We start from the raw sequence: 55,971 nt of genomic DNA on the forward strand, positions 1-55,971 counted from the left end.
GCGTGGCCGACGGCATTCCCTGCGCCGACATCGAAGCCTCGCGCGTGCTGGCCACGCCGACGCCCGGCATCGCCCCGCTGCTGTCCGAGATCTGGGAGCGCTATCGCATCCCGCTGGCCATCACCGAAGCCCACATCGACGCCAACCGCGAAGACCAGATGCGCTGGCTGCTCGAGATCTGGGAAGCGGCCCAGCAGTCGCGCGACAACGGCGTCGACGTGCGCGCCGTCACGGTGTGGGCCCTGCTCGGCTCCTTCGACTGGAACAGCCTGGTGACGGTCGACCGCGGCTACTACGAACCGGGGCCGCTCGACGTGCGCTCGCCGCTGCCGCGGCCGACCGCGCTGGCGAACATGATGCGCGAGCTATCCAGCGGCGCGCCGCTGTCGCACCCGGTGCTGCGCGCCCAGGGCTGGTGGCGCCGGCCGGGCCGCTTCCTGTGCCAGCAGCCGGTGGCCACGCCGGCCGCCCTCACCTCGATCGCGGCCGATGGCCACCGCCTGGTGGGCAGCGACGCCGCGCCGATCCTGATCCTGGGCGCGACCGGCACCCTGGGCCGCGCCTTTGCCCGCATCTGCGACAAGCGCAACCTGGCCTATCGCCTGCTGTCGCGCCAGGACATGGACATCGCCGATGCCGACTCGGTCGAGCGCGCGCTGGCGCGGCACAAGCCGTGGGCGGTGGTCAATACCTGCGGCTATGTGCGGGTCGACGACGCCGAGAACGACATGGAACGCTGCCAGCGCGAGAACACGCATGGCGCCGCCATCCTGGCCGCGGCCTGCGCGCGCCACGACATTCACCTGACCACCTTCTCGAGCGATCTGGTGTTCGACGGCCGCAACGAGCGTCCCTACGTCGAATCGGATACGCCGAATCCCCTCAACGTCTACGGCCGCAGCAAGCTCGACGCCGAGCGCGCGGTGCTGGCCAATCACCCGGGCGCGCTGGTGGTGCGCACCAGCGCCTTCTTCGGGCCGTGGGACCAGCACAATTTCGTGACCCAGGCGCTCGATGCCCTGGAGCGCGGTGACGCCTTCGTGGCGGCCAGCGACATGACCATCTCGCCGACCTATGTGCCCGACCTGGTGCACGCCTGCCTGGATCTCGCAGTCGACCGCGAAGCCGGCGTCTGGCACCTCGCCAACAAGGGAGAATTGACCTGGGCCGGGCTGGCGCGCCGCGCGGCCGAGCTGGCCGGCGTCGATGCATCGACGCTGGAAGCGAAGCCGGCGGCGGAGTTCGGCTTCACGGCGGCGCGGCCGGCCTATTCGTCGCTGCACAGCGAACGCGGCGCGCTGCTGCCGGCGCTGGACGATGCGCTGCGGCGTTATGTCGAGTTGCGCACTGCCGAGAAAGCCGAACGCTGCGCATTGGAGCAGGAAGCCCTGGGCCGCCAGGAGGTGGTCGACGGCGACAGCCAGGCCGGAGCCGATCCGGTCGCGGCAGTACAGTCCGGAACCTGATGCCGGGACAAGATGTGGCGCTGCGGGCGCCACATCTTGGTTCATCAGTTTCTCAATCCAGTTTCGTCGGGTTGAGGCTCCGTAAATTGCTTTTCCTCCAGCTTGCTAAATTGGCTGCTCCTCTCGTCGGAGCTGGCCATGGCTGATCGACACGCAAAGTCACCGCCAATTCGAACGCTCTCCGCGGTGTTCGTCATCGCCCTTGCGGCCTGCCTCCCTGCACACGCGGCCCAGCCAGGACAGGAAGTCATCGGCCAATGGAAATTTACATCTGTGCTTGATGGTGTAAAGATCACCTCGATTGATGAGCATCAGGCCAAGCAACTACTCGGGCAGGTAATGACAATCCGAAACGAGGGAACCAGGTTTGGGACAGAAAGCTGCGGCGCCCCAAGTTTTGAAAGTAAACGTGTCGAACCAAATATATACTTACGCCAGGAAGCGCAAATCAGTGCTGCCAAACTGCGCCTACCCAATCCGGTTACCGTCGTCGATATCGGTTGCACGCAAGTGTTCATCAAAGGAGCGGATGAGGCAGTAATCTTCTGGGATGGCTTCTTTTTCTCCGCGAAGAAGATTAAATCATTGAAGGACGCTCATCGCTAAGTACACGACCGAAAACAAAGGCGAGTATTCGCGCATGCCGATGCAAGGACGAGCAACTCGAGCCAGGTTTGCCACGCACGACAGGCGCACTATTCCCGTCTACCGGAATTGACACTTGGCACATCAATGTTGGCACCGTGATTGCTGCCGAAAGTGCCAATCAGTACCGACGTCTGCCAATCGAAATAAGGATTGAAGGTCAGGCGCGCGTGGACCTTGCCCGGCTCGCGGTAGCCCCAGTCGGAATACCACACGGCCTCGCCCTGGAGGCAAGCCCGGGTCACGCGCTCGGCCTGGCCGTTGTGGCAGATCCGCAGGCGCCCGCCCTCCCCATACAGCGCGTTCGACGGCGAGAACAGCAAGCCCATATGCGAGAACTGGCTGATGCGGTAAGCCGGCAAGCTGTCCCCGCGCACCAGCACGCGCCGGGTATCGGCCAGCTCCCGGGGCGCCGCTCCGTACCAGATCAGACGGCTGTCCGGATGGGTGAAGCGGCGCTGGAAGACGTCCAGCAGATAAGCGGTGTCCAGCACGGAATCGTGCTGCGCGACGGCCATGAAGACCGGCTTGTCGTAGGTGCGCGAAAGCAGGCGGCGCGCGTTCGTGCTGGTGTGATAGAACTGCGCGAAGCCATTGGTGGGAACGTTCAGGTAGCGCACCGGCGTCTGGTCCCGTACGGGGTCGCCGGGGCCGACGATCCAGGGCCGGATGCGCGCCGCCACCGGCGCGACCCAGTCGAACGGCATGCTCTTGAAGCCCGGAGAGAACAGGACCAGGCCGGCGATCGAAGGATGGGCATAGGCATAGTCGAGCACCAGGTTGGCGCCGGTCGAGAATCCGCCGAGGTAGACCGGGCCGTCGACGTCGTCTTCCAGCACCCGCGCCTGCTCTTGAACCAGCTCGCGCCACTGCTGCGCGCTCACCGCCAATAGGTCGGCCGGACGCGTGCCGTGGCCGGGCAGCAGCACTGTGCGCACCAGATAGCCCTCGGCCGCCATCGCCGCTCCCAGGTCGTGGAAGGACCAGGGCGAGTCCCCGAGTCCGTGCACCAGCAGGATGCCTTTTTCCGCCTTCGCGCCCGCGCCCGACCGAGCCGGCCGCCATTCGCGCGGGCCGTTCCACACGAGTTCGCTTTCCGTATCCGCGTGCTGGAAGCTGCGTGCCTGCCGCATCCGCGCCAGCGTCTGGCTGTGGTAATCCTCGAAGCTGCGTGGCGGCGCCTGCGCTTCGGCCTGCGGTTCGGTTGGCATTGGCGCCGTACAGGCGCCCAGCAGCAGGACGCAGGCGGCCACGCATGCCAGCGCCAGAAAGGACCGAAAAGGCAATGCCGGGCGATGATGGAGCGGATCGGTCATGGCAGGTCCCCGGCTATCACAAGCAGATCGGTGTGGAGTTGAGGAACATGCTCATGCTGGGAGAAATACTCGCCATCCGGATGCCCGAGATATTCTCCTCCAACAGCTTATGCAACAGCATCACGGCAAGGACAAGCGACAGGAACAGATAGGCGCGTAGCGTCGGCATGGCGGCTCCCGGTGGTTGATCGAGCTGTCATGCTAGAGCGGCCTCGTTTACCGCAACCTTACTGACAGGAACGGCAACCGTCCCGGCTATAATCGGCGCTTCACGATCGCACACAAGAAGAACGAGACATGACGCAAGCAAGCTCCCCTTCCCCTGCGCTGCCGAAAGCCCTCGGCCACATCCGCGTGCTCGACCTGTCGCGCGTGCTGGCCGGCCCCTGGTGCTCGCAGAACCTGGCCGACCTCGGCGCCGACGTGATCAAGATCGAGCGCCCCGGCGCCGGCGACGACACCCGCGCCTGGGGTCCGCCATATGCCAGGGATGCGCAGGGCAACGATACGCAGGAAGCGGCCTATTACCTGTCGGCCAACCGCGGCAAGCGCTCGCTCACGGTCGACATCGCGAGCAGCGAAGGCCAGGCCCTGCTGCGCGAGCTGGTGCTGCATTGCGACGTGGTGCTCGAGAACTTCAAGGTCGGCCACCTGAAGCGCTATGGCCTCGACTATGACTCACTCAAGGCAATCAAGCCCGACCTGGTGTACTGCTCGATCACCGGCTTCGGCCAGGACGGTCCCTACGCCCACCGCGCGGGTTACGACTTCCTGATCCAGGGCATGGGCGGCCTGATGTCGGTCACCGGCGAGCGCGACGACCTGCCCGGCGGCGGTCCGCAAAAGGCCGGCGTCGCGCTGACCGACCTCATGACCGGCATGTACGCGACGGTGGCCGTGCTGGCCGCCCTCACCCACCGCGACCGCACGGGCGAGGGCCAGCACATCGACATGGCGCTGTTAGACACGCAGGTGGCGATGCTGGCCAATGTCGGCAGCAATTACCTCAACAGCGGCAAGCCGCCCAAGCGCTGGGGCAATGCCCACGCCAACATCGTGCCCTACCAGACCTTTGCCTGCGCGGATGGCCACATCATCGTCGCCACCGGCAACGACGGCCAGTACCAGAAGTTCGTCGAGGCCGGCGGCCGGCCCGAGCTGGCCGGCGATCCGCGCTTCGCCACCAATCCGCTGCGCGTACAGAACCGCGATGTGCTGGTGCCGCTGCTGGCCGAGATGGTCAGGACGAAACCGCGCGACGCATGGATCGCCCTGCTGGAAGAAAAAGGCGTGCCCTGCGGGCCGATCAACGACGTCGGCGAAGTGTTCGCCAACGAGCAGGTGCAGGCGCGTGCGATGGCGATCGACCTGCCGCATCCGAGCGCGGGTCAGGTCAAGCTGGTGCGCAATCCGATCCGGATGTCGGCCACTCCTGCGACCAGCGGGATGGCCCCGCCCCTGCTGGGCCAGCACACGACGGAAGTATTGCGCGAGATGCTGGGCAGGAGCGAGGAAGAGATCGCGGCCTTGCGCGAGCGGGGTGTGGTTTAAAGGCTCAGTGCAGCTGGTGCTTCAGGTTCGACAGCTCGTCGTGCACGCGCACGACGACGGATTGCACTTGCGGTGAAGGCCTGGTCGAGGTGCAGACGCGCTTGGCCTCGTCGCCCATGGCTTCCAGGTCGTCGATGCACTGGATCATGCTCGACTGGTCGTTCGACTGCATGACGCTTTGCGCGCGCCCGGCTTCCTCGGCGATCTTGTGGATGCAGTCGCGGATTTCGCTGGGGACGCTCTGGTCGCTCTGGCAGACTTGCTCGGCCTGGTTCACGACCTGCTGGACGTTCATGAAACGTTGCTGGATTTCGGCGGTTTGCAGCATGATGTTCTCCTGAAAAAGATGTGGGAAAAACCACTGGAGCCTTCCAGCTTAGGATGGATTCGTGGTTTATCAAGCATCGATTTCGCCCGTTCCGCGGGACAATCGCGGTGCACTCCAGATGGCAGTGTTACGCCGCCGGCTCCGACAGCGCCGCGCGCAAGACGTCGACCAGCTCGCGCACGCGCGGCACGTCCTGTTTCGCCTTCGGCCACACCACGTGCATTGTCAGGCCGGGCGTCGCATAGTCCGGCAGCACCTCGACCAGGCTGCCGTCCGCCAGGTGGCGCTCGATCAGCCAGGTCGACAGCTGGGCGATGCCGAGCCCCGCCACGGTCAGCTCGGCCTGGGCTTCGGCGTCGCCGGCGACGATCCGCGCATCGAAAGCGCGCTGCTCGACCAGGGCGTTGCCGCGCCGGATCAGCAAGGGACTGACGCGGCTGTCGGCCTTGCCGTACATGATCACCGCGTGTTCCACCAGGTCTTCGACCGAGGCCGGTGCGCCGTGCGCCGCGAGGTAGGAAGGCGCCGCGCAGAACACCTTGCGGTCCTGGCCCAGCAGGCAGTGGCCGAGCGCGGGCGACCAGGCTTCCGGACTGCCGATGCGCACCGTCACGTCAATGCCTTCGTCCTCGAGGTCGACATAGCGGTCGGTGAAGGACAGCACCGGCTTGATACGCGGATAACGCTGCAGGAAAGCCGTCAGCACCGGCAATACGATCAGGCGTCCATAGGTGGCCGGCAGGTCGACCCGCAGCCGCCCGGCCAGCAGGTCGCCCTCGGCGTGCAATGCATGCTCGGCTTCCTCGAGTTCGCCGAGCACCCGGGTGCAGGCGGCCAGGAAACGGGCGCCGGCGTCGGTCAGCGCCAGCCGGCGCGTGCTGCGCTCGAACAGGCGCGCGTTCAGGCGCGCCTCGAGGCGGGCGATGGCCTTGCCGACGGCCGATCCGGTCAGGTGCAGGCGCTGGGCCGCGCGGACGAAGCTGCCGGCCTGGGCCACGGCCACGAAGACATCGACCCCCTTCAGGCGTTCACTGGTTTGCATAGGCTATTGCGGAAAAATATTCCGCCAAGTATAGAAAAAATGCCCGAGATAGGAAATGGTATTTCAAATAGGATGGCGACCCTGCTTAATCCTTATAAGAAATCCATGTCCCGTTCAAGCTCTGCGCTCGCACAGGCGGCCCCGGCGTCATCGTCGTCCGGCGCGCTGCCCATCCTGATCCTGGCGGTCGCCGCCTTCATCATCGTCACCACCGAATTCCTGATCGTCGGCCTGCTGCCGGCCTTGTCGCGCGACCTCGGCATCTCGATCTCGCTCGCCGGGCAGCTGGTGACCCTGTTCGCCTTCACCGTGATGTTGTTCGGTCCGCCGCTGACGGCCTGGCTGTCGCACCTGGACCGCAAGGCGCTGTTCATCGGCGTGCTGGTCGTGTTCGCGCTGTCCAATGCCCTGGCCGCGCTGGCGCCGAACGTCTGGGTGCTGGCGCTGGCGCGCTTCATTCCTGCGCTGGCGCTGCCGGTGTTCTGGGGCACCGCGAGCGAGACCGCGGCCGAACTGGCCGGTCCCGACAAGGCCGGGCAAGGCGTGGCGCGGGTCTACCTCGGCATCTCGGCCGCCCTGCTGTTCGGCATCCCGCTCGGCACCATCGCCGCCAACAGCATCGGCTGGCGCAATGCATTCTGGATCCTCGCCGCCCTGTCGCTGGCGATGGCGCTCGCGCTGCTGTTCCTGATGCCGGCCGTGGCGCGCGCCAAGCGTGTGGACTTCCGTTCCCAGGCGCGCCTGTTCCGTGAGCCCTACTTCCTGGCCAACGTCGGCCTGTCGATCCTGGTGTTCACCGCCATGTTCACCGCCTACACCTACCTGGCCGACATCCTCGAGCGGGTGGCCGGCGTGGCGCCGCTGGACGTCGGCTGGTGGCTGATGGGCTTCGGCGCGATCGGCCTGATCGGCAACTGGGTCGGCGGCAAGGTGGTCGACCGCGCGCCACTGAAAGCCACGGCGCTGTTCTCGGGCCTCTTGGCGATGGCGATGGCGCTGGCGGCGCCCAGCGCCGGCTCGACGATCCTGTTCTGCGCGGTGCTGGCGCTGTGGGGCATCGCGTACACGGCGCTGTTCCCTATCTGCCAGGTGCGGGTGATGAAATCGGTCACCCACTCGCAGGCGCTGGCCGGCACCACCAATGTATCGGCCGCGAATGCCGGCATCGGCATCGGCGCCATGCTGGGCGGCGCGGCAATCCCGCTGGTCGGCCTGGACAAGATCGGCTACTTCGCGGCGAGCTTCGCAGTGCTGGCCGTGCTGCTGGCGCCCCTGGTGGCGCAACTGCGCCGGAACAACTAATACCTTTTCCATCACGCAGCACACCTTGTGAAAATATTTTTTCACAAGGTGCATCCATTCCTGCATCTGGCGAGTAGTACAAGCGCCAACATTGCAGCCGACATACGGCCGCGATGCGCCCCCAATGAATTCAAACAAGCAATTCTTACTGAGGACACATCATGACCCAACCACAATTCGCCAAACTGATCCTGGCTTCTTCGATCGCCCTTGCCCTCGCCGCCTGCGGCAGCAGCAGCGACGACCACCATCCGGAGACGCCACCGACCACCCCACCGCCGCCGGCTGCGACGGTCGGCGACGTGGTCGCCCTGACCGCCAGCAACCGCCTGGTCTCGTTCGACCGCGCCACGCCGACCACGATCCGCACCAATGTCCTGGTGACGGGCCTGCAGAGCGGCGAGAACCTGGTCGGCATCGACGTGCGCCCGGCCGACGGCATGCTGTACGGCGTCGGCTCGACCGGCCGCCTGTACACGCTGGACGCCGCCACCGGCGCCGCCACCAATAAATCGCGCTTGAGCGCCGATGCCGCCGACACCACGGAACCGTTCACCGCGCTGGCCGGCACGAGTTTTGGCGTCGACTTCAACCCGATGGCCGACCGCCTGCGCATCGTCGGCAATACCGGCCAGAGCCTGCGCATCAATGTCGACAGCGGCGCCACCACCACCGACGGCAGCATCAATGGCGGCGCCGCCAACACCGCGATCTCGGCCTCGGCGTATACCAATTCGTTCGCCGGTACCGGTTCGACCACGCTGTACGGCATCGATGGCGCCAACTCGACCTTGTACGCCCAGAACCCGCCGAACGACGGCACCCTCGCCAAGCCGGTGCCGCTGGGCGTGACCATCGGCGCGGCGAACGGTTTCGACATCGATGCGCGCACGAATATGGGATACATGGTCGCCACCGTCGGCGGTGCGCGCAACCTGTATGGCGTGAACCTGGCCGCCACCAGCGCTCCCACCACGCTCATCGGCGCGCTCGGCGTGACAGAAGACATCCGCGGCATCGCGCTGCGCGCCGTTGCCGCGCCGGTGATCCTGGGCCTGGCGGACGACAACCGCCTGCTGGGCTTCAAGGTCGGCTCGCCCAACACCATCGACACCAACGTCGCCATCACCGGTCTGGCCGGCGGAGAAACCCTGGTCGGCATCGACGTGCGGCCGAAGGACGGCATGCTGTACGGCCTGACGAGCAATGCGCGCCTGGTCACCATCGACCCGGCCACCGGCGCCGCCACCGTCAAGGCGACGCTCGCCGCCGACGGCGCCGACACGACCGCGCCCTACACCGCCATGCAGGGAACCGCGTTCGCGGTCGACTTCAACCCGGTCGCCGACCGCCTGCGCGTGATCAGCGACAGCGGCCAGAGCCTGCGCATCAACGTCGACACCGGCGCCACCACCACCGACGGCAATATCAACCGCGCCGGCGTGGCCCCACGCGTGGTGGCCGCCGCCTACACCAACAGCATCCCGACCCCGGCCTCGACCCAGCTGTTCGACGTCGACGGCGCCAGTTCGGTGCTGGCGCTGCAGAATCCGCCGAACGACGGCACGCTGGTCGACGTCGGTCCGCTGGGCGTGACGGTGGCGGGCGCAGGCGCCATGGACATCGGTGGCGGCGAGAACGGCCTGGTGCTGGCGGCGCTGCGCACCACGGCCGGCGGCCCGAGCTCGCTGTACCGGGTGAACCTGGGCACCGGTGCGGCAACCCCGGTCAATGGCGCGGCGACGCCGGCGACTTCGGTGATCGGCACCGGTAGTGGCAACGGCGGGCCAGGCGTGCGCGATATCGCGATCTGGCTGCGTTGATAGATCCGGGCGGCGGCATGCGGGCCGCCGCCTAGATCCTGACCGCGCGCCCGATGTAGAGAATGGGTCCGGTCGGACGGCCGATCGGTGAACCGGCGGCCGGTTCCAATGTAATCTCGAACAGCTGGTTCGGCACCACCTTCGGCAGGTTGGCGAGCTTGACCTCGACCGCCTCGCCCGGCTTGACCAGGCCCAGCGAGACCGGGCCTTCCCAGTCGTCGGCCTTGGTCCACAGCTGCAGCGCGCGATCGGCCGGGACCTCGGTCGTGACCAGCGGTTGCAGGCGCAGCGTGTCGTCGGCCACCAGCTCCAGCACCCAGCCCGGCCCCGCGTTCTGCGGCGCGGCCAGCACCACCATATAGCGCGGCTGCTCGACCTCGAACTGGCGCAGGCCGACCACCGCCGCCATGATCGCGGCGGCCGCGAAGCCGCCGGCTGCCAGGGCGCGCCACAGGCCCAGGCGTTCCCACCAGCCCGGACGCACCGCCGCAGGCGCGGCCACCGGGGCCAATGCCGCCACGCTGCGCTCGATGCGCGGCCACAAGGCGCTGGACGGCGCCACCGGCTCGACCAGCGTGCTCAGGGGCAGCAGCCGTTCTTCCCAATAGGCGACGGCGGCGCGCAGCGTGGCGTCGTGCGGCAGCATGGCATCCACCTCGCGGCGCCGTTCGCGCGACAGCGTCCCCAGCACGTATTCGCCGGCCAACTCGTAGGGATCATGGACCGGATTCATACCATGCACTCCCGCAGCGCGCTCAGGCCGCGCTTGATCCAGGCCTTCACCGTTCCCAGCGGCGACTTGAGGCGATCGGCGATCTCGCTGTGCGACAGCCCATCGACATAGGCGTGCAGGATGCTGTTGCGCTTGGCGACGTCGAGCCGGTTCAGGCAGTCGTGCAGGCGTCCCATGTCCTGGCGCAGTTCGAAGGCGTCCTGCATGCCGGGATCGAAGGCATCGCTGCCCAGGGCGTCGAAGGCCTCCTCGTCGACATTGATTTCGCGAGCGCCGTCGCGCACCGCGTCGAGCGCCGCGTGACGCACCACGGTGTACATCCAGCCGCGGCCCGAACCGCGCGAGGGGTCGAAACCGGCGGCGCGGGTCCAGATGCTCACGAAGGCATCGTGCAGCACGTCCTCGGCCGCCTGGCGCTCGCGCACGATGCGCAGGGCCACGGACAGCAGGCGCGGGCTTTCCTGGTCATACAGGCGACGCAGCGCGTGGCGGTCGCCGCGCGCGCAAGCCGCGAGCGCGGCCTCGTAGTCGAATGTCTCGGTGGCGCCGCTCATCCTTCTCCTTCGGTCGGTGGAAGCATGGCCGCCGCCTGCGCTTCGTCGCCGGCGCGCTGCCGGTCCAGCGCCTGCCCGACGCTGACAGCCAGCTCGGCCAGCTGGAAGGGTTTGCGCAGCACGACGCCGCCGCCGATCACCTGCTCGATCGCCTTCATGTCGGCATAGCCGGTGGCGATGATCATCGGCAGGCCGGGAAACATCGCGCGCGTGCGCTGCATCAGTTCGGCGCCGGTCATGCCCGGCATCAGGTAGTCGGTGATGAGCAGGTCGGGCCGCTCTTCATGCAGCGCGCGCAGGCCGGCCTCGCCGTCGGGCGCCTGGCGCACCGTGTGGCCGAGGGCCTCGAGCGAGGAGACCATCGATTCGCGCACGAAGTCGTCGTCCTCCACGATCAGGATGCGCGCCGCCTGGCGGACGGCCGGCATGCGCGCCGGCAAGGCCGGCTCGGCGTCCTGCATCCCCGTCGCCGTGCGCAGCCAGATCTCGACCGTGGTGCCCACGCCCGGCTCGCTCAGGATGCGCGCGGCGCCGCCCGACTGCTGCGCCATGCCGTACACCTGGCTCAGGCCCAGGCCGGTGCCTCCCACGCCCTTGGTCGTGAAGAAGGGCTCGAACACCTTGGCCACCAGCTCCGGCGCCATGCCTTCGCCGCTGTCGGTGACGGCGATGCGCACGTAGTCGCCCGGCGGCAGGAAATCGGGCGGTGGTTCGTCGCAGGCGGCGACGAACACCAGTTCGCCGCCGTCCTGCATCGCGTCGCGCCCATTGATGGCCAGGTTCAGGAGCGCCATTTCCATCTGGTTGGCGTCGGCCAGCACCGGCGGGCAGTCCATGTCGGCCTCGAAGCGCAGCCGGATGCGCGAACCGAGCGAGGTGGCGACCAGTTCGCGCACCCCGTCGAAAAGAAGGCCGATATCGGTCTCGCGCAAATCCAGGCTCTGGTTGCGGGCGAAGGCCAGCAACTGGCGGGTCAGCTTGCCGCCGCGCTGGCAGGCCTTGCGCGCGATCTCGGCGCGGCCCTTGGCCACCTCGTCCTTCGACATCAGGAGGATCAGGTCCATGCTGCCCTGGACCACGTTGAGCAGGTTGTTGAAGTCGTGGGCGATGCCGCCGGTCAGGCGCCCCACCGCTTCCATCTTCTGGTACTGCGCCATGGCCTGCTGCACCCGTTCGCGCTCGATAATCTCGCTCATCAGGCGGTCGTTGGCCTGGGCCAGGGCGCGGGTGCGCTCGTCGATGCGCGACTCGAGCGTTTCGTTCAGCGCCACCAGCTGCTGGCGGCTGTGATGCAGGCTGGCGGCGGTGCGCTCGCGGTCGGCCAGCACGTCGCGCGCCTGGTACTGGCGGCGCCGCGCGCGCAGCGCCGACACGCTGGCGCTGCGCAGGGTCTGGACGTTGAGCGGACGCTCGAGCAGGATCACGTTGCCCAGGTCGCCCAGGCGATCGCGCGCCGTGGCTTGCTGCAGGCCGGTGGCTTTGCCCAGCAGCACAATAAAGGGAAAATCGGACCATGGCTCCTGGCGCTCCAGCCAGCCGCGCAGGGCCGAGGCGTCGACCCCGTGCAGGGCCTCCTCGGCCACGATGGCCGCGCCCGCACCCTGCCCGATGGCCGCGCCCAGGCCCGTGAAGTCGGCGACCAGCTCGCAGTCGAGGCCGTCGCGCCGCAACACCGACGCCATGACTTCGGCGTCGCGCCCGCGCGGCGCGAAGACCAGGATGCGTTCTTCGTGCGGATTATTCCGAAGCATGCGGCGCCTGCGCCATCATGGGCGTCACTCCGCGGTAGGTCGGGATGCCGCTCAACACGCCCTCGAAACCCTGGAGCGGCGCGCCGATGCGCACCCCGCCCTCGCCCAGCTGCAGCTCGTGGATGGTCGATGCGTGCTGGGTCGTGCGGCTCTTGATCACGCTGATCGCGCGCCGCACCTTGCCCGACGCCTCGAAGAAGCGCAGCAGCACCGTGCTGTCGCTCAGGTAGCTCAGGTCGACGTCGGTGCGGCCTTCCGCCATCAGGCCATGCTGGCCGAGGATCATCACCGTGGTCACGCCCTGCTGGTTCAGGTAGGACAGCAGTTCGTGCATCTGCAGGATCAGGAAGTGCTCGCCCGGCATCGCCTGCAGATAGGCGTTCAGGCTGTCGATGACGATGAAGCGGCTGCGGCGCTGGTCGACCGCGTCGCGCAGCTTCTGGGCGAATTCGCCGGGCGACAGCTCGGCCGGATCGAAGTGGTCGATGGTCAGCTGGCCATTGTCGAGATAGGGACGCAGGTCGAGACCGAGCTGGATGCTGCGGGCGAAGAAGGTGCCGAGCCCCTCGTCGAACAGGTAGTACGAGGCCTGCTCGCCGCGCTGCAGCGCCGACAGCAGGCAGCGCGTCGACAGCGTCGTCTTGCCGATGCCGGACGGGCCCACCAGCAGGGTGTTCGTGCCGCGCACCAGCCCGCCGCCGAGCAGCGCGTCGAGGCCGTCGGAACCGCTCGAGCCGACCTGCGGCGCGAAGTCGCGCACGTGTTCGGCGGCCACCAGGCGCGGATACATGACGATGCCGCCGGTGTCGAGCGTGTAGTCGTGGAAGCCGCCCCGGAAACGGATGCCGCGCATCTTGAGGATGTTGACCCGGCGCCGCTCCTTGCCGTATTCCCTGGTGATCTGCTCCAGGCTGATGACGCCGTGGGCCAGGCTGTGCAGGTGCTGGTCGGATTCCGCGGTCTTGTCGTCGAGCAGCAGCACGGTGCAGTCGCGCGCCGAGAAGAACTGCTTGAGCGCCAGGATCTGGCGCCGGTAGCGCAGCGGGTTCTGGGCCAGCAGGCGCACCTCGGACAGGCTGTCGAACACGATGCGCATCGGCCGCAGCGCGTCGACCCGGTCCATTACCTTGCGCGTCGTTTCACCCAGCTCGACTTCGGAAGGATGGAACACCGATTGCTGCGAGTGGGGGTCGAGGTCGTCGTCGCCGGCCAGCTCGACGATCGCCAGGGCGCCCAGGTCCCATCCATGGCTGTGACCCACCGCGACCAGCTCGTCGGTGGTCTCGGACAGCGTGATGTACATACCGCTCTCCCCCCGGGCGACGCCGTCGAGCAGGAATTGCAGGCCGAGGGTGGTCTTGCCGGCGCCGGGAGAACCCTCGACCAGGTACAGGCGTTTTGGCGTCAGGCCGCCACCCAGGATGTCGTCGAGACCGGGAATGCCGGTCGAAGTGCGGTCGTTCATGCAATGCAGCCCTGGCTGTAGGCCGGTTCACGCGCGTCCGCGCCTGCGCACGAGGGACGGAACGGGGGATGGCCCGGGATCGGGAGGCGTCGCGCGCGGTACAAGCGCAGCGTAACGAATATTGCTGGGATTATATCCTCATCAAGGCCGACCCGGGACAGCAAGGCGCCAACCGTGCTACACTATCGGTTCTGCGGCATCGACCGCCCCTCGCGCGCGTTGCGCGTCATGCAGTGCTGGGGCTGGCGACACGAGATTGCCTCTGGAAATTCCTGATTCCGTCCCCATATCGTGTTCCTGCGGACGAATACTGCGCCAGCAGCGCAGCCCTGAAGCGCGACGCGGAACGCGGGCCGTCGCACCCAACGAAGTAACCGTCATACCTGACATCGAATCGAGGCCTGCAGCATGTGCGGGCTTTTTCATTCCCCGGCACGGCGCCTGCGCCGCGCCGCCACGGTCACCTACACTGCCCGCTTGCGCGGGCCGCTTCACCGCCCGCCCGTGCGCCTTCGCGCCAGGCTGGCCTGATATCGTATTTGCAACTAACAGGAGCCCATCTTGGCAAAAGAAGAACTCATCGAAATGAATGGCGTCGTCGCTGAAGTGCTGCCCGATTCGCGTTATCGCGTCGATTGCGAAAACGGCCACAAGCTGATCGCCTACACCTCCGGCAAAATGCGCAAGAACCACATCCGCATCATCGCCGGCGACCAGGTCAGCCTGGAGCTGTCGCCTTACGACCTGAGCAAGGGCCGGATCACCTTCCGCCACCTCGGCAAGACCGGCAGCGGTCCGCGTCCGCCGGTGAACCGCGCGGCGCGTCGCTGATCGGGGCGCCGCTCATCGGCAAGCAACGCCACGCCCAGCGTGGCGTTTTTCATTGGCGCACACTTTTCGGACCAGGCTGGCAGATCGTCTTCGTCACGGGGTATCATCCCCGGACGCGCGGATGCATACCGAACCATCCGCACTCGACAGTAAATGATGCAAAGGTGTTGTGAGATGCAAATGCGGCAACGACGCAGCGATGAAACCACCGCGAACGCCGTGGCGCGCGGCCTGAACATCCTGGCCGTGCGCGATGCCACCCAGGCGCGGCGCTATATGGAATACAAGAATGTCCCTGCAACCGTGATCGAGCGCGTCCTGCAAAGTCCGCACGCGTGCCGCCGGCTGACGCCCGAACAGGCGGTGTCCGAGGCGATCCTGCCGCTGCCGCGCAACGGCCGCTTTCCGAACTGAGCCGCTCAGCTCAGCAGCGGCACCGGCGCCAGCCTGCGCAGGCGCAGCGCGATCAGCAGGCCGACGCCGAGGATCGCGCCCAGCAGCGCCACCACTCCGGGCCAGGCCCAGTGCTCGTAGACATAGCCGGTAAACCACCCCACCACGCTCGAGCCGAGATAATAGAAGAACAGGTAGATGCCCGAGGCCAGCGCCTGCGGCGGCTGCGCACGCCGTCCGACCCAGCTGCTGGCCACCGAATGGGCGGCGAAGAAGCCGAAGGTGGCCACGCCCACGCCCAGCACCACGGCGACCACCGAATCGACCAGGGTCACCAGCAAGCCCGCGATCATCACCCCCATCAGCAGCCAGAGCACGTTGCGCCGGCCCAGGCGGTCGCCCAGCTTGCCGGCCCACATCGAGCTGAAAATGCCCAGCAGGTAGAGCAGCGACAACAGCCCGACCGCGCTCTGGCGCAGCCCGAACGGCGGCGCCAGGAGGCGGTAGCCGATGTAGTTGTACAGGCTGACGAACGCCCCCATCAGCAGGAACGGCAGCGCGAACAGCCACGGCAGGCCCGGGTCGCGCAAATGGATGCGCAGGCCGTCGACGAAGCCGGGGCCGCGCGCCGGCAGCGCGCCGCCATGGCGCGACGGCGGCAGGCTGCGCGAGAATTCCCAGGCCGCGTACAGCCCGGCCGCGCCGAGCAGCCCGACCGCCACGCGCCACGACGCGACGTCGCTGATGAAGGCCGAGATCACCCGCCCGCTCATGCCGCCGAAGGCGCTGCCGCTGATGTACATGCCCATCGACAGGCCGAGCGAGGTCGGCTCGATCTCGTCGCTCAGGTAGGCCATGGCCACGGCCGGCAAGCCGCCCAGCATCAGGCCCATCAGGCCGCGCACGGCGACCAGTTGCGTGTAATTGGCGGCGAAGGCGCAGGCCAGGGTCAGCACCGCCCCGCTGATCATCGAGGCCACCATCACTGTCTTGCGGCCGAAGCGCTCGGCCACGCTGGACGAACCCAGCAGCGCCAGCGCCAGGGTGGCGGTGGACACCGACAGCACCAGGCTGCTCTGGGCCGGCGACAGCCGGAAGTCATGGCCCAGGAGCGGCATCAAAGGCTGGACGCAGTACAGCAGGGCGAAGATGGAAAAGCCCCCGAACGCCATCGCGCGGTTGATGCGCCGGAACTCCGGGCTGCCGGAGGCGATGCGCGCGCCGGGGGCGGTCATGCTCAAGGGTATTCCGGATCCAGTTCGGAACCGGCGTAGTTCTCCAGCTCGGCCATCAGCTGGCCCATGGTCGCATTCGTCCCGATCTGCTCCAGCACCGTGCAGTGCTTGCGGTAGATGTCGATACGCTCGGCCACGACGGCCTGGTGGGCCGGCGGGATGCGCGCCATGAACTCGGCCCAGCCCTGCTCGAAATCGGGCCGGTGCTTGCGCACCGCCTTCACGAAGCGCTCGAACTCCGCCTGGCCGGTGCGCGCCGTGATGCGCGCGCCGCCTTCCGCCGCGAAGATGATCGCCATGGCGATCACGCCCTCGGCGTTCAGGTCCGGATCCTTGACCGGGCCTTCGTAATGGTTCTTGCGCAGCCATTCGGCGGCCTTGACGATCGCCTGGACCTGCTGGCGCTGCTGGACCTGGCCCAGGAAGCGCTCGTAGCCCGACCACGATTCGCCCGGGTCGGCGGTGCAGATGTCGACGAACAGCTCCTTCAGGCGCCGCTGGGCGTAGACCGGATCGTTGTCGTACTCGCTCACCAGGCTGTCCTCGGGCAGCGCGGCCAGCTCGCGGATCATGCGGAAACCCGCCTGGAAGGCGTGCTCGGCGCCCTCGCCCACCAGGATGTCGAGCGCGTCGAGGTCGCCCTCGTCCTCGCTCTGGATCAGGTGTTCGAGACCCAGCGAAACACAGCCAATGCTCAAGAGCAGCGCGCGCTGGATCCCTTCGGCGGTGCGGTCGTTGGTGAACTTCTCGGCCACCATGGCGGTGATCCCGGACAGCTCGTCGGCCAGGATCGCCGCTTCGTCGGGCGTGGCTTCGCCCGGCAGCAGCTTGATGGCGCGGATCAGGCGCGGCGGTTGTTCGATGACGATGGCTGGCAACATATCAGCGGCGGCTCCCGTCACGAGAAGATGTCCGTGCCCATGCTGCGGCGCGGGCTGCGGCGCGGCATGCTGCGCACCGACGGTACTTGCTTGCGCAGGCGCAGCAGGAGGTCGCGGGTCGAACGCTGCATGAACTCGGACTCTTCGTCCGGATCGTCGGGGAGCTCGATCTCGGCCATCTCGGCGCTGTGGCGGAATTCCGGGAACAGCTCGAGCAGCGAACGCTCCCAGCCGTCCTCGGTGGCCTTGGCCAGGTCGACCGCCAGCGGCACGACGTCGCTGTCGGCGCTGGTCTGGCCGCTGACGTAGCGGCCTTTCGACAGGATCTCGCCCGCCACTTCCAGGATTTCCTTCGGCGCCAGCGACCACAGGATCGCGAACACGGTCGCGCCATGGTCGGTGGCGGACGCCGCCTCGAGCAGCTCGTTGCGGCGTTCCTCGTCGTCCTGGGCGTAGACCACGCCGTGCACGTGGTTGAACAGGTTCTCGGCGATGCGCTCGGGATCGTCCTCGATCAGGTTGTCGGGCCAGGTGGCGGCGATGAAGGCCAGGCTGTCGGCCCAGGCCTTGGGCGGCACCAGCATGGTCGCCAGCGAGGTCTTGGCGCCGTCGAAGCCCGACAGGTGCAGGGCCGTCACTTGCGGCGGCAGCTCGGTCAGCACCTGGGCCACGGCGTAGTCGCCGTGCTCGTCGGCGGCCTTGGAGAACACCTCTTCGGCGTGCTCCAGCGAGCCGGCCAGCACCAGTTCGCCGACCTGGCTGACCAGGGCCGGCAGGTTCGATTTGGTGTCATCGCTCATCGCGCTCTCCTTCGTCGAACAGCTGGGTGAAGTCGTCGGTGGCGGCGCTGTCTTCGTCGTCGTCGTCGTCGCCATCGTCGTCGCGGCCGAGTTGCTCGAGCGACTGGTCTTCGTCGTCCCAGCGGTTCTGGTTCTTGAACAGGAAGGCGGTGATGATGGCCTGGCGCGCCAGTTCCGGATAGTTGGCGGTCATGCCCTCGTACATGGCCTTGCCGTCGTCGCCGCTGCACTCGGCCATCGCGAACACGCGCGCCGGATCGCCGTCGGCGTAGTCGGCCGCTTCGCGCATCAAGCCCTTCGGATCCAGGAAGCGGATCTTGTCGACCAGGGCGAACGCCATCATGTTGACGTCGTCGATGCCGCCGCCGTCGGCGTATTCGGCCACCAGCGCGCCGACCATCATGTCGTAGTTCTTGCGGTTGGGCGGGTCGCCCAGGGTGCCCTCGATCTGGCCTTCCAGTTCACGCGACTGGAAAGAGAATTCGGGATGTACGTTCTTCATGTTCTATCCTGTTGATGGGACGCGGCGGCTGTGGCCGCATCCGTTGCTTGCCCTGTGGTGGCGTCGGATGACGTCCAGGGCCGGTTCAGTTCGCCGGCAGGTTCACGCCGTTGAGCGCGAACAGCGAACGCCACAGCTCGAAAGCCTCGGCCTCGGCGTCCAGCACGATGCGGTGGTTCACGCTCTGGTTGTATTCCTCGCGCCTGGCGCGGTCCGAGAGGATCTCGTAGGCCTTGGTGACGGCCTTGAAACGCGCTTCCGCGCCTGGCGCCTGGTTGCGGTCCGGGTGGTAGCGCATCGCCAGCGAGCGGTAGACTTTCTTGATCTCGTCGTCGCTGGCATTCGGCGCGACGCCGAGGATCGCATATAAATTTTCCAACAGAAATTCTCCGGCAACTATCTTAAAAATGCGGTGGATTGAGACCAAACAGAGATTATCCTATAGAAAACGCCGGACGTGGCGCGAACGCCGATGTCCGCCTTGCGACGCGGGCAACCTCAGGCGCGTCCGGGTACGGTAAAATGCCCCCCAACTTACCCTTCCAGAACTTTTTCATGAGCAACGACAAGAATACCCCGGCGCCGGGCAATGCACCGTCGTCGAACTTCGTCCGTGCGATCGTCGAATCCGACCTGGCCGCCGGCACCCACCAACGGGACGGCCTGCCGCCGGTCATCACGCGCTTCCCGCCGGAGCCGAACGGCTACCTGCACATCGGCCATGCGAAATCGATCTGCCTGAACTTCGGCCTGGCGCGCGACTACGCCGGCCTGTGCCACCTGCGCTTCGACGACACCAATCCGGAGAAGGAAGACCAGGAATACGTCGACACCATCATGGACAGCGTCAAGTGGCTCGGTTTCTCTTGGGAGCGCGAGGGCCAGGAACACCTGTACTACGCCAGCGACTACTTCGAACAGCTGTACAAGATGGCCGAGTACCTGATCGAGAAGGGTCACGCCTACGTCGACAGCCAGAGCGCCGAAGACATGGCGAAAAACCGCGGCAACTTCGGCACGCCGGGCACCAACTCGCCGTTCCGCGACCGTCCGGCCGCGGAATCGCTGCAGCTGTTCCGCGACATGCGGGCCGGCAAGTACAAGGATGGCGAACACATCCTGCGCGCCAAGATGAGCGAGGATGCGATGGCGTCCCCGGTCATGACCAACCGCGACCCGGCCCTGTACCGCATCCGCCATGCGCACCACCACCGCACCGGCGACGCCTGGTGCATCTACCCGATGTACGACTACACGCACCCGATCTCGGATGCGATCGAGAACATCACGCACTCGCTGTGCACCCTGGAATTCCAGGACCACCGCCCGTTCTACGACTGGCTGGTCGAGACCCTGGCCGAAGGCGGCTTCTTCAAGAAGCCGGTGCCGCGCCAGTACGAATTCGCACGGCTGAACTTAACGTACGTTGTCACCTCCAAACGTAAACTCCGCGCGCTGGTCGATGACGGCACCGTGACCGGCTGGGACGACCCGCGCATGCCGACCATCGTCGGCCTGCGCCGCCGCGGCTACACGCCGGAATCGATCCAGCTGTTCTGCGAGCGCATCGGCGTGTCGAAGGCCGACGGCTGGATCGACATGAGCACCCTGGAAGGCGCGCTGCGCGACGACCTGGATCCGAAGGCGCCGCGCGCCATCGCCGTGCTGCGTCCTTTAAAACTGATCGTGGACAACTTCCCGGAAGGCGAGTCGGTGGAATGCTCGTCGCCGGTCCACCCGCACCACCCTGAACTGGGCAAGCGCACCTTCCCATTCACGCGCGAGCTGTGGATCGAGCAGGAAGACTTCATGGAAACCCCGACCAAGGGCTACTTCCGCTTCACCCCGCCAATCGGCGACCAGCCGGGCAGCCGCGTGCGCCTGAAATACGGCTACGTGGTCGAGTGCACCGGCTACGACAAGGATGCCGACGGTAAGGTGACCGCGGTGCACGTGAAGTACTTCGAGGATTCGAAGTCGGGCACGCCGGGCGCCGACACCTACAAGGTCAAGGGCAATATCACCTGGGTCAGCGCGGCCAGCGCGCTCGAAGCCGAGGTGCGCCTGTACGACCGCCTGTTCCTCGACCCGCAGCCGGACGCCGGCGGCAAGGACTTCAAGTCGGTGCTCAATCCGAACGCCCTGGAAACCGTGACCGCCTACCTCGAGCCGGGCATGAAGGACGCCGTGGCCGACCAGCGCTTCCAGTTCGAGCGCCATGGTTATTTCGTGGCGGACCGCGTCGATTCGCAGCCGGGCAAGCCGGTGTTCAACCGCGTGACCACCTTGAAGGATAGCTGGGGCAAGTAAGCTCCCAGTCTGCTGCCGTTCTGAAGAATCCCGCCCCGGCATTGCCGTGGCGGGATTTTTTTCTTGCCGGGCCGGCTCCAGCAAGGTGGCTTCGAGCTGCATCATTCGTGCGCGCCGCCGTCGCCTGATCCTGCTCACGCCACACCGCGGATCGCGCCGCGATCATGGAAGTCCTGACATGCACCCACCCAAGCGGAGGCGATATGCACGCAAGTTTCCACACCGTCCTGTCTTGTCTACTATGCCTGCTCGCGCCCGGGTTGATCGGCGCCGCGTCCGCCCAGGGCGCGCCCGGCCAGGTCGACGGCAAGAAGCCGCACCATCCCGCGCCCGCCAAGACCACCTACCGCGTCATCAACCTCGCCGCGGGCGAAGTCATCTCGGCCTCGATCAATGCCAGCGGCCAGGTCGCCTATTCGCTCACGACCGATATCTTCAACGAGCCCATCAACGCCTATTTCTACAATGGCAGCAGCTCGCAGAACATCGGCAGCCTGACCGGCCCGGGAAATTTCGCCCGCGTCACCGGGCTCACCAATTCAGGCCAGGTGGCCGGGGTCTCCCTCAATGCCGCCGACGACATCCGCACCTTCACCTGGAACGCCGCGGACGGCATGACCGATATCGGCACCCTGCCCGGGGCCGACGAAGCCCTCGAGCCGGTCATCAACAACAAGGGCGTGATCACGGCCATCGCCCACAATACCGCCACCAGCTTCAACCGCGCCTTCCGCTGGAGCGCACTGGGCGGCATCACCGACCTCGGCGTGCTGGCGCCGGGGCCGGTTGAATCGTCCTATCCCCGCGCCATCAACGATGCCGGCATCATCGTCGGCGACTCGTGGGCCTTCGGCAACGACTACCATGCCTTCCTCTGGACCTTCGGCACCGGTATGATCGACATCCACACCAACGCCAGCAACGACTCGACGCCGGTCGGCATCAGCGCCTTCGGCCAGGTGGCCGGCAACTACCATGTCGACGGCGAGCTCTGGCGCGGCTACGTCTGGACCTTCGGCACCGGCATGGTGGACATCGCCCCGCCCGCCGTGCGCACCGAGACCTTCGGCATGACTTCCGGCGGGCGCATCACCGGCCAGATCGGCGACCCGTTCATCGGTTCGCGCGCCATGACCTGGACCCAGGGCGGCGGCCTGGTCGACCTGGGCACGCTCGGCGGCACCATCTCGTCCGCGCGCGGCGCCAACAACAAGGGGCAAGTGGTCGGCGGCGCCCAGACCGGCGCCGGGCCGGTCCATGCCTATGTCTGGACCGCCAAAGAGGGCATGGTCGACCTGAACACGCGCCTGAAACACGCGCCGCCGGGCCTCGTGCTGGAAGCCGCCCTGGGCATCGCGGAGAACGGCTACATCGTCGCCGTGAGCAACACCGGCCTGGTGTTGCTCAAGCCGGTGAGCAAGTCGCCCTGCGGCTGCCCGCACAGCGTCGGCCCGGTCGTGGCAAGCGAGATGGTGGCGGTGGGCGCGCCGCTGACGGCATCGGTCGGCGTCGCCGGCGAACGTCAGGCCGCGCGCTACGGCATCACCTGGTACTGGGGCGACGGCAATGCCACGCGCACGGCGAGCACGCCGGCCGCGAGCGGCGCCGCCAGCGCCGGCGCGACCCACAGCTATACCCGTCCCGGCATCTATACGGTGACGGCGAAGGTCGTCGACGGCAACGGCGCCAGCGTGGACGTCAGCCGGCAGGTCGTCGCCTACCAGCCGGGCAAGGGGATGGCGGCCGGCGCCGGCGCCTTCATCTCGCCGCTCGCGGCCAGCAAGGCGCCTCTGCGCCATACGGGCAAGGCCCGCTTTCTGTTCATCGCGCCGGCGGTCGGCGCCCAGCCGGCAAGCGCGGCGGCGTTCTCGCAAGCGGCGCCGGGCTCACTGCACTTCGATGCCGGCGACCTGGACTTCGTGAGCAAGGACCTCAGGCGCGTCGCGGCGCAGGGCGCCCAGAGCCGCTTCGAAGGCAGCGGCACACTCAATGGCAAAGGCGGCTACCGGTTCGCGCTGGCTGCCACCGCATCGAACGCCGCCAGCGGCGAACCGGGCCGTATCAAGCTCAGGATCTGGCATCTCGACCGTGTGACGGGCAAGGAAGTGGTTGCCTACGATAACAGCAGGGCTGACGACGGACGCGTGCGCCCGGCCGTGGCCGGCGCGACCGCTCGCGCCGCTGCATCCACAACCGGCGCCAGCGATGGCGCCGGCAGCGCCCTGGCCGAGGGCAGCATCGCCCTGTATTAAGAGCCTCCCGGGCGGCGCGCGGCAAAGACGCTCCTCGCCGCCCTGTAACAAAGCGGTCATGCAAGAATGTAATCATGCCGGCCATCTTTCTGACCGGAGCCTGCATGACCCGCTTATCCTTGCCCCGCTTGCGCCTGACCGGCGCCGCTCCCTGCGCCGCCGCCCTTTCCCTGGCCCTGCTGGCCGGCTGCAGCCCCAGCGATCCATCCGATCCCGTCCCGACCACGCCGCCTCCGGTACAGACGCCGGACCCGACGCCAACGCCCGCGGCGCCGACGCCGGTCGCCTTCATGAGCGACGTGCACTTCCAGAACGTCTATGGCGACTTCAAGAACAGCCAGTTCGCCGGCATCCCGACCAGGGACGGCAAGCACGCGACCATCCGCACCATGTACGCGCAGCTGACCTCGACCCGCCTGTTCAACGAGAACTACTTCGCCTTCTTCGCCGCGCTGGACGACGCCTACGCCAGGGGCATCCGCGTCGTGGCGCTGCCGGGCGACTACACCGACGACGCCCAGCCGATGAACGTCGACGGCATCGCCGCCATCATGCGCGAATACCAGGCCAAGGGCATGCGCTTCTTCCTGGCGCCGGGCAACCACGATCCGGTCGAGCCCTACGACGACAACGAAGCCGGCAAGAACGACTTCCTGACCAAGGAAGGCAAGGAACAGAAGATCTTCGCCACCGGCAATCCGGCCTGCATCGCCAAGGACCCGACCGTGATCTGCACCGACCAGATCATGGAGCAAGGCACCGAACGCCTGATGACCAGGATGGCCGAATTCGGCTTCATGCCGAACAAGGCCGACCTGCTGTGGGAAACGCCGTTCAGCAAGTACAGCGGCGGCAAGTACAGCTATGACGAAGCGCTGGCCCAGGCCGCGGTGAAGAACCGCCAGTTCGAGATCTGCCTCGAGGGTTCGGGCGGCGCCTACAAGGCGGCCGGCGAAGCCAAGCTTGGCAAGCCGTTCACCAAGTGCACCGAAATGATCGACAGCACCTATCTGGTGGAACCGGTCAAGGGCTTGTGGCTGCTCTCGATCGACGCCAACGTCTTCGTCCCGAACGCGAAGTTCGATCCGGCCAAGCCGCACGACTTCAAGGGCTACGACGGCGCCGGCAACGCCGGCTGGAACAAGGTGATCACCCACAAGATGTTCCTGATGGACTACATCAAGTCGGTGGCGGCGCGCGCCAAGGCCGAAGGCAAGCAGTTGATGGCCTTCTCGCACTACCCGACCATGGACTTCTACGCCAACCAGACCGCGGCCATGAAGGCGGTGTTCAAGTCGGGCGCCTTCCAGACCGCGCGCGTGCCGGACCAGACGGTGGCCAACGCGGTGGCCGCGACCGGCCTGCGCCTGCACGTCGGCGGCCACATGCACTTCAACGGCACCAACGACCACCAGGATGCCGGCGGCAACTACCTGGTCAACGTCCAGTCGCCATCGCTGGCGGTGTACGGCGCCGCCTACAAGATCGTCACCTATCAAGACCAGGACACGATCGACGTCCAGACCATGCCCCTGAACACGGTGCCGCGCTTTGCCGAGCTGTTCCCGCACTACGTGGTCGAGAACGACTACCTGAAGGGCAGCTCGGTCCCTGGCGACGCCAGCAAGCGCTGGGACCGCAGCATCCTCGAGACCCGTTCCTACGGCGAGTACACCCATCAGTACTTCGGCGAACTGTCGCGCCTGCGCTTCATGGACGAATACTGGCCATGCGAGATGAAGGAAGCGGCGATGGCCCTGGACGGCAAGCAGATGCTGATCCTGTCGCAGCTGCAGACGAAGGTGACGCTGGCCCAGCTGAAGGATGTGCCCGGCGTCGTGCCCCTCACCGCCTCCTGCGCAGCGGCCGGCACCGCCGCCGGCGCCGCAGTCGCCGCCTCGACCCTGGCCACCGACTGGCTTGAGGCCACCGCGCGCGCCGACAAGCTGGCCAGCGCCGCCGGCCTGCGCCTGGACGACTTCGCCACCATCTCGGCCTACGATTTCTACGGCGACTTCCACCGCACCGTGTACGCGGGCGAACTGGCCCTGCGCGACATGGGCCAGCAGCGCGTGAACCAGTACAAGGTCTTGATGGCCGCCTTCCCGGCCACGCCGGCGGCGATCGTCAAGGTCGGCGACAAGCCGTCCGACCAGAACCCGGTGCACGTGCCGTTCCAGAACCAGTTCAAGCAGGTGTTCGCCATCCTCAAGGGCCTGGGCTCGGCCAAACCGAGCGACCATTTCACGGTCGACCTGAAGGGCAAGAAGGTCAGCAACGCCAGCAATAATGGGCTGAGCTTCAACTAACTACCGCTCTCATTCATCCGAAGGCGCTGCGCCCCATGGCCGCAGCGCTTTTTTTTCGGGAACAGCGATGCGCACGCCGTCCGACCTGTTTCGCGGCCCCCGCCGCCAGACGTCGTGTTTTTGTAAAACCTAGTAAACCTGATAGCTCCTGTCTGGTCAGACATTGCTTAGCGTATGGACCATAGGTATTGATGTTAAGCACGGCCACGTGCCGTCCCGCCCTTTCGAGATACCGCATGCCTTCAGATCGTCCTCCCGGAATGTTCTCGCCGACAACCCTGTTGACGGGTTTGCTGCTGTCGCTGGCATTCGGCGCCGGCGCGTATTTCGCCACGGCGGAGGCGATCGAGAGCGATGCCCACGCGCGGTTTCGCAGCATGGCGCGCGCCGCCCAGAACAATATCGATACCCGTATCAAAAGCTACGGCGACGTGCTGCGCGGGGTCGCGGGGCTGTTTCGCGTCAACCCTGACACCAGCGCGTCCGAGTTTCGCCAGTACGTCGAGCAGCTCGACATCAAGCGCAGCTTTCCAGGCATTGTCGTCATCAATTATGCGCGCATGGTGCGCGCCGACGGCCTGCCGGCACTGAACGAGGAATTGCGCGCGCGGCTGGCGCGCCATGGTGTGCGCCATCACACGCCGCTATTGCCTTCATCCGAACGCGACAGCTACACGGTGCTGGTGTACATGGAGCCGCTGTCGCCCGACCTGTACGACAGGCTGGGCCTGGACCTGGAGGCGCGCGGCATCACCCGGCGCGTGATGGCGCATGCGCGCGACAGTGGCCTGCTGAGCGCTTCCGGCACGCGCATCACCCTGCGGCCCGGGCCCAACCAGACCGCGCTGGCGCTGCGCCTGCCGGTCTACCGCGGCGACATGCCCGCTTCCAGTGCGGAACAGCGGCGCCTGGCCTATGTCGGCTCGGCCGGGCTGGGGTTCGGCGTCACGCCGCTGGTCAGCGGCGTGCTGGACGAGTTCCCGGTCGAAGGCGTGCGCCTGATGCTGACCGAGCTGACCGAGCCTGGCGAACCGGCGCCGCAGACGGTCCTCTACGACAGCCTGGCCACCGTCGACTACCCCAACCCGGCGCTGCCGCCGGACGACAGCAGCATGTTCGCAACCAGTCTGCCGATCGAATTCAACGAGCGCGTCTGGCGCGCCGACTTCAGCGTCGCCAAGTCGGCGCTGTACACCCGTTTCGACGTGTATTACCCGTGGCTGGCAGCCTTCGCCGCCAGCATGAGCGCGGCCCTCCTTTACGCCCTGTTCCAGACCCTGGCCTCGTCGCGTCGCAACGCCCTGCGCATGGCCGAGGAAATGACGCGCGAGCTGCGCGCCAGCCAGGCCAAGCTGCAGGCCAGCCACGAAAAACTGCGGATGCTGGCGGCGCACGCCGAGCAGATCAAGGAAGGCGAACGCAAGCGCATCGCGCGCGAGATCCACGACGACCTGGCGCAGAACCTGCTGGCCCTGAAGATCGAGGCCGAACTCCTGGCCAATCGCACCCGCGGCGGCCACCGGCGCCTGCACGCGCGCGCCGACGCCACCGTCCGCCAGATCGACGTCACCATCCGCAGCGTGCGCCAGATCATCAACGACCTGCGTCCCAACGTGCTGGACCTGGGCCTGTCGGCGGCGGTCGACTGGCAGGTGGCCGATTTCGCGCGCCGCACCGGCATCGAGTGCGAACTGGTCGACGACGACGGCGAGCACCGCATCGACGACCATTGCGCGACCGCCTTCTTCCGCATCCTTCAGGAATCGCTCAACAACGTGGCGCGCCATGCACGCGCCACCAAGGTCAGGATCGCCTTGCAGCAGCAGGCCGACATGCTGACCATGACGATCCGCGACAACGGCGTCGGCATGCAGCCGGGCAGCCGCAACCGCCACGGCTCGTTCGGCCTGGTCGGCATCGAAGAGCGGGTCGGCATCCTGGGCGGCTCGTTCTCGATCAGCAGCGGACTCGATTCGGGCACCACGATCGTGGTCACGATTCCCGTGGTCGGCCTGTGCGGGGACGTGGGCATGGACTTCTATCCCGGCAAGGCGTCCCCGATCGCCGTAGCCGCCTAATGCCCGGCAATGTTCGCACGGCTGTTGCCAAAAACTCGCAATGCTACCGGCACTTGAGCAACCTCAACAGTTACTCTGACAGACCGCAGGACAATTCCTATAGCTGTCGCCGGTCAACACGCCGGGATTCTTCCTATATCGAGTAGGCGGAGTCCATCACTGACCGTTCAGCAGCGCAAGCGCGGCGAATAAGCGCACGACCGAAACAGGGATGAAGCAACACCAACGTCTACAACACAACACGAGGTGAAACGATGTCGACCAATACCGAATTCTCCGTCTTTGAAGCACTCGACCTGGCCCCCATCAAGATGAAACTGATGCACGTGGAATCAGGTGAAGGCTGGTCCGAGCAGCGTGCCGATGCCGCCGCAGCCGAGTACCGCCGCTTCCTGTTCCTGATGAAAAAATACCCGGAGGCCGGTGCTTCGCCGACCGTTGAAGTCGACACCTTCTGGCACTACCACATCCTGGACACGATGAAGTACGCCCGCGACTGTGAGGCTACCTTCGGATTCTTCCTACACCACTATCCCTATGTCGGCATGGGCGCCGGCGCCAACGATGGCGAACGCCAGCGCGCCGGCGACCGCATGCGTGCGTTGTACGAGGCCGAGTTCGGCGTGGTCGTCAAGGGCGACGCCGCATTCTGCGCCTACCCGAGCAAGCAGGCCGCCGAGGCCGCGTTCTGCGCCTACCCGAGCAAGCAAGCCGCCGAAGCCGCCTTCTGCGCCGCCCCGAGCAAGCAGGCCAGCGCCACCGCCTTCTGCGCCGCCCCGGGCAAGCAAGCCAGCGACATCGCCTTCTGCTCCGCCCCGGGCAAGCAGGCCAGCGACACCGCGTTCTGCGCCGCCCCGGGCAAGCAGGCCAGCGACACCGCGTTCTGCGCCGCCCCGGGCAAGCAGGCCAGCGACACCGCGTTCTGCGCCGCGCCCGGCAAATCCCTGCAAGCCGCCTGACCTGCCCGTCTGCCCCTCGCAGCCGGGAGGCAGCCATGGCGCCATCCCGGCTGTCGCCTATTCGGCGAGCGTCATCTCTGCTTCGCTGCCCTTCCTGATCATCAGCGCCCGCAATTCGCTGATGCTGAAATCGCTCTCCTCGTGCATGCGGATCAGCAGCGTGGCGCCGATCGGCAGGGTAGCGTGGCGGATCTTGCTGATCACGGGCGGCGCCACTTCGAGCAGCTTCGACAGGGCTGCGTCATTCTTCAGGCGCAGTCGGGCAATGATGGCGTCGAGGACCCGGTTGGGGTCGTACTCGGCGCCGGGCGGGAGGCGGCGGATCGGCATGGCTCTTTCAGTAGTATTATTAATTTGCTATTTAACACGCTATACCGCGAAAAATTAGCAGAAAGAGGCAAACCATCAGTATTTATACGGCTATTTTCGCGGGACGCGAAATTATACAGATAGTCGATAAATAATGTTTACTATTCCATCATCTGGTCGCGACGCCGCGCGCAGGCGCGCCAGCGTCGTGGCGACGTCGGGATGGCGCAGGCGCACGCGCAGTTCGCGCCTCAGGCGGGTGTCGTCCAGCTGCCGCGATTCCGACATGAAGGACAGCAGCATCGGCGACACCGCGCCTTCCAGATCGGCGCGCGCCAGGCGCGGCGGGCGGTGCATGCCGAAGGCGTCGGCCACGGCATCGAAATAATCGGCCATCTTCATGCGCGTGCGGTCGACCGCGTGCACCACGCGCCCGGCCCGTCCGCGCTGCAAGGACGCCAGCACGATGCGCGCCAGGTCGTCGGCGTGCACGTGGCTGGTGTAGACGTCGTCCTCGGCACGCAGCGCCGGCGTGCCCTGCTCCAGGCGGCGCAGCGGCAGGCGGTCGTCGGCATAGATGCCGGGCACGCGCAGGATGGACAGCGACGCGCCGCTGGCCAGGGCCCAGGCGCGCAGGATGCGCTCGGCGTCCACGCGCCGCCGCGCGCGCGCGTTGCGCGGCGCCACCGGGCGGTGTTCATGGACCAGCGCGCCGCCGCAATCGCCGTACACGCCGCTCGTGCTCACATACACCATGCGCTCGACCTTTCCCAGCGCCGCCGCCAGGTGGCGCGTGCGCCGGTCGTGCTCGCCATCCGGCTGCGGCGGCGCGAGGTGCAGCACCCACGGCGCGAGTTGCCGCAGGCGCGTCAGGGTCGCGGGTCGGTCCAGGTCCGCCACCAGCGGCACCGCGCCCAGCGCGCGCAACTCGGCGCGGCGCTCGGGCTGGCTGGTCAGGGCGAACACCCGGAATTTCCCGGCCAGCAGCGGCAGCAGGCGCATGCCGACGTCGCCGCAACCGACGATGAGCAGGCGGGGACGGGCGAAGGAGGAGCGGTCTGGCATGGGTTCGGGCAATGGAGGCGGACCGCGGCACTGTAGCACAGCGCCGGCGCCGGGCCGGGGCCGCCCGCGCCCGGCAAAACCGGGGCCGGTGTAGAATAGCGCCCAGTTGCGACAAAATCGCCATAGGATCAACCACTTGCGCTTAGCTTGCGCGCCAACCACCGAATCGCATGACCTTCCAGATCACCGTCCAGCCCAGCGGCAGCCAGTTCACCTGCGAAGCCGATGAAACCGTCCTTTCCGCGGCCATCCGCGCCGGCATCGGCCTGCCATATGGCTGCAAGAACGGCGCCTGCGGCTCGTGCAAGGGCAAGGTGCTCGATGGCGCGGTGGAGCACAAGCCGCACCAGCAGCGCGCGCTGTCCGACATCGAAAAGACCGGCGGCATGTCGCTGTTCTGCTGCGCCGTGCCGAGCGCCGACCTGGTGATCGAGGCGCGCGAAGTCGGCGGCAGCTCGGACTACCCGCTGCGCAAGATGCCGACCCGGATCGCCGCCATCCGCCGCGCCGCGCCCGACGTCGCGATCGTCAACCTGCAACTGCCGGCCAACGAGCTGCTGGCCTACCGCGCCGGCCAGTACATCGAATTCCTGCTCAAGGACGGCAAGCGCCGCGCCTACTCGATCGCCAACGCGCCGTCGTTCGAAGGCCCGCTCGAACTGCACATCCGGCACCTGCCGGGCGGCCTGTTCACCGACCACGTGTTCGGCGCCATGAAGGAACGCGACATCCTGCGCTTCGAGGGGCCGCTGGGCACCTTCTTCCTGCGCGAAGAATCCGACAAGCCGATCGTGCTGCTGGCCTCGGGCACCGGCTTCGCCCCGGTCAAGGCCCTGGTCGAGCACCTGATGCACCTGAAGTCGACCCGCCCCGTGCGCCTGTACTGGGGCGGCCGCCGTCCGCAAGACCTGTACATGGACGAGCTGTGCCGCGCCTGGGAAACCACGCTGCCCGACTTCACCTACGTGCCGGTGATCTCGGACGCGCTGCCCGAGGATGCCTGGACCGGCCGCACCGGCTTCGTGCACGCGGCCGTCATGCAGGACATCATCGACCTGTCGGGGCACCAGGTCTACGCCTGCGGCGCCCCGGTGATGGTCGATTCGGCGCGCCGCGACTACACGGCCTTGTGCGGCCTGCCCGAAGACGAGTTCTTCGCCGATTCGTTCACCACCGAAGCGGATCTCGCTAACGGCTGATGCCATTGCTGGGCCGGTTGTACGCGTGGACGGGAAACCCGTCCACCCTACCCGGCGCCGACGCGGCGCCGCATCTTCGGGCACAATGATGGGTTCTCCCGTCGCCCCGAACAATCCATGTCCCTGCTGTCTCCCTCCGGCCGCCTCGGCGTCCTGCGCAACCGCAATCTCGCCTTCTATCTCTCGGCGCGCTTCCTCGCCACCTTCGCCGTCCAGATGCAGAGCGTGGCGATCGGCTGGCAGGTGTACCAGATCACCGGCAGCCTGTTCGACCTCGGCCTGATCGGCCTGGCGCAGTTCGCGCCATTCCTGCTGTTCATCCTGTGGGCCGGCCACGTGGCCGACCGCTACAACCGGCGCCTGATCGTCATGGCCTGCATGGCGGTGCAGCTGTTGTGCAGCGCGCTGCTGATCGCCTTCACCGCCAGCGGCAGCACGGTCGTGTGGCCGGTGTTCGCGATCCTGGTGGTGTTCGGCAGCGCGCGCGCCTTCATGATGCCGGCCTCGCAGGCGGTGCTCAAGAACCTGGTGCCCGACCGCGAATTCAGCCAGGCGGTGGCGCTCGGCTCCTCGACCATGCACGTGGCGATGATCCTGGGACCGATCGTCGGCGGCCTGCTGTACGTGTTCGGCGCGCAGGTCGTGCACATGACGTCGGCCAGCCTGCTGGCGCTGGCGGTGCTCCTAATGACGAACACGCGCAGCATCCAGCAGATCATCAACAAGGCGCCGGTCAGCTGGCACACCCTGCTCGAGGGCCTGCGCTTCGTGCGCTCGCGCCCGATCGTGCTGGGCGCCATCTCGCTCGACCTGTTCGCGGTGCTGTTCGGCGGCGCCACCGCCCTGCTGCCGGCCTATGCCCACGACATCCTCGGCGCCGGGCCCACCGGCCTCGGTTTCCTGCGCACCGCGCCCGGCGTCGGCGCCGCCCTGTGCTCGATCACGCTCGCGATGTTCCCGATCACGCGCCGGGTCGGGGCCTGGATGTTCGGCGGCGTCGCGCTGTACGGCGTCTGCGTGATCCTGCTCGGCCTGACCGACAGCTTCCCGGTCGCCCTGGCCGCCCTGTTCCTGCTCGGCGTGGGCGACATGGTCAGCGTCTACATCCGCCACCTGCTGGTGCAGTACGAGACCCCGGACGAGATCCGCGGCCGGGTCAGCGCCGTGAACTCGGTGTTTATCGGCGCCTCGAACGAGCTGGGAGAATTCGAATCCGGCGTCACCGCCGGCTGGCTGGGCCTCACGCGCGCCATCCTGCTCGGCGGCGTTGCCACGCTGGTGGTCACCGGGCTGTGGGCGGTGCTGTTCCCGGTGCTGTCCAGGATGGACCGCTTCCCGCACCACGAAAAAGAGCGCGCGAGCTGACGCCCGCGCCGTCGCCCCTGCCCTGACTTCAGGCCACCGCCAGCGCGCGCCGGTTCGATGCCGATGCCGATGCCGATGCCGCCGGACGGGCCGCGCCGGCGGTGCGCTGGCCAGTCTCCAGCTTGAACACGCTGACCGTCTCGGCCAGGCGCGCCGATTGCTCCTTCAGCGACTGGGCGGCGGCGGCCGCTTCCTCGACCAGGGCCGCGTTCTGCTGGGTCACCGCATCCATCTCGCTGACCGCCTGGTTGATCTGCTCGATGCCGTTTTCCTGCTCGTGGCTGGCGACCGTGATCTCGCCCATGATGTCGGTGACGCGCTTGACGCTCACCACGATCTCGTCCATGGTGGCGCCGGCCTGGGTCACCAGGCGGCTGCCTTCGTCGACCTTGGTCACCGAGTCGTCGATCAGCGTCTTGATTTCCTTGGCCGCGCTGGCCGAACGCTGGGCCAGGTTGCGCACCTCGCTTGCCACCACGGCGAAGCCGCGGCCCTGCTCGCCGGCGCGCGCCGCTTCGACCGCCGCGTTCAGCGCCAGGATGTTGGTCTGGAAGGCGATGCCGTCGATCACCGAGATGATGTCGACGATCTTGCTGGCCGACGCATGGATGGCGCCCATGGTGTCGACCACGCTGGATACCACGACGCCGCCGCGGGTGGCGACGTCGGAGGCCGAGCGCGCCAGGCCATTGGCCTGGCGTGCGTGTTCGGCGTTCTGCTTGACGGTCGAGGTCAGTTCTTCCATCGACGAGGCGGTTTCTTCCAGCGAGCTGGCCTGCTGCTCGGTGCGGCTCGACAGGTCGAGGTTGCCCACCGCGATCTCGTCCGAAGCGGTGGCGATGGTGTCGGTGCCTTCGCGCACCTGGCTGACGATGTCGCGCAGGTTCGTGTTCATCTCTTTCAGCGCGCGCAGGAGCTGGCCCGTCTCATCGGTCGAGGTGACCTCGATCTCGCTGCTCAGGTCGCCCGCGGCGACGGTGCGCGCCACTTCCACCGCCTGATTCAGCGGCTTGACGATCGAACGGGTGATCAGCCAGGCGACCGCGACCGCGGCCAGCAGGGCTGCGCCACCCACGCCGAACATCAGCGCGCGCGCTTGCGCATAGGCGGTACGCCCGCGCTCCTGGTCCTCGTTGTTGCGCTGGCTCTGCAGGGTAATGATCTCGTCGATCGACGCGGTCCAGCCGCGCATCGCCGGCACGAACTCGGTGCGCAGGAATTCACGGCCGGCCTCGAGCTCGTTCTGCTTCGCCAGCGCCTCGCCCTTCGCGACCAGCGGCAGTACCTTGGCCGCCGCCGCCGCGGTATTGGCGAGCTGGGCTTTGCCTTCCTCGGAAGTGATCGACGCCGTGAGCTTGCTTGCCGCGCTCTCGTAGGCTTCGCGCGCCTTGACGATCGCGGTGGACTGTTCCTGCATCAGCGCCTCGTCGGAAATGATCGTGATGTCGCGCACCGCGATCGAGATCCGGCGCAGGTTGTCGCGCATCGCGGCGGCGGCATCGATCCTCGCATTGTTCACCTCGACGACCCTGACCAACAGGTCGTTCATGGCGCTCAGCTTCTGCACGCCCGTTCCGAGTACGACGGCCAGCAGCACCAACACCAGGCCGAAAGCGAGGGCCAGGCGCTGGCCGATTTTCAATTGCATTAATTGCATTTTATTCCTTCCAATCCCTGTCATTGCGTCTGCCGATTCAGCGAGGCATCTGCGTATTTTTATCGTTTCATGCACGCACCGGTCTTTCGACTGTTGTGACTTTTGAACTTTTACGTGAAACAATTCGATAGAATTTTGCGTCATTGCTGGATTTTAGTAGGACCGATCCTACAAAACGAGCAAATAATTGCGTTGTGGAAATTCAGCAACATTGATACCTTGGCGTCATTGTCAGGACGGCAATTCAGGTGGACGCGGCGAAAATCGCGGGAGGTGTAAGATGAAGCCGTAATGACTACAGGAGCCATCCATGCAGATCAATGTAAATACCGATAACACCATCAACAAGCATCAGGGCCTGGACGAGCACGTCCAGGAAGTCGTGCGCTCCTCCATCGGTCGTTTCGGCGACCAGGTCAACCGTGTTGACGTTCACCTGAGCAATGAGAACAAGGAGAAGAAAGCGGACGGCGGCAATTCCTGCATGCTGGAAGCACGCCTGGCGGGCATCGCGCCGATCGTCATCCACGAGCACGCCACCGACCTGCACCAGGCCATCAACAACGCCGGCGGCAAGCTGGCGCGCGCCCTCGACAGCGCGATCGGCCGCCTGCAGGACAAGCAGCGCGCCGCCTCGATCACGCACACCGAAGATCCAACCGCCGACAAGCACTTGACGGACATGTGATCGTGAACCAATGAAGCGCAGGCCCGTCCGGGCCTGCCTTCAGCCTACGCAGCGCTCCCCTCCAGCATCGCCCTCACTTCGCGCAGATAGCGCAAGCCCGCCAGCGCGCGGCTGCCGTACCACGACATCATCTCGCCATCGACCAGCAGCACCGGAATCCCGATCTGTTTTTCCAGCGCGTCCGCGTGCGCCTCCGTGAAGCGGTAGGGTTCGGTCGACAGCAGCACGGCGTCGAGCCCGTCCACCAGGGCTTCGGACCAGTCGAAACGGGGATAGCGCGCCGCTCCCAGCGCGGGCACGCGCCAGCCCAGTTCGGCCAGCATGGCGGCGATATACGTGTCTTTCGACACGCTCATCCATGGGTCTTGCCAGATGCAGTACAGGACCGTGCGCGCCGGGCCGGCCGGCAAGGCGCGCAGCCGCGCCAGTTCTTCCTCGAAGGCCCCGCACCAAGCCCCGGCTTGTTCCCCGGCGCCGAAGATGCCGCCCATCAGCCGCGCCAGCGCCAGGTTGTCGTGCGGGACCAGGGGATGGGTGACCACCACGTGCGGCACGAACTGCGCCAGCGCGTCGACGGTCGGCTTTTCGTTCTCGTCGATGTTGACCACGACGTGGGTCGGCGCCAGCTTGCGGATCTTCTCGAGGTTGACGTCCTTGGTGCCGCCGACCTTGGGGATGTCCGCCACCGCCGCCTTCGGGTGAATGCAGAAACCGGTGCGGCCGACCAGCCGCGGCGCCAGGCCGAGGTCGCACAGCAGCTCGGTGATCGACGGCACCAGCGACACGATGCGGGCGTCCGCGGCCACGGCATGCCGCCGGCCCAGCGCGTCGACGAGGAGATTGTCAGAAGTCGTCATGCGATGTTTCACCATTGTTGTTTAAGCCGCGCCGAATACGCATTCCAGGTCCGATAGGCTATCATTTCACCGCTGTAAGGACTCAACCTTACGCGATTCGCTCGAGGCCCCACTTGGAACACATCGGCACCTTCGGTGCTTCCCGTACGACGCTGCGCGACCTGCACCTGTTTCGCGACGAGACCGACCCGGCCATCGCCGCGATGGTGGCTGGCTGCGCCGTCGTGCGCATGGCGCGCGGTCGCCGCATCGACGATGGCGGCCAGGCGCGCCTGTACATCGTCCTGTCGGGCGTGCTCGAGATCGCACCCGACGCCCATGCCGGCGACGAAGGCAACACCAGCCGCATCCTCCCGGGCGAGAGCGTCGGCGAACAGGCGGTGCTGGACGACGCGGCGAACCTGGCGGCGATGACGGCGCTCGAGGACACCGAACTCCTGGTGATCGAGTCCGACATGGTGTGGACCCTGATCGAACGCTCCAGCGTGCTGGCGCGTAACCTGCTGCGCCTGCTGTCCTTCCGCATCCGCGCCACCAACGCCCTGCTGCGCCGGCGCCAGAAGCTGGGCGAATTCTACCGCCAGCTCTCGCTCAACGACCCGCTCACGGGCCTGTACAACCGCGCCTGGCTGGGCGAGATGCTGCCCAAGCTGGCCGCGCGCGCGGCCACCGACGGCAGGGCGCTGTCGCTGGTGATGATCGACCTCGACCACTTCAAGCGCTTCAACGACACCCACGGCCACATCGCCGGCGACGCCGCGCTGGCCGCAGCGGCGAACGTGATCCGCGCCGCGCTGCGCCCGTCCGACTTCGCGGTGCGCTATGGCGGCGAGGAGATGCTGGCCGTGCTGCCCGACACCACGCCGGAACTGGCCACCGGGGTGGCCGAACGCCTGTGCCGGCGCCTGCGCCTGGCCGTCGTGTTCCCCGACATGCGCCTGCCGCTGCCGCACCTGACCGCCTCCTTCGGCGTGGCCAGCCTGGCGCCCGGCGACGACGAGCGCGGCCTGATGGCGGCGGCCGACGCCGCCCTGTACCGCGCCAAGCAGGCGGGACGCGACCGCGTCTGCGCTTGAAGTCGCTTGCCGCCGGCCGTGACTGATCGGCGCGGATGTGCCACCATGCTGGTTGACGCTGTGAAGCAGCACACACAACAACAACACATGAGCACGCATACCTTCCTCTGGCACGACTATGAAACCTTCGGCGCGGTGCCGCGCCGCGACCGCCCGGCCCAGTTCGCCGCGATCCGCACCGACGCCGACCTCAACGAGATCGGTGAGCCGGTCATGCTGTACTGTCAGCCGGCCAACGACTTCCTGCCCGACCCGCAATCGTGCCTGATCACCGGCATCACCCCGCAGCACTGCCTCGAGCAAGGCGTGCCCGAACATGAATTCGCGCGCCGCATCGAAGCCGCCTTCAGCGAGCCGGGCACGATCGGCGTCGGCTACAACACGATCCGCTTCGACGACGAGGTGACCCGCTTCCTGTTCTGGCGCAACCTGATCGATCCCTACGCGCGCGAGTGGCAGCACAACTGCGGCCGCTGGGACCTGCTCGACGTGGTGCGCATGGTATACGCGCTGCGCCCCGAGGGCATCGAATGGCCGACCCGCGACGACGGCAAGCCGAGCTTCAAGCTGGAACACCTGAGCGCCGCCAACGGCCTGGCCCACGAGGCGGCGCACGATGCGCTGTCCGACGTGCGCGCCACCATCGCGCTGGCGCGCCTGATCCGCGACAGGCAACCGCGCCTGTTCGACTTCTGCCTCGAGCTGCGCCGCAAGGACCGGGTCGCGACCGAGATCGGCCTGCACCTCGACCCGGGCCAGCGCCAGCCTTTCCTGCACGTGTCCGGCATGTTCCCGGTCGAATACGGCTGCCTGGGCCTGGTCTATCCGCTGGCCCAGCATCCGACCAACAAGAACGAGGTGCTGGTCTGGGATTGCCGCCACGACCCGTCCGAACTGTTCGCGCTCGACGCCGACACCATCCGCACGCGCATGTTTACGCGCGCCGGCGACTTGCCCGAAGGCGTGACCCGGCTGCCGATCAAGAGCGTGCACCTGAATAAATCGCCGATGCTGGTCGGGAACCTCAAGACCCTGCGGGCCGACCTGGCCACGCGCTGGGACATTGACCTCGAGCGCGGTCGCGCGCACGCCGCGCTGGCGGCCGGCGGGCCGGACATGCGGGCGATCTGGGCCCAGGTGCTGGCCAAGCCCGGCGCGGGCGAGACGGTGGACGTCGACGAAGACCTGTACGGCGGCTTCGTCAGCCGCGACGACCGCCGCCAGCTCGAGTCCCTGCGCATGCAGAAGCCCGAGGCGCTGGCGCGGCGCGTCAGCTTCGAGGACGAGCGCCTCAACGAACTATTGTTCCGCTACCGCGCGCGCAATTTCCCGCACACGCTTTCGGAAGACGAGATGCAGCTGTGGGAAGCGCACCGGGCGGCGCGGCTGTTCGAGGGTGCGCATGGGGCGCGTACGGTCGACCAGCTGTTTACCGAGATCGATGCCTTGTCGGAGACGGCGGACGAGCGCGCGGAGGAAATCCTCGGCGCCTTGTACGATTACGCCGAGTCGATCGCTCCCGACCGATATTGAACGTGTCGTGGACGGCGGAGGCGTCCACGACCCGGGATCAAGCGTGGCGATATGCGTTGATCGCATCGCGCGTCTCGCGCGCCACGCGCCGCGCCGCTTGGGCGAAATCCTCGCCCTCCTGCGGCGTCGCATACAGGATCGCGCGCGACGAATTGATCATCATGCCCGCGCCCGCCGCCGTGCGGCCGGCCTTGACGGTCGCCTCGACGTCGCCGCCCTGGGCGCCCACGCCCGGGATCAAGAGCGGCATGTCGCCCACCAGCTTGCGCACCTGCGCGATCTCGTCCGGGAAGGTCGCGCCCACCACCAGCGCGCACTGGCCGTTGCGGTTCCATTTGTCGGCGACCAGCTGGGCCACGTGCTGGTACAACGGACGCCCCGCCACGTCCAGGAACTGCAGGTCGGAGCCGCCCGCGTTCGAGGTGCGGCACAGCACGATCACGCCGCGGTCCGGCCATTCCATATAGGGCTCGACCGAGTCGAAGCCCATGTAGGGGCTGACCGTCACCGCGTCGGCGCCATAGCGCTCGAACGCTTCGCGCGCGTACTGGTGGGCGGTGGCGCCGATGTCGCCGCGCTTGGCGTCCAGCACCAGCGGGATGTGCGGGTAGGTGGCGCGCAGGTAGGCGCAGATTTGTTCCAGCTGGTCTTCGGCGCCGAGGGCGGCGAAATAGGCGATCTGCGGCTTGAAGGCGCAGGCCAGGTCGGCGGTCGCGTCGATGATGGCCTTGCAGAACTGGACGATGGCGTCCGGCTGGCCCTGCAAGTGGGCAGGCAGGCGCGCCAGGTCCGGGTCGAGGCCGACGCACAGCAGCGAATCGTTGCGGGCCCATGCGGCGGAAAGTTTGTTGATAAAATTCACCTCTAGCCCCTTGTATCTTTGTAAATGCAAACCCATTATTGTAACCGCCGGCGGTCCATCGCCGCTATTCAAGCGCCCCCCGGACGCCAAACTGTGGCTGTTTCAGGTATATTTTGATCATTCGACAACTTGTACACGCAAACAACATCATGACCAATTCCCTGATTTTCCGTTGGGCCCGTCTCCTCGGCGGCGCCGTCCTGGCCGGCGCCCTGCTGTCCGGCTGCGGCTACAACGAATTCCAGACCAAGGACGAAGCCACCAAGGCGGCATGGAGCGAGGTGGTGAACCAGTACCAGCGCCGCGCCGACCTGATCCCGAACCTGGTCAACACCGTCAAGGGCTACGCCTCGCATGAGAGCGCCACGCTGGAAGCGGTGACCCGCGCCCGCGCCCAGGCCACCAGCTTCCAGATCACGCCCGAGGTGCTGAACAACCCCGAGGCCTTCCAGAAGTTCCAGCAGGTGCAGGGCGAGCTGTCCGGCGCCCTGTCGCGTCTGATGATGGTCTCGGAAAAATACCCCGACCTGAAGGCCGACACGAGCTTCCGCGACCTGCAGTCGCAACTGGAAGGCACGGAAAACCGCATTACGGTGGCGCGCCAGCGCTATATCGCCTCGGTCCAGGATTACAACGTGACCGTGCGTCAGTTCCCCAAGAACTTGACGGCGATGGTGTTCGGCTATGACACCAAGCCCTCGTTCACCGTCGAGAACGAGAAGGCGATCTCGACCGCACCGACGGTCGACTTCGGCAAGTAAGCCGGCATGACCGCACTGTCGCGTTTTTTCTGCATCGTGCTGCTCGCGCTGGCTACCAGCGCATCGGCATTCGCTCAGCTGCAGCCTGTGCCAAAGCTGACCACGCGCGTCACCGACCAGGCCGGCATGCTCGACGCCGCCCAGCGCCAGCGCCTGGAAGCGGTGCTGGCCGACTACGAAGCCAAGACCGGCAGCCAGATCGCCGTGCTGCTGGTGAAGTCGACCGAGCCCGAGGCGATCGAGCAGTACAGCATCCGCGTCACCGACGCCTGGCGGCTGGGTCGCAAGGGCGTCGACGACGGCGTGCTGCTGCTGGTGGCGCGCGATAACCCCAGTGCGCTGCGCCGCCTGCGCATCGAGGCCGGACGCGGCGTGCAGGGCGTGCTGACCGACGCCCAATCCAAGCGCATCCTGCAGGACGTGATCGCGCCGCACTTCCGTCAAGAACACTATTACGAGGGCCTGGTCGCCGGTGTCGGCGCCATCGCCACCCTGCTCAACCAGGAAGCCTTCCCGGCGCCACCGCCGCAGCAACAGCAGCGCCAGGCGGCGAGCGACGGCGGCTTCCCGCTGTGGGCGATCTTCCTGATCATCATCGGCGCCTCCATGCTGCGCTCGGTATTCCGGCCGCGCCGCGGACGCACGGTCGGCACGCGGCGCGGCCAGTCGCACTGGGGCAGCGCCACCACCGGCTTCGTCCTCGGCAACATCATCGGCAATATGAGCCGCGGCGGTGGCGGCGGTTTCGGCAGCAGCGGCGGTGGCTTCGGCGGCGGCGGCTTTTCGGGCGGCGGCGGCGGCTTCGACGGCGGCGGCGCCTCGGGAGACTGGTAATGGGATCGATGACACACAAGATGCGCCGCGCCTGGCGCCACTGGAAGAGCAGCGCCAGCGAGGCGAAGCAGGCCTTCCCCGACGCGACCCTGGACGCGATCGCCGAAGCGATCGACCTTGGTGAACGCACCCACCGTGGCGAAGTGCGCCTGATCGTCGAGAAATCGCTGCCGTTCGAGGCGGCCTGGGAAGGCGTCACCAACCGCCAGCGCGCGATTGCCCTGTTCGCCGACTATGGCGTGTGGGACACCGAAGACAATTGCGGGGTGCTGATCTACGTGAACCTGGCCGAGCACAAGATCGACATCGTGGCCGACCGCGGCATCGACCGCAAGATCGATGCCGCCACCTGGCAGGCCGTATGCCGCACCATGACCGAGGGCTTCAGGCAAGGCAGCTTCCATGATGCGACCCTGGCCGCGGTCAACCAGGTCAACGCGCTGCTGCGCGAGCACTTCCCGTCCAGCGGCGAGCGGCCCAACGAGCTGCCGGACCGGCCGGTCATGCTGTAGTCGTCCCGTCCTGCTCGTCCAGCCACTCGCGCGCCAGCGCGCCGACCTCGGCGATTTCCACCCTCATGCGGCGCGTCTTGTGGCGCGCCCATACCCAGCCGCCTGCCAGCACCAGGGTCACCGCCACCGAAGACCATGCCGCATTCCAGGCGTCGCGCGCCGTGATCAGGGAGACCACCGGCGCCGGCGACAGAGCGATGGTGGTCCAGCGCGTCAGCCGCGCCAGACGCAAGCCGAGCAGCGCGCGGCGACGCCGCAGATCCAGCCAGTCGCGCAGGCTGGCGCCGCCTGGCTCCTGCAAGGCCTGCAGGCGGGTCCAGGTATAGGTGACCATGACGAAGCACATCACCAGCACATAGAACATCGTCCACGGCAACATGATGCCCTCGGTATCCAGCAAGGGCCAGCGGGCGACCAGCATGCCGGCAGCCACCGCAGCCAAAGCCCACTCGCCCGCGATCGTCCACATGATCAAACGACGCTCGCGCCGCGCGCGCGCAATCATCGCCGCCACGTCGGGCAACGGCACGGCGGTCGGCGCATCCGCGCCCCAGGCATCCTGCAGCTTCGCCCATTCATCCGCATCGTTCATCGTTCCTCCAGCCTTTCCTTGAGCGCGGCCTTGGCGCGATTGAGCCGCACGCCGACATTATTCACCGAGATGCCGAGCAACTGCGCGATCTCTTCATAGCGCATCCCTTCGAGCGCCAGCAGCACCAGCTGGCGCTGCCCGACCGGCAACTGGCGCAGCGCGACGAGCAGGCGTTGCTGCTGCTGGTTCAGGCCAGCCAGGGTTTCCGGCCCTGGTTGCTGGTCAACCCATTCCTCGTCAAGCTCCTCGTGCTGCGGCTGCGCCGCCGCGCGCATCACATGGCTGGCGCAGCGCCGGTGCGCGACGCCGATCACATAGGTCTTGAGGCTCGATTCGCCGCGAAAGGCCGGCAAGGCCTGCCACACGGCGAGCATGACGTCCTGCACCAGGTCGTCGCGCGCATGGCGGTTACGCTCGAAGCTGGCGGCGAAGCGCATCAGCATGCCGCCATGCTCGGCCATCAAGCGCTTGAATTCACTGTCCTGCGAAGCGGTCATCACAGCCCGAACACGAAGCGTTCGCTGGCCAGGCGCCGGCTGCCGAAGGCGACCAGCAAGGCGGCGGCGCCCAGGCAGCCGGCCGCCGACAACGCCAGCAGCTGGGGCGCCACGGCCTGGCCGGCGAGCAGCGCACTCAGTTGGGCGTGCTGGCTGAACATCGGCAGCAGATGGGCGGTGGACGGCGACGTGGGGCCGAGCTTTTCCATCATGAGCAGCATCGGCGCCAGTTGCAGCAGGTTGAGATAGATCTGCCCTTCCTTGTGAGTGCGGGCATGCAGCGCCACCACGCATTGCAGGGCGCCCACCAGCAGCGCCAGAGGCAGCAGGATGATCAGCATCTGCACGAGCAGCGCCGCGTCGGGCGCGAAGGCGACGCCCACTTCATGCAGCGGCAGGCGTTCGAGCGCCTGCACCGACAGCAGCAGCGCCGCGGCGCTGCTGGCGTAGCCGAACAGCGAGGCGGTCAGCCATTTGCCGATGAAGAGCGTAGCGGGCGCCACCGGCTGCGCCAGCAAGGCCTCGAGCGAGCGCCGTTCGCGTTCACCGCCGGTCGCGTCCAGGGCCACGTGCGAGCCGCCGACGACCAGGCCGAGCAGCCAGAACAGCGGCAAGGCGCCCAGCACCAGCGCCGCGCGTCCGCCCTGGCTGCCCATGTCGCGCAGTTGCAGGTGCAGGGCGCCGGCATGGCCGGGCGCCACGCCGGCAGCCAGCAAACGCTGGCCGGACAGCTGCGCGCCGTAGCCCGCCACCAGCGCCTGCACGCGCTGGACCTGGCGCCGGGCGTCGTCATCGGACATGTCGGCCCACAGGGCCAGCGTGGCCTCGCGTCCCTGGGCCAGTTCGCGCGGCGCCCGCGCCGGCACTTCCAGCACCACCGAGCCCGGCGCAGCCGCCAGCAGGCTCTCCGGCTTCGCGTCGCTCTCCCGCAGCGTGACGCCTGCGGCCTCCAGGTGCCGCACAAGCCCTGGCGCATGGGCCGCCCCCACCAGGTGCAGCGGCCGCACGCCGGCGTCAAGCTCGGACGCGATCATCGCCTTGAGCACGGCCGCCAGTACGAAGGGGCCGAGCAGCGCGAACAGCAATCCCGCCATCATCGATCGGCGGTCACGCACGGCATCCATCACCTCTTTCGTCACCACGGTCCACAGTGCCTGTCCCTTCATGCCGCCATCCCCTCATCGCTGCCGATCACTTCGACGAATGCCTGTTCCAGGCCGCTGCTGCCGGTCTGCGCCAGCAGCGCCGGCGTCGTCCCGGCAAAGCGCACCCGGCCCGCGGCCAGCACCACCACCTGGTCGCACAACTGGGCCGCCTCCTGCATCACGTGGGTCGACAGCAGCACCGCTGCTCCACGCGTCCTTGCCCGCATCAAGGCCTCGCGCACGGCGCGCGTGCTCATCACGTCCAGGCCGCGCGTGGGCTCGTCCAGCACCAGCACGGCAGGATCATGCAGCAAGGCGCGCGCCAGCGCCACCTTGATGCGCTGGCCGGCCGAAAATCCGTTGCAGGCGCGCCCCGCTTCGGCCTCCAGTCCCACCTCCTGCACGACGCGCTCGATGGCGCGTTCGAGCATGGCGCCGCGCATGCCGTGCAGGCGGCCGAAATAGCGCAGGTGGTCGCGCGGCGTGAGCCGCTCATACAGCCCGAATTCGTCGGTGACGATGCCGAGCCGGCGCCGCGCGGCGAGCGGTGCGCGCGTCACGTCGATGCCGTCGATGGCGACCCTGCCGCTGTCCGGCGCCAGCAGGCCATACAGGATGCGCAGGCAGGTCGACTTGCCCGCGCCGTTCGGCCCCAGTAGCGCGGTGATGGCGCCGGGACGGGCCGTGAAGCTGACCTCGTCCAGGGCCTGCAAGGTCTTGAAACGTTTACCGATCCGGTTCACGACGATCATGGCGCGCTCCTCACAGGGTGGGCTGGCCGTCGGCCAGCACGAACGGGGGACGGCGAATCGCCGCCAGGCAGGCGCCGTCCACGGCGGCGGGAATGGCATGCTCGAGGAAGGCGGCGATCAGGCGCGGCGCGCAGCCGGCGCCGCTGAAGGTATGGCCGGCGCCGGCCGCCACCAGCACCCGGCTGTGGCGCAAGGTGCGCGCCGCCAGGTGGGCGTTTTCCGGCGGCGTGACCGGATCGAGGCCGCCCGCCAGCAGCAACGTCGGGACGTCCGACACGACGGCGCGCGTCAGTTCGGCGTCGAGCCGCGCCGCCGGCCATGCCGCGCACCAGTCGCGCCAGCCCCTTGCATAGTCTTCGCCGAAGCGGCTTGCGCCGGCGTCATCGCGCATGGCGGCGGCATGGGTGAACGGCGCTTCTTCAGCGCACAGCACCGACAGGGTCTGGCCGAAGGTCATGCCTTCCAGGCTCCAGCCGGCCAGGGCGTCGTACAGGGCAAGCAGGGGCTGCGGCCGGCCATTGGCGGCGGCGTGGATGGCGAACGGCAGCACGCTGGCATGCTGGGCGCTGTACATGGCGCCACGCAGCAGTTGCGGCACCGCCCCGGCCTGGTGCGGACCGAGGGCCGGCAGCGCCAGCACGGCGTCGAGCTCGCGCGCCAGGTTCGGGAAGGCCCTGGCGCAGCCCCGGTCGGCGGCGCAGTCGGCCAGCAGGCGCTCGAGCGCCGTCTGGGCGTGACGCGACGACAGCAGGATGCGGGCATTGGGCGGCGCCACCGAATCGAGCACCATGCCGCGCACGCTGCCGGGATAGCGCCGCGCATACATCAGCGCGGTGCGGGTGCCATACGAACCGCCCCACAGGCTGAACTGGCGGTAGCCGAGCGCGCGCCGCAGCTCCTCGAAGTCGGCCAGCGCGGCTTCGGTATGGAAGTGGCGCGGGTCGGCGTCGAGTCCCGCCAGGCAGGCGCGCAGGCTGGCCTGGGCCGCTGCCGTGTCGCCTTGCGCGATCGCCGCCTCGGGCATCGGGCAGCGCAGCGGGTTCGATCGGCCGGTGCCGCGCTGGTCGACCAGGAGGATGTCGCGCCGCTTGCGCACTTCACGGAAGGCGGTGGCCAGCAGCGGCCCGTAGTCCATGGCGGCCTGGCCGGGACCGCCGGCCAGCACCAGCAGCGGGTCGGGCGCCGCCGGTTTCGCGGTGGCCTTGATGCGGGCAAAGTGAATCGTGATGCGGCGGCCGGCCGGATTGGCCCGGTCTTCCGGCACGTCGAGCGTGCCGCACTCGACCCGCTCGGGGAAATGCGGCAGGTGGCAGGGCGCGAGGGCGGCGGCCATGCCGGAATACAGCAGCATCGACAGGAACAGGGTCCAGGCGAGGGCGAGATGCTTGCGGGTCATGCTTGTTCCCGTTGTGGTGGAGATACCTGCTTAGTCGCGCGCCGCATGGAAAACTTACACGCGCATCGACGATCATGCATGACGGGTAGCCGCGACGAGTGGTTAGAATGGCGGCCTTTGCCTCTCTACGAAAGCCCGCCATGAAACTCAACCAGAAGATTGCCATCGTCACCGGCGCCAGCCAGGGCATCGGCCTGGCCTGCGCCCAGCGCCTGGTGCGCGAAGGCGCGCGCGTGATGCTCGTCGACCTCAAGCCTGAAGTCGAGCAGGCCGCCGCCAGCCTGGGCGACGCCACCCGCTTCTTCCGCGCCGACGTCGGCGTCAAGAAGGAGGTCGACGCGATGATCCAGGCCACCCTCGACGCGTTCGGGCGCATCGACATCCTGGTCAACAACGCGGGCGTGACCCATGCGGCCGATTTCCTCGACCTGGAAGAAGACGATTTCGACCGCGTGCTGCGCGTGAACCTGAAATCGATGTTCCTGTGCAGCCAGGCGGCGGCGCGCGACATGGTGAAACGCGGCGAAGGCGGCTGCATCATCAATATGTCGAGCGTCAACGCCGAGCTGACCATCCCGAACCAGGTGCCCTATGTGGTGTCGAAAGGCGGCGTCAACCAATTGACCCGGGTGGCGTCGATCGCCCTGGCCCAATATGGCATCCGCGTCAATGCGATCGGCCCGGGCACCATCCTGACCGAACTGGCCAGGCAGGCCGTGCTGGGCAGCCCGGAGGCCCGTCACACCATCCTGTCGCGCACGCCGCTGGGCCGCTGCGGCGAGCCGGAAGAAGTCGCCTCGATCGCCGCCTTCCTGGCCAGCGACGACGCGTCGTACATGACCGGCCAGACGCTGTACGCCGACGGCGGCCGCATGGCGCTGAACTACACGGTGCCGGTACGCGACTGACAATGACCGAAACGGGGCAGATATTACTTTAACGCATGTCTGGTATCCAAACTCGCAATTGGACACCCGAATGGCCGACCCCGATAATTACACCTGTCTCCACTATTCTCCTCCAAGAAAATAGTTTTGAGCCCGCGCAAGAGCGGGCTTTTTTTTTGCCTGAAACGGCCAGGAAGGCCGCCGCTACGTAGTTCTACGTATAAGGCACATGCATGACGCGACGGCGCCCGTCGGTCATTTGATACCGCCAGAACTTTGCGCTTAGTCACAATCGCGTCACAAACTCTCCCTATACTAAGAATCACCTGTCATACACGCAACCGATATGCCTGATGACAGCAGGTGTGCAGCGCCCGGGGTGCTACACACCAACCGATTTCGCATCTCTTGGCCCGATCTTGGGTTGTGCCCGCCACCGGCGGGCATTTTTTTAGGTGCCCGCAGGCTGGAACTTGACCTGTTGCAGACTGGTCTCACTCTCTGCCCCAGCGCAACCCGCAGTAAAAAAATTGTCACAGCGCTTGAAGCCGTCGCTGATTTGACTATCATAAAGTTCGCGCTTCCGATTCGGCCACGGGTCGGAAGACCACGTACAACGAAACGTCCAAGGGAACCCGTCCTATGAACCTACGTGTACCAGCCAACGCCCCCGACACTTGCCGCCGCCATCATGAAGACGGCGACCTCGTCCTGAGCGAACTCAATCCGGGCGCCGTCGTCGACACGCTCGACAGCGACAGCACGCCGCTCAACCTGCTCACTTTCGGCAGCGTCCGCGAAGTCTGCCCCAAGTGCCAGCAAGCCCACTTAAAGCTGGTCTTGCGACAGGGCAGCGTGCGCATGGCCCACCTGTTCTGTGCCGATTGCGAAAGCTGTTTCGACGCCCATTACGCAGATGGCGCGCCGGCCCTGACGATCTGATCTGGCATTAACGTGCGGGCAATTGGCTGCAAGCGTGGTATGGTTGCCGCTCTACGCGTCCACCTTACGCGCCCACCTTACGCATCCACCTACCCCGTTCGCCTCGATGCCCGCTCTGTCGTCCCTGCTGCACCCCCCACCCACAGTCCGCCGCGCCCTGCATGGCTTCGCCCTGCTCGGGCTGCTGGCCATCCTGGTGGCGGGCTCGATCCCCGGCGCCCGCGCCGAGGTCGGCGCCTATGCGTCCGGCGTGGTGCTGCATGGCATGACCTACGCCTTCCTGGCCGCCCTGTGGTTCCTGGGCGCCACCGGCACGCCGCTCCAGCGCGCCCTGAAGGCGATGCTGGCCATCGCGCTGATGGGCGCCGTCGACGAATGGGTGCAAAGTTTCTTCCCGTATCGCTCGGGCGACGTGCGCGACTGGCTGGTCGACGTCACGGCCGCCACCCTCGCCTCCACCGTGCTGGCGGTGCTGGCCAGCCGCGCTCCGCGGCCGGCGCCGGCGACGCGTCGGCGCTGACCATCATCCTCCGTTCGGGTTCCGCAAAGAACCCTCCAGCTTGATCCAACCGGCCTCCAAAGGAAGTCAGCTGGAACGCTGCCGCACTTCCCGCCTCTTATCCTCGTGGCGCGCGGCATCGTCACATCCCCACTAAACATCCAAACGAGGAGTTGATCATGAAGCAAACACACCAGAGCGTGGCCATGGCGGGCCTGCTGGCGGTCGCGCTCGCCATTTCGGGGTGCGCCGCCATGCGTGGCGAAGCATCCAGCGGATCGTCGTCGAGTGGCGCCAGCGGCGCCAGCGGCAGCACCGGAACCAGCGACTACGGCGCGGGATCCAGCGGCTCCTCGGGCACCTCGGGCACCTCGGGCACCCCGGGCACCTCGGGCAGCAGCGGCACGACCACCGAGAGCATCCAGGACGGCGCCGGCGTCTCGGGCAGCTCCGACACGTCGGGCAGCTCGGGCAGCTCGGGCGCCTCCGGCGCCAGCGGCTCCGGCACCTCCAGCATGCAGGACGACGGCAGCGGCGGCGCCTCGACCGCGGGCGCGGCCGCGGCCAGCGCGGCGCCCAACAGCACCGTGCTGGCGATCGAGGTCCTGCCGGCATCGAGCGGCATTACCGAGGGCGATTCGTCGATGGGCAGCAGCGGCGCGGCCGGAGCGACCAGCAGCGCCGGCAGCAGCCAGTCCTATCGCGTCACGGTGCGCATGGACGACGGCAGCACGCAGGTGGTCACCCACGGCGCCACACCCGACTTCCGCAGCGGCGACCGTATCAACGTGACGGGTGGCGCCATCCAGCGCTAGCCGGGCCGCGCCGCCGGGTGGACCGGCCGTCCACCCGTGACAGAAGCAAACGAGGGATTGCCGGGCTCAGGGCGTGCCCGGGTCCTTGCCCTCCTCCACCTCGCGGTGAAACATCGGGATGTTGCGCGTCGCATTGCTGATGACATCCAGCGGCAGCTTGGGCGTCCGGTCGGCGTTCAGCAAGCCATTGGCCTCCTGGAAGGTGTCGGCGAACTGGGTATAGCAGAAGCCGCTGAACATGAAGGTCTCATTCACCACCTGCAGCAGGCGCCGGTACTGCTTGAGATAGCTTTCCGCCGTATGGGCGCGGCTATAGCCCCAGGTGGTCTCGTCCGGATTCGGGGTCTGCTTCGGATCGTAGGCGATGCCGCCGAATTCCGTCAGCACGATCGGCTGGCCGCGGTGCGGGAAGCCATCCAGGGTCAGGATGCGCCCGCCGGGACGCCGCTGGTCGAACAGGGTGCGCACCGGATCGGTGACGGCGTAGCGCGCCAGGATTTTCTCCGGGTCGCTGTCGTAGTCGTGGATGCCGAGGATGTCGGTGGCCGACGCCTCCCAGCCGTCGTTGCCGATCACCGGACGGGTCGAATCGAGCGTGCGCGTCAGGTGGTATAGCGCTTCGACCGCGTTGCGATGGGCCTGGGTCAGGGTCAGGTTGGGCACGCCCCACGACTCGTTGAAGGCCACCCACACGATGATGCAGGGATGGCTGTAGTCGCGCTCGATCGCCTCGGTCCATTCCTTGACCATGCGCGTGATCGCGCGCGGGCTGAAGCGGTAGGCCGAGGGCATCTCTTCCCATACCAGCAGGCCCAGCTTGTCGGCCCAGTACAAAAAGCGCGGGTCTTCGATCTTCTGGTGCTTGCGCACGCCGTTGAAGCCCATCAGCTTGACCAGTTCGACGTCGCGTTTCAGGTGCTGGTCCGACGGCGCCGTCATGAACGATTCTGGCCAGTAACCCTGATCCAGTACCAGGCGCAGCTGGTAAGGGCGGCCGTTGAGCATGAAGCGGTCGCGGTTGATCGACACCGAACGCAGCGCCGTGTACGAGCGGATGCGGTCCAGCACCACGTCGCCGCAGCGCAGGGTCACTTCGGCGTCGAGCAGGGTCGGCCGCTCCGGGCTCCACAGGATCTCGTTGCGCGAATCGTCGATGCCGGGGTCGGACAGCGCGATCTTGCGGTTGGCTTCGCCGGCCAGCAGCTTGTAGTAATCGTCCGCCAGCAGCTGGTCGCCGTGCCAGATCTTGACCTCGACAAACAGCTCCTGCTGGATGTCACCGGTCGCGAACACTTCGCAACCGATCTCGTAGGTCTCGAACACCGGCGTCCAGCGCAGCTTCTGGATATAGGTCGGCGCCACCTGCTCGACCCAGACGGTCTGCCAGATGCCGGTCGTGCGCGGATACCAGATCGAGTGCGCGTCGAGCAGCCAGTCCTGCTTGCCGCGCGGCTTGGCCAGGTCGGCCGGATCGTCCTCGACCCACACCGTCACCGTCTGCTTGCCGTCGGCCTGCATGGCGCAGGTGATGTCGGCCGAGAACGGCGTATGGCCGCCCTCGTGCTCGGCCACCAATTGGCCGTTGACCCACACCTTCGCGCTGTAGTCGACCGCGCCGAAGTGCAGTATCGTGCGCCCGTCGTTGGGCATGAGTTCGAAGTCGCGCTGATACCAGACCACGCGGTGGAAACCGGTGTCCTGGATGCCGCTCATCTCGGTCTCGGGAGCGAACGGCACGGTGATCTCGTGCGTCCACTCCTTGACGTCGGACGGCATGAAGTACTTGCCCTCGTCATCGAAGCAGAACCGCCACTTGCCGTTCAGGTTCTGCCACTGGTCGCGCACCAGCTGTGGACGGGGATATTCAAACTGGTTCATCGTGGTCCTTTCTGTCAGTCGGCACCGGCACCAGGATCCGGCCTTGGCGTCCATCTTGGTTATAGGCCGCCAGCGCGCTGGCGGCGGCTTGCTGCGCCTGGCCCTTGCGGCACAGCGCCACGCAGGCGCCGCCGAAGCCGGCGCCGGTCAGGCGCGCGCCCAGCACGCCGGGGGCGGCGCGCAGGGCCTCGCACAGCGCGTCGAGTTCCGGGATCGAGACCTCGTAGTCGTCGCGCAGGCTGAAATGCGATGCATTCATCAATTCGCCGAAGCGCTCGGCGCTCACGCCTTGCGCCGCTTCGAGCACGCGCAGGTTTTCCTGCACCACGTGGCGCGCCCGCTCGCGCAGCGGCGGCGGCAGGCTCTCCACCGAGGCCGGGTCGGCGACGTCGCGCAGCGCCTGCACGCCGAGCTTTTTCGCGCCCTCCTCGCATTCGGCGCGGCGCTCGTTGTACTTGCTGGCGGCGAGCTTGCGCGCCACGCCCGAGTCGACCACGATCAGCTCGGTGTCTGGCGGCAGCGGCACCAGGCGATGCTCCAGCGTGCGGGCGTCGATGAACAGCATATTGCTCTCGTCGGCCAGGCTGGACGCCATCTGGTCCATGATCCCGCAATTCACGCGCGCATACTCGATCTCGGCGCGCTGGGCGATGCGGGCCAGCTTGACGTCGTCCAGCGCATCGGGCCCGATATCCAGCAGCGCGCGCAGGGCGCGCAGCATCGCCACCTCGAGCGCGGCCGAGGACGACAGGCCCGAGCCGACCGGCAGGTCGGTCTCGACGTACACGCGCAGCGGCGGCACCTCGATTCCTTCCGCCTGCACCAGCCGGATGCAGCCCTCGATATAGCTGCCGAAGCCCTGCGGCGCGCTGCCGTCGCGGGCGAAGGTCACGGTCGCATCGAGGTTCGGCGAATAGAAGTGGAAATGGTCGTCGCCGCTGCGGCTGAGCGCCACCATGGTGCGCTGGGGCGTCGCCACCGGCAGCATGAAGCCGTCGTTGTAGTCGGTGTGCTCGCCCAGCAGGTTGACCCGGCCCGGGGCCGAGGCGTTCACTTCGGGCGCTCCGCCAAAGAAGGTGTCGGGGTTCAAGGTCATGCCTGCGCCTCCAGCCAGAGCGGCCGCTTGCGGCCATGGACGTCCAGCGCCGGCCAGCCCGGATCGCACGTCAGGTTCTCGAGCCCCTGCGGGCCGAGCAGGAAGGTGTCTTCGATCTTCATGCCGCCGAAGCTGGGGTTGAAGGCGAAGGCCATGCCTTCCTCGAGCTGGGTCGCGGTGCTGGCGGTGGCCACGATCTCGCGCGCCAGGTAGCCGGTGATGCCGCCCTGGTGGTGCTCGCGGATCGCGCCTTCGACGTCGGCATGGTGGTAGGCCTGGGCCAGCGCATGATAGACGCTCGACAGCGATTTACCCGGCGCCACGGCGGCCAGGCCGGTGGCCTCGACATCCATCAGCGCGCGCTGCGCCTCGGGCGCCGAGCCGGCGCCGCCGAAGCTCACGAAGCGGGTCAGGTTCGCATACAGGCCGTGGCGGCGCGCGCAGAACACCAGCATGGCGCGCTCGCCGAGCGGCTCGTGCGACGGCGTCGCGTGGCGGTACAGGGGCAGGCGCCGCGCGCCGGCCGCCAGCACCAGGGCCGGATGGATGCCGCGCCGCCACAGCGCCTCGGCGCCGGCGCCGGCCAGCTGCTGCTCGGTCCAGTCGGGCCTGGCCCGGTGCAGCACTTCCGTCATCGCCTCGGCGGCCTCGCGGCCCAGCAGGCGGTAGCGCGCCTGTTCGGCGTCGCCCAGCACCAGCTTGCGTTGGCGCAGCGCCAGCGGCAAGGGAAGTTCCTCGCCCACGGGACGGTCGGACAGGACGGCGCGGCCCTGGGCCGCATTGGCGACGAAGCGCTCGCGCAGCTCCGGCTCGGCCCACGGTTCGATGTGGAAGGTGAAGCCGCCCGGGACTTCCTCGGCGCGCAGACGCTCGCCCTCGATCTCGTCGGTCAGCACGCAGGCGTCGTCCTGCGTGACGAGCACTTCGGCGACGCCGACGCCGGTGGTCAGCAGCACCGCGCTCGAGCCGCCGGCCGTGACCCAGGCGAACCAGTCGGTGCCGCGCAGGCGCACCGCGCCGGCCCCTTCCTGGACCAGTGTCGCGCGCAGCAGCGCCAGTTTGTCGGCCACCTCCGTGGCCCGCATATCCAGCCCCGTCATGCGGCGTCCTCCAGGCTGACTTCGACCTGCTGCAATTCATAGGCCGTGGTTTCGGGCAGCACGTCCATCGCGAACATGCCGGCCGCCAGCTCGGTGCCGGCCAGGTATTTCAGGCGGTCGCGCGTGCGGTAAGGCGGATAGAACTGGGCGTGCAGCTGGGTTTCCGGGTGCTCGGCGCCGTCGGTCGGAGCCTGGTACCAGGCCATCAGGTAGGGGAAAGGCCGGTTCCACAGGGTCTCGTACTTGAGCAGCACGGTCTTGAGCGCGCGCGCCAGTCCTTCGCGCTGCGGCGGCGTGAGCGCGGCGAAATCCTTGCACGGCGCGGTCGGCATCACCCACACTTCGTAGGGATAGCGCGCGCAGGCCGGCACGAAGGCGATCGCGTACTCGTCCTGGTACAGCACGCGCCGGCCGTCGGCGGCCTCGTCGCGCGCCATGTCGCACAGCAAGCTGGCGCCGTGCTGCAGATAGTATTCGCGCTCCTGCGCCAGCATGCGCGCCGGCACCGCCGGCACGAAGGGATAGGCATAGATCTGGCCGTGCGGATGGTGCAGGGTCACGCCGACCTCGGCGCCGCGGTTCTCGAACGGCAGCACGTAATGGATGTGCTGGTGACTGCCGATGCGGGTGGTGCGATCGCCCCAGACCTGCAGCAGGAGCTCGATGCGCGACAGCGGCAGGTGGGCCAGCGCCGCATGCGGATCCTGCGTGAACACCACCACCTCGCAATGGCCGTTGGCCGGCGCGGTCGGCACCGTCGCCAATGGCGGATCGTGCGACTCCAGCGCCAGCGAAGGAAAGCGGTTGTCGAACACGGCGATCTCGTAGTCGCCGGCCGGCATCTCGGTGGGATGCTCCTGGTCCACGGTCGGCGCCAGCGGGTTGTATTGCGGCGGCGGCTGGTAGGTGCGGTTCTGGCGGAAGGCGGCGTAGGTCACCCATTCGCCGCGCAGCGAATGCCAGCGCAGGTGTGGATTCGCATGCTGCGGATCCGGGAACGGACTGGGCGCGACGATGCCGTCAGGGATCGGCCCATTGCTGTACAGGGTGAGGTGACGTCCGTCCGGTTTCTTGAGTTCTTTACTATGCATGGCAACAGTTCAGGTTCGATCAAGCGTTCGGTCAAGCATTGGTCGGTCCGGGCGCAAGCGCGCACGCCGGATACCAATGCATCGGCGCGCTCGCGGCACGAGAAACCGATCCTAACATGCTGTTTTCGCCACACTTTCAGAGGCGTACAAACTCATTTTCCGGGCGACAATACCGCTCTGTCACAGGGGCGAGACAGCGCTCAGTCTAAGACGTGGATTCATAAGGGACAGTGCATGAGCTAGCCCTCGCACTTCAAAATATTGTAGGCACATACCTACATCGCAAATAGAAGTAATTACACCAAACGCCAAGAAAAACGCTGACACGCACAGCAAGGCAATGTCAGCGCATATTGCTACCAGGCAGCTTATTCCTGACGCAGAGGAAGCGTGAAATAGAAGGTCGATCCGACGCCGACTGCGCTGTCGACCCAGAGGCGACCACCTTCCTGCTCGACGATCCCCTTGACGATCGACAGGCCCAGGCCTGCGCCCTTTTCCGAACCGACACGCCCCTGGGTGAAGCGATCGAAAATGCGCGGCAACAACTCCGGCGCGATGCCGATGCCCGTGTCCGCGACCGAGACGACGACCTCGCCGTCGCTGTGGCGCGCGGCCACGGTGATGCGGCCTCCCGCCGGCGTGAACTTGAGCGAATTGCTGATCAGGTTACCCAGCACCTGCTCGACGCGCGCCCGCTTGCAGGCAATCATGAGCTTGCCGGGCTCGACCGCCGCGGAGACGCCGACCTCGGCTTTTCTCGCCAGCGGCAGCGCCAGGTCGATCGCTTCGCGGATCAGCGCATTCACGTTTTCCAGCTGCAGGCCGGGCGCCAGGGCGGCGTGCTCCTTCTTGGCGAAATCCAGGACCGACGTCACCAGCCGCTCGATCGAGTCGGTCGCACGCAGGCCACGCGCGACCAGTTGCGCCAGCATGGCCGGCGTGAGCGCCTGGTCCATCTGCATCACCTGCAAGGTCATCTTCAGCACGCTCAGCGGGTTGCGGATGTCGTGCGACACCATGTGGACCAAGCTTTCCTTCTCGAGGCTGGCGCGCTCGGCCAGCTCCCTGGCGGCCTGCTCCTGCCGGAAGGCGCGCCGCAGGCCATAGGCAAGCACGCTGACCCGGAAGTCCGACACCGCCTCGACCTCGGCGCGTTTCCATGGCGTGGCCACGCCATCGACCACCTGCTTCCATGAATCGAAGGAAAAACGCGGATGCAGCCGGGCGACGCCGTCCTCGACCTGCACCCGTTTATCGGGCGCGCCGGCCCACACCACGGTCGTGATGACTTCGGGACGAAACCACAATACGTAGTTCTGGTCGGCCTTCAGGATCGACATTGCCAGCAGGCCGCTGGCGATGTCCTTGTATTGCCGGGCTTGCGGAAAGAAATTGCCCAACTGATTGGTCGCGTAAATCTGCTCATCGGCATGCTCGGCCGACAGCCACTCGACCAGCAGTTCGAGTTGCCCGACATCCGGCGTCTGCCCGATCGTGGTCCAGCTGCCGTTGTAATAGATCGCGGCGCTGCCGGCGCCGGCCAGGTCCAGCACGTCCTGGCTGCGCTTGACCAGCCCCGGGACGAGGTCGTCCTCTTCTTCGGTACGCGCGATCAGCTTCGCATGTATCCGTTTCAACTCGCCCCGGTAGCGCTGGTCTTCCATCGACTCCTTCAGCACCAGCTGCGACGACACGATCTGCGCGATCATCTTGGCGCCCAGGCGGCGGTCGGAGCCCAGCTTGTTGGGGGTCGGATGATGGCAGGCGATCAGGCCCCACAGCTTGCCGCCATCGATCAGCGGCAGCGTGAGCGTGGCGCCGACGCCCATATTGCGCAGGTACTCGACATGCAACGGGGACACGCTGCGCAGCGCCGACAGGCCAAGATCGAGGGCACCGCCCGTGGCCGGATTCCGGTCGGGGTAAATCGGCACTGGCGCATAGCCGACGTCCGGAATCATGCGCAGCCAGTTTTCGAGGAAAATCCGCCTTGCCTGCGCCGGAATGTCCGAGGCCGGGAAATGATGGTGCAGG

General features: G+C 67.2%; 52 protein-coding genes (2 of these 52 cut by a window edge). 24 read left to right on the plus strand and 28 right to left on the minus strand.

The window, feature by feature from the left end; translation table 11 throughout:
* A protein-coding gene (locus LO55_RS00545) for a family 1 glycosylhydrolase (protein ID WP_071360025.1) crosses the window boundary here: on the plus strand, window positions 1–1,466 show its 3' portion. It extends 853 nt beyond the left edge of the window; 1,466 of the gene's 2,319 nt are visible here — the last part of the coding sequence; its start codon lies beyond the left edge, outside the window; its stop codon occupies window positions 1,464–1,466.
* 138 nt (window positions 1,467–1,604) lie between these two features.
* Window positions 1,605–2,072 carry a hypothetical protein gene (locus LO55_RS26145; protein ID WP_143054427.1) on the plus strand — a complete coding sequence of 156 codons (468 nt, stop codon included), beginning with the start codon at window positions 1,605–1,607 and terminating at the stop codon, window positions 2,070–2,072.
* Between the two features lie 89 nt (window positions 2,073–2,161).
* Here the strand turns inward: LO55_RS26145 and LO55_RS00550 are convergent, their stop codons facing one another.
* Both LO55_RS00550 and LO55_RS26605 read right to left on the minus strand, forming a co-directional pair.
* Window positions 2,162–3,427 (minus strand): alpha/beta fold hydrolase, encoded by a 1,266-nt coding sequence (locus LO55_RS00550; protein ID WP_083415068.1) that lies wholly within the window; start codon window positions 3,425–3,427, stop codon window positions 2,162–2,164.
* Window positions 3,428–3,443: 16 nt separating this feature from the next.
* Complete coding sequence (locus LO55_RS26605; RefSeq protein WP_177185487.1) at window positions 3,444–3,596, minus strand: hypothetical protein; 153 nt, start codon at window positions 3,594–3,596, stop codon at window positions 3,444–3,446.
* A 128-nt stretch (window positions 3,597–3,724) separates the two neighbouring features.
* On the opposite strand from LO55_RS26605, the gene LO55_RS00555 reads away from it, so the two are divergent.
* On the plus strand, window positions 3,725–4,978 hold the full coding sequence (locus LO55_RS00555) for a CaiB/BaiF CoA transferase family protein (protein WP_071360027.1): 1,254 nt from the start codon (window positions 3,725–3,727) through the stop codon (window positions 4,976–4,978).
* 4 nt (window positions 4,979–4,982) lie between these two features.
* Here LO55_RS00555 and LO55_RS00560 read toward each other — a convergent pair whose 3' ends face one another.
* Both LO55_RS00560 and LO55_RS00565 read right to left on the minus strand, forming a co-directional pair.
* The gene (locus LO55_RS00560; RefSeq protein ID WP_005668842.1) at window positions 4,983–5,306 is read right to left on the minus strand and encodes a hypothetical protein; all 324 of its coding nucleotides are present in this window, start codon (window positions 5,304–5,306) and stop codon (window positions 4,983–4,985) included.
* A gap of 127 nt (window positions 5,307–5,433) precedes the next feature.
* Window positions 5,434–6,348, minus strand: coding sequence for a LysR substrate-binding domain-containing protein (locus tag LO55_RS00565; protein WP_005668840.1), 915 nt, complete (start codon window positions 6,346–6,348; stop codon window positions 5,434–5,436).
* A gap of 105 nt (window positions 6,349–6,453) precedes the next feature.
* Here LO55_RS00565 and LO55_RS00570 point away from each other — a divergent pair, with 105 nt between their 5' ends.
* Window positions 6,454–7,650 carry an MFS transporter gene (locus LO55_RS00570; protein ID WP_071363640.1) on the plus strand — a complete coding sequence of 399 codons (1,197 nt, stop codon included), beginning with the start codon at window positions 6,454–6,456 and terminating at the stop codon, window positions 7,648–7,650.
* A gap of 161 nt (window positions 7,651–7,811) precedes the next feature.
* Window positions 7,812–9,473 (plus strand): DUF4394 domain-containing protein, encoded by a 1,662-nt coding sequence (locus LO55_RS00575; RefSeq protein ID WP_071360028.1) that lies wholly within the window; start codon window positions 7,812–7,814, stop codon window positions 9,471–9,473.
* Window positions 9,474–9,504: 31 nt separating this feature from the next.
* Here LO55_RS00575 and LO55_RS00580 read toward each other — a convergent pair whose 3' ends face one another.
* From LO55_RS00580 to LO55_RS00595, 4 genes are read right to left on the minus strand one after another with little or no spacing between them, the layout of a single operon-like run.
* Window positions 9,505–10,206: an anti-sigma factor gene (locus LO55_RS00580; RefSeq protein WP_071360029.1), complete on the minus strand. Its 702-nt coding sequence runs from the start codon at window positions 10,204–10,206 to the stop codon at window positions 9,505–9,507.
* Complete coding sequence (locus LO55_RS00585) at window positions 10,203–10,760, minus strand: sigma-70 family RNA polymerase sigma factor (protein WP_071360030.1); 558 nt, start codon at window positions 10,758–10,760, stop codon at window positions 10,203–10,205. The genes LO55_RS00580 and LO55_RS00585 overlap by 4 nt, the downstream gene beginning before the upstream one ends.
* Window positions 10,757–12,511 (minus strand): response regulator, encoded by a 1,755-nt coding sequence (locus tag LO55_RS00590; protein WP_071360031.1) that lies wholly within the window; start codon window positions 12,509–12,511, stop codon window positions 10,757–10,759. Before LO55_RS00590 ends, LO55_RS00585 begins: the two co-directional genes overlap by 4 nt.
* Complete coding sequence (locus LO55_RS00595) at window positions 12,498–13,976, minus strand: ATPase domain-containing protein (RefSeq protein WP_071360032.1); 1,479 nt, start codon at window positions 13,974–13,976, stop codon at window positions 12,498–12,500. The genes LO55_RS00590 and LO55_RS00595 overlap by 14 nt, the downstream gene beginning before the upstream one ends.
* Window positions 13,977–14,537: 561 nt before the next feature.
* On the opposite strand from LO55_RS00595, the gene infA reads away from it, so the two are divergent.
* Together infA and LO55_RS00605 are read left to right on the plus strand one after the other, a co-directional pair.
* The gene (gene infA / locus LO55_RS00600; RefSeq protein WP_005668826.1) at window positions 14,538–14,807 is read left to right on the plus strand and encodes a translation initiation factor IF-1; all 270 of its coding nucleotides are present in this window, start codon (window positions 14,538–14,540) and stop codon (window positions 14,805–14,807) included.
* A gap of 180 nt (window positions 14,808–14,987) precedes the next feature.
* Window positions 14,988–15,221, plus strand: coding sequence for a hypothetical protein (locus LO55_RS00605; protein WP_040777052.1), 234 nt, complete (start codon window positions 14,988–14,990; stop codon window positions 15,219–15,221).
* A 5-nt stretch (window positions 15,222–15,226) separates the two neighbouring features.
* Here the strand turns inward: LO55_RS00605 and LO55_RS00610 are convergent, their stop codons facing one another.
* The 5 genes from LO55_RS00610 to LO55_RS00630 all read right to left on the minus strand — a co-directional run bounded on the left by LO55_RS00610 (window position 15,227) and on the right by LO55_RS00630 (window position 18,997).
* On the minus strand, window positions 15,227–16,435 hold the full coding sequence (locus LO55_RS00610; RefSeq protein WP_005668822.1) for an MFS transporter: 1,209 nt from the start codon (window positions 16,433–16,435) through the stop codon (window positions 15,227–15,229).
* A gap of 2 nt (window positions 16,436–16,437) precedes the next feature.
* A complete protein-coding gene (locus LO55_RS00615) occupies window positions 16,438–17,316 on the minus strand; it encodes a hypothetical protein (RefSeq protein WP_005668820.1) in 879 nt (292 codons plus the stop codon).
* Window positions 17,317–17,333: 17 nt separating this feature from the next.
* A complete protein-coding gene (locus LO55_RS00620; RefSeq protein WP_071360033.1) occupies window positions 17,334–18,116 on the minus strand; it encodes a hypothetical protein in 783 nt (260 codons plus the stop codon).
* Window positions 18,106–18,618 (minus strand): hypothetical protein, encoded by a 513-nt coding sequence (locus LO55_RS00625; protein ID WP_005668816.1) that lies wholly within the window; start codon window positions 18,616–18,618, stop codon window positions 18,106–18,108. The genes LO55_RS00620 and LO55_RS00625 overlap by 11 nt, the downstream gene beginning before the upstream one ends.
* 85 nt (window positions 18,619–18,703) lie before the next feature.
* Window positions 18,704–18,997: a DnaJ domain-containing protein gene (locus LO55_RS00630; protein WP_071360034.1), complete on the minus strand. Its 294-nt coding sequence runs from the start codon at window positions 18,995–18,997 to the stop codon at window positions 18,704–18,706.
* 176 nt (window positions 18,998–19,173) lie between these two features.
* Here LO55_RS00630 and LO55_RS00635 point away from each other — a divergent pair, with 176 nt between their 5' ends.
* From LO55_RS00635 to LO55_RS00655, 5 genes are all read left to right on the plus strand, one after another.
* Window positions 19,174–20,928: a glutamine--tRNA ligase/YqeY domain fusion protein gene (locus LO55_RS00635; protein ID WP_071360035.1), complete on the plus strand. Its 1,755-nt coding sequence runs from the start codon at window positions 19,174–19,176 to the stop codon at window positions 20,926–20,928.
* Between the two features lie 203 nt (window positions 20,929–21,131).
* Entirely contained in the window at window positions 21,132–23,180 is a 2,049-nt protein-coding gene (locus tag LO55_RS00640) for a PKD domain-containing protein (protein ID WP_177185488.1), read from the plus strand.
* 104 nt (window positions 23,181–23,284) lie between these two features.
* Window positions 23,285–25,489 (plus strand): metallophosphoesterase family protein, encoded by a 2,205-nt coding sequence (locus LO55_RS00645; protein WP_071363641.1) that lies wholly within the window; start codon window positions 23,285–23,287, stop codon window positions 25,487–25,489.
* Between the two features lie 236 nt (window positions 25,490–25,725).
* Window positions 25,726–27,567 carry a sensor histidine kinase gene (locus LO55_RS00650; protein ID WP_229410002.1) on the plus strand — a complete coding sequence of 614 codons (1,842 nt, stop codon included), beginning with the start codon at window positions 25,726–25,728 and terminating at the stop codon, window positions 27,565–27,567.
* Between the two features lie 254 nt (window positions 27,568–27,821).
* Window positions 27,822–28,526: a glycine-rich domain-containing protein gene (locus LO55_RS00655; protein ID WP_071360038.1), complete on the plus strand. Its 705-nt coding sequence runs from the start codon at window positions 27,822–27,824 to the stop codon at window positions 28,524–28,526.
* Between the two features lie 57 nt (window positions 28,527–28,583).
* Here LO55_RS00655 and LO55_RS00660 read toward each other — a convergent pair whose 3' ends face one another.
* A complete protein-coding gene (locus LO55_RS00660) occupies window positions 28,584–28,856 on the minus strand; it encodes a hypothetical protein (RefSeq protein ID WP_071360039.1) in 273 nt (90 codons plus the stop codon).
* 111 nt (window positions 28,857–28,967) lie between these two features.
* Window positions 28,968–29,900, minus strand: a complete 933-nt coding sequence (locus LO55_RS00665) for an NAD(P)H-binding protein (RefSeq protein ID WP_071360040.1) — start codon at window positions 29,898–29,900, stop codon at window positions 28,968–28,970.
* A 170-nt stretch (window positions 29,901–30,070) separates the two neighbouring features.
* Between LO55_RS00665 and LO55_RS00670 the strand changes: the two genes are divergently transcribed.
* Together LO55_RS00670 and LO55_RS00675 are read left to right on the plus strand one after the other, a co-directional pair.
* A complete protein-coding gene (locus LO55_RS00670; RefSeq protein WP_071360041.1) occupies window positions 30,071–31,099 on the plus strand; it encodes a CDP-6-deoxy-delta-3,4-glucoseen reductase in 1,029 nt (342 codons plus the stop codon).
* A 117-nt stretch (window positions 31,100–31,216) separates the two neighbouring features.
* On the plus strand, window positions 31,217–32,464 hold the full coding sequence (locus tag LO55_RS00675) for an MFS transporter (protein ID WP_071360042.1): 1,248 nt from the start codon (window positions 31,217–31,219) through the stop codon (window positions 32,462–32,464).
* Between the two features lie 28 nt (window positions 32,465–32,492).
* On the opposite strand, the gene LO55_RS00680 is transcribed toward LO55_RS00675, so the two are convergent.
* Window positions 32,493–34,121 carry a methyl-accepting chemotaxis protein gene (locus LO55_RS00680; protein WP_071360043.1) on the minus strand — a complete coding sequence of 543 codons (1,629 nt, stop codon included), beginning with the start codon at window positions 34,119–34,121 and terminating at the stop codon, window positions 32,493–32,495.
* A 310-nt stretch (window positions 34,122–34,431) separates the two neighbouring features.
* On the opposite strand from LO55_RS00680, the gene LO55_RS00685 reads away from it, so the two are divergent.
* Complete coding sequence (locus LO55_RS00685; RefSeq protein WP_005668793.1) at window positions 34,432–34,809, plus strand: HPF/RaiA family ribosome-associated protein; 378 nt, start codon at window positions 34,432–34,434, stop codon at window positions 34,807–34,809.
* A gap of 44 nt (window positions 34,810–34,853) precedes the next feature.
* Here the strand turns inward: LO55_RS00685 and LO55_RS00690 are convergent, their stop codons facing one another.
* Window positions 34,854–35,666, minus strand: coding sequence for a helical backbone metal receptor (locus LO55_RS00690; RefSeq protein ID WP_071363642.1), 813 nt, complete (start codon window positions 35,664–35,666; stop codon window positions 34,854–34,856).
* A gap of 113 nt (window positions 35,667–35,779) precedes the next feature.
* On the opposite strand from LO55_RS00690, the gene LO55_RS00695 reads away from it, so the two are divergent.
* Both LO55_RS00695 and sbcB read left to right on the plus strand, forming a co-directional pair.
* Complete coding sequence (locus tag LO55_RS00695) at window positions 35,780–36,742, plus strand: GGDEF domain-containing protein (RefSeq protein ID WP_071360044.1); 963 nt, start codon at window positions 35,780–35,782, stop codon at window positions 36,740–36,742.
* Window positions 36,743–36,829: 87 nt separating this feature from the next.
* Window positions 36,830–38,275 carry an exodeoxyribonuclease I gene (gene sbcB / locus LO55_RS00700; protein ID WP_071360045.1) on the plus strand — a complete coding sequence of 482 codons (1,446 nt, stop codon included), beginning with the start codon at window positions 36,830–36,832 and terminating at the stop codon, window positions 38,273–38,275.
* 37 nt (window positions 38,276–38,312) lie between these two features.
* Here sbcB and pyrF read toward each other — a convergent pair whose 3' ends face one another.
* A complete protein-coding gene (gene pyrF / locus LO55_RS00705) occupies window positions 38,313–39,137 on the minus strand; it encodes an orotidine-5'-phosphate decarboxylase (protein WP_040777044.1) in 825 nt (274 codons plus the stop codon).
* Window positions 39,138–39,286: 149 nt separating this feature from the next.
* Between pyrF and LO55_RS00710 the strand changes: the two genes are divergently transcribed.
* Genes LO55_RS00710 through LO55_RS00720 form a run of 3 tightly spaced genes read left to right on the plus strand, consistent with a single transcriptional unit; the run spans window position 39,287 to window position 41,244 of the window.
* Window positions 39,287–39,898 (plus strand): LemA family protein, encoded by a 612-nt coding sequence (locus tag LO55_RS00710; RefSeq protein WP_071360046.1) that lies wholly within the window; start codon window positions 39,287–39,289, stop codon window positions 39,896–39,898.
* A 6-nt stretch (window positions 39,899–39,904) separates the two neighbouring features.
* The gene (locus tag LO55_RS00715) at window positions 39,905–40,732 is read left to right on the plus strand and encodes a TPM domain-containing protein (RefSeq protein WP_071360047.1); all 828 of its coding nucleotides are present in this window, start codon (window positions 39,905–39,907) and stop codon (window positions 40,730–40,732) included.
* Window positions 40,732–41,244 carry a TPM domain-containing protein gene (locus LO55_RS00720; RefSeq protein ID WP_071360048.1) on the plus strand — a complete coding sequence of 171 codons (513 nt, stop codon included), beginning with the start codon at window positions 40,732–40,734 and terminating at the stop codon, window positions 41,242–41,244. The genes LO55_RS00715 and LO55_RS00720 overlap by 1 nt, the downstream gene beginning before the upstream one ends.
* On the opposite strand, the gene LO55_RS00725 is transcribed toward LO55_RS00720, so the two are convergent.
* Genes LO55_RS00725 through LO55_RS00745 form a run of 5 tightly spaced genes read right to left on the minus strand, consistent with a single transcriptional unit; the run spans window position 41,234 to window position 45,626 of the window.
* Window positions 41,234–41,836, minus strand: coding sequence for a hypothetical protein (locus LO55_RS00725; protein WP_071360049.1), 603 nt, complete (start codon window positions 41,834–41,836; stop codon window positions 41,234–41,236). The genes LO55_RS00720 and LO55_RS00725 overlap by 11 nt on opposite strands.
* Window positions 41,833–42,333: an RNA polymerase sigma factor gene (locus LO55_RS00730; RefSeq protein ID WP_071360050.1), complete on the minus strand. Its 501-nt coding sequence runs from the start codon at window positions 42,331–42,333 to the stop codon at window positions 41,833–41,835. The genes LO55_RS00725 and LO55_RS00730 overlap by 4 nt, the downstream gene beginning before the upstream one ends.
* Window positions 42,333–43,499: an ABC transporter permease gene (locus tag LO55_RS00735; RefSeq protein ID WP_071360051.1), complete on the minus strand. Its 1,167-nt coding sequence runs from the start codon at window positions 43,497–43,499 to the stop codon at window positions 42,333–42,335. Before LO55_RS00735 ends, LO55_RS00730 begins: the two co-directional genes overlap by 1 nt.
* Entirely contained in the window at window positions 43,496–44,230 is a 735-nt protein-coding gene (locus LO55_RS00740) for an ABC transporter ATP-binding protein (protein WP_071360052.1), read from the minus strand. The genes LO55_RS00735 and LO55_RS00740 overlap by 4 nt, the downstream gene beginning before the upstream one ends.
* Before the next feature lie 10 nt (window positions 44,231–44,240).
* On the minus strand, window positions 44,241–45,626 hold the full coding sequence (locus LO55_RS00745; protein WP_071360053.1) for an alpha/beta hydrolase: 1,386 nt from the start codon (window positions 45,624–45,626) through the stop codon (window positions 44,241–44,243).
* 140 nt (window positions 45,627–45,766) lie between these two features.
* On the opposite strand from LO55_RS00745, the gene LO55_RS00750 reads away from it, so the two are divergent.
* The 4 genes from LO55_RS00750 to LO55_RS27145 all read left to right on the plus strand — a co-directional run bounded on the left by LO55_RS00750 (window position 45,767) and on the right by LO55_RS27145 (window position 48,769).
* Window positions 45,767–46,534: an SDR family NAD(P)-dependent oxidoreductase gene (locus LO55_RS00750; protein ID WP_071360054.1), complete on the plus strand. Its 768-nt coding sequence runs from the start codon at window positions 45,767–45,769 to the stop codon at window positions 46,532–46,534.
* 621 nt (window positions 46,535–47,155) lie between these two features.
* Complete coding sequence (locus tag LO55_RS00755; RefSeq protein ID WP_071360055.1) at window positions 47,156–47,455, plus strand: hypothetical protein; 300 nt, start codon at window positions 47,156–47,158, stop codon at window positions 47,453–47,455.
* 106 nt (window positions 47,456–47,561) lie between these two features.
* Window positions 47,562–47,975: a VanZ family protein gene (locus LO55_RS00760; protein ID WP_071360056.1), complete on the plus strand. Its 414-nt coding sequence runs from the start codon at window positions 47,562–47,564 to the stop codon at window positions 47,973–47,975.
* A gap of 158 nt (window positions 47,976–48,133) precedes the next feature.
* Complete coding sequence (locus LO55_RS27145; protein WP_143054428.1) at window positions 48,134–48,769, plus strand: hypothetical protein; 636 nt, start codon at window positions 48,134–48,136, stop codon at window positions 48,767–48,769.
* A gap of 66 nt (window positions 48,770–48,835) precedes the next feature.
* On the opposite strand, the gene LO55_RS00770 is transcribed toward LO55_RS27145, so the two are convergent.
* The 5 genes from LO55_RS00770 to LO55_RS00790 form a co-directional block, all read right to left on the minus strand.
* Window positions 48,836–50,647, minus strand: coding sequence for a glycoside hydrolase family 2 protein (locus tag LO55_RS00770; RefSeq protein ID WP_071360058.1), 1,812 nt, complete (start codon window positions 50,645–50,647; stop codon window positions 48,836–48,838).
* Window positions 50,634–51,743 (minus strand): galactokinase, encoded by a 1,110-nt coding sequence (gene galK / locus LO55_RS00775; protein ID WP_071360059.1) that lies wholly within the window; start codon window positions 51,741–51,743, stop codon window positions 50,634–50,636. Before galK ends, LO55_RS00770 begins: the two co-directional genes overlap by 14 nt.
* Complete coding sequence (locus LO55_RS00780) at window positions 51,740–52,843, minus strand: M24 family metallopeptidase (RefSeq protein ID WP_005668764.1); 1,104 nt, start codon at window positions 52,841–52,843, stop codon at window positions 51,740–51,742. The genes galK and LO55_RS00780 overlap by 4 nt, the downstream gene beginning before the upstream one ends.
* Window positions 52,840–53,934 (minus strand): galactose-1-phosphate uridylyltransferase, encoded by a 1,095-nt coding sequence (gene galT / locus LO55_RS00785; RefSeq protein WP_071360060.1) that lies wholly within the window; start codon window positions 53,932–53,934, stop codon window positions 52,840–52,842. Before galT ends, LO55_RS00780 begins: the two co-directional genes overlap by 4 nt.
* Window positions 53,935–54,302: 368 nt before the next feature.
* Window positions 54,303–55,971, minus strand: partial view of an ATP-binding protein gene (locus LO55_RS00790; protein ID WP_071360061.1) — the 3' portion only. It continues 584 nt past the right edge of the window; 1,669 of the gene's 2,253 nt are visible here — the last part of the coding sequence; its start codon lies beyond the right edge, outside the window — the gene reads right to left on this strand; its stop codon occupies window positions 54,303–54,305.

Source organism: Massilia timonae (assembly GCF_001866515.1).
GTDB classification, from domain to species: Bacteria; Pseudomonadota; Gammaproteobacteria; order Burkholderiales; family Burkholderiaceae_D; genus Telluria; species Telluria timonae.

What these genes read in the sequence shown, in the direction of transcription:
- LO55_RS26605 (WP_177185487.1), bottom strand. Translation starts at nt 3,596, where the DNA reads ATGCCGACGCTACGCGCCTATCTGTTCCTGTCGCTTGTCCTTGCCGTG.
- LO55_RS00615 (WP_005668820.1), bottom strand. Translation starts at nt 17,316, where the DNA reads ATGTTGCCAGCCATCGTCATCGAACAACCGCCGCGCCTGATCCGCGCC.
- LO55_RS27145 (WP_143054428.1), top strand. Translation starts at nt 48,134, where the DNA reads ATGAAGCAAACACACCAGAGCGTGGCCATGGCGGGCCTGCTGGCGGTC.
- sbcB (WP_071360045.1), top strand. Translation starts at nt 36,830, where the DNA reads ATGAGCACGCATACCTTCCTCTGGCACGACTATGAAACCTTCGGCGCG.
- LO55_RS00680 (WP_071360043.1), bottom strand. Translation starts at nt 34,121, where the DNA reads ATGCAATTAATGCAATTGAAAATCGGCCAGCGCCTGGCCCTCGCTTTC.
- LO55_RS00670 (WP_071360041.1), top strand. Translation starts at nt 30,071, where the DNA reads ATGACCTTCCAGATCACCGTCCAGCCCAGCGGCAGCCAGTTCACCTGC.
- galK (WP_071360059.1), bottom strand. Translation starts at nt 51,743, where the DNA reads ATGACCTTGAACCCCGACACCTTCTTTGGCGGAGCGCCCGAAGTGAAC.
- LO55_RS00610 (WP_005668822.1), bottom strand. Translation starts at nt 16,435, where the DNA reads ATGACCGCCCCCGGCGCGCGCATCGCCTCCGGCAGCCCGGAGTTCCGG.
- LO55_RS00690 (WP_071363642.1), bottom strand. Translation starts at nt 35,666, where the DNA reads ATGACGACTTCTGACAATCTCCTCGTCGACGCGCTGGGCCGGCGGCAT.
- LO55_RS00735 (WP_071360051.1), bottom strand. Translation starts at nt 43,499, where the DNA reads ATGAAGGGACAGGCACTGTGGACCGTGGTGACGAAAGAGGTGATGGAT.
- LO55_RS00580 (WP_071360029.1), bottom strand. Translation starts at nt 10,206, where the DNA reads ATGAATCCGGTCCATGATCCCTACGAGTTGGCCGGCGAATACGTGCTG.
- LO55_RS00590 (WP_071360031.1), bottom strand. Translation starts at nt 12,511, where the DNA reads ATGCTTCGGAATAATCCGCACGAAGAACGCATCCTGGTCTTCGCGCCG.
- LO55_RS00570 (WP_071363640.1), top strand. Translation starts at nt 6,454, where the DNA reads ATGTCCCGTTCAAGCTCTGCGCTCGCACAGGCGGCCCCGGCGTCATCG.
- LO55_RS00555 (WP_071360027.1), top strand. Translation starts at nt 3,725, where the DNA reads ATGACGCAAGCAAGCTCCCCTTCCCCTGCGCTGCCGAAAGCCCTCGGC.
- LO55_RS00635 (WP_071360035.1), top strand. Translation starts at nt 19,174, where the DNA reads ATGAGCAACGACAAGAATACCCCGGCGCCGGGCAATGCACCGTCGTCG.
- LO55_RS00605 (WP_040777052.1), top strand. Translation starts at nt 14,988, where the DNA reads ATGCGGCAACGACGCAGCGATGAAACCACCGCGAACGCCGTGGCGCGC.
- LO55_RS00640 (WP_177185488.1), top strand. Translation starts at nt 21,132, where the DNA reads ATGCACGCAAGTTTCCACACCGTCCTGTCTTGTCTACTATGCCTGCTC.
- LO55_RS00725 (WP_071360049.1), bottom strand. Translation starts at nt 41,836, where the DNA reads ATGAACGATGCGGATGAATGGGCGAAGCTGCAGGATGCCTGGGGCGCG.
- LO55_RS26145 (WP_143054427.1), top strand. Translation starts at nt 1,605, where the DNA reads ATGGCTGATCGACACGCAAAGTCACCGCCAATTCGAACGCTCTCCGCG.
- LO55_RS00620 (WP_071360033.1), bottom strand. Translation starts at nt 18,116, where the DNA reads ATGAGCGATGACACCAAATCGAACCTGCCGGCCCTGGTCAGCCAGGTC.
- LO55_RS00560 (WP_005668842.1), bottom strand. Translation starts at nt 5,306, where the DNA reads ATGCTGCAAACCGCCGAAATCCAGCAACGTTTCATGAACGTCCAGCAG.
- LO55_RS00595 (WP_071360032.1), bottom strand. Translation starts at nt 13,976, where the DNA reads ATGAACGACCGCACTTCGACCGGCATTCCCGGTCTCGACGACATCCTG.
- LO55_RS00675 (WP_071360042.1), top strand. Translation starts at nt 31,217, where the DNA reads ATGTCCCTGCTGTCTCCCTCCGGCCGCCTCGGCGTCCTGCGCAACCGC.
- LO55_RS00740 (WP_071360052.1), bottom strand. Translation starts at nt 44,230, where the DNA reads ATGATCGTCGTGAACCGGATCGGTAAACGTTTCAAGACCTTGCAGGCC.
- LO55_RS00720 (WP_071360048.1), top strand. Translation starts at nt 40,732, where the DNA reads ATGGGATCGATGACACACAAGATGCGCCGCGCCTGGCGCCACTGGAAG.
- LO55_RS00750 (WP_071360054.1), top strand. Translation starts at nt 45,767, where the DNA reads ATGAAACTCAACCAGAAGATTGCCATCGTCACCGGCGCCAGCCAGGGC.
- LO55_RS00715 (WP_071360047.1), top strand. Translation starts at nt 39,905, where the DNA reads ATGACCGCACTGTCGCGTTTTTTCTGCATCGTGCTGCTCGCGCTGGCT.
- LO55_RS00760 (WP_071360056.1), top strand. Translation starts at nt 47,562, where the DNA reads ATGCCCGCTCTGTCGTCCCTGCTGCACCCCCCACCCACAGTCCGCCGC.
- LO55_RS00575 (WP_071360028.1), top strand. Translation starts at nt 7,812, where the DNA reads ATGACCCAACCACAATTCGCCAAACTGATCCTGGCTTCTTCGATCGCC.
- LO55_RS00565 (WP_005668840.1), bottom strand. Translation starts at nt 6,348, where the DNA reads ATGCAAACCAGTGAACGCCTGAAGGGGGTCGATGTCTTCGTGGCCGTG.
- LO55_RS00550 (WP_083415068.1), bottom strand. Translation starts at nt 3,427, where the DNA reads ATGACCGATCCGCTCCATCATCGCCCGGCATTGCCTTTTCGGTCCTTT.
- LO55_RS00730 (WP_071360050.1), bottom strand. Translation starts at nt 42,333, where the DNA reads ATGACCGCTTCGCAGGACAGTGAATTCAAGCGCTTGATGGCCGAGCAT.
- LO55_RS00755 (WP_071360055.1), top strand. Translation starts at nt 47,156, where the DNA reads ATGAACCTACGTGTACCAGCCAACGCCCCCGACACTTGCCGCCGCCAT.
- LO55_RS00645 (WP_071363641.1), top strand. Translation starts at nt 23,285, where the DNA reads ATGACCCGCTTATCCTTGCCCCGCTTGCGCCTGACCGGCGCCGCTCCC.
- LO55_RS00710 (WP_071360046.1), top strand. Translation starts at nt 39,287, where the DNA reads ATGACCAATTCCCTGATTTTCCGTTGGGCCCGTCTCCTCGGCGGCGCC.
- galT (WP_071360060.1), bottom strand. Translation starts at nt 53,934, where the DNA reads ATGCATAGTAAAGAACTCAAGAAACCGGACGGACGTCACCTCACCCTG.
- LO55_RS00625 (WP_005668816.1), bottom strand. Translation starts at nt 18,618, where the DNA reads ATGAAGAACGTACATCCCGAATTCTCTTTCCAGTCGCGTGAACTGGAA.
- LO55_RS00585 (WP_071360030.1), bottom strand. Translation starts at nt 10,760, where the DNA reads ATGAGCGGCGCCACCGAGACATTCGACTACGAGGCCGCGCTCGCGGCT.
- LO55_RS00780 (WP_005668764.1), bottom strand. Translation starts at nt 52,843, where the DNA reads ATGACGGGGCTGGATATGCGGGCCACGGAGGTGGCCGACAAACTGGCG.
- LO55_RS00745 (WP_071360053.1), bottom strand. Translation starts at nt 45,626, where the DNA reads ATGACCCGCAAGCATCTCGCCCTCGCCTGGACCCTGTTCCTGTCGATG.
- LO55_RS00770 (WP_071360058.1), bottom strand. Translation starts at nt 50,647, where the DNA reads ATGAACCAGTTTGAATATCCCCGTCCACAGCTGGTGCGCGACCAGTGG.
- LO55_RS00655 (WP_071360038.1), top strand. Translation starts at nt 27,822, where the DNA reads ATGTCGACCAATACCGAATTCTCCGTCTTTGAAGCACTCGACCTGGCC.
- LO55_RS00650 (WP_229410002.1), top strand. Translation starts at nt 25,726, where the DNA reads ATGCCTTCAGATCGTCCTCCCGGAATGTTCTCGCCGACAACCCTGTTG.
- LO55_RS00685 (WP_005668793.1), top strand. Translation starts at nt 34,432, where the DNA reads ATGCAGATCAATGTAAATACCGATAACACCATCAACAAGCATCAGGGC.
- LO55_RS00660 (WP_071360039.1), bottom strand. Translation starts at nt 28,856, where the DNA reads ATGCCGATCCGCCGCCTCCCGCCCGGCGCCGAGTACGACCCCAACCGG.
- LO55_RS00665 (WP_071360040.1), bottom strand. Translation starts at nt 29,900, where the DNA reads ATGCCAGACCGCTCCTCCTTCGCCCGTCCCCGCCTGCTCATCGTCGGT.